General features: G+C 66.1%; 53 protein-coding genes and 2 pseudogenes (2 of these 55 cut by a window edge). 27 read left to right on the top strand and 28 right to left on the bottom strand.

Going from position 1 to position 57171, the window contains the following annotated elements; all coding sequences use genetic code 11:
• From VM621_RS04790 to VM621_RS04780, 3 genes and pseudogenes are all read left to right on the top strand, one after another.
• Positions 1–14 carry the 3' end of a Ppx/GppA phosphatase family protein gene (locus VM621_RS04790; protein WP_325467844.1) on the top strand. Its footprint begins 1543 nt before the window's first position, so 14 of the gene's 1557 nt are visible here — the last part of the coding sequence; its start codon lies off the left edge, out of view; it ends in the stop codon at positions 12–14.
• 179 nt (positions 15–193) lie between these two features.
• Positions 194–676 (top strand): annotated as a pseudogene (locus VM621_RS04785) (peptidylprolyl isomerase); the annotation flags it as partial.
• Between the two features lie 137 nt (positions 677–813).
• Complete coding sequence (locus VM621_RS04780; RefSeq protein ID WP_325467842.1) at positions 814–1542, top strand: UDP-2,3-diacylglucosamine diphosphatase; 729 nt, start codon at positions 814–816, stop codon at positions 1540–1542.
• Positions 1543–1752: 210 nt separating this feature from the next.
• Here the strand turns inward: VM621_RS04780 and VM621_RS04775 are convergent, their stop codons facing one another.
• The 5 genes from VM621_RS04775 to folC form a co-directional block, all read right to left on the bottom strand.
• Complete coding sequence (locus VM621_RS04775) at positions 1753–2553, bottom strand: ferritin-like domain-containing protein (protein ID WP_325467841.1); 801 nt, start codon at positions 2551–2553, stop codon at positions 1753–1755.
• A gap of 38 nt (positions 2554–2591) precedes the next feature.
• Positions 2592–4070, bottom strand: a complete 1479-nt coding sequence (gene purF, locus VM621_RS04770; protein WP_325467840.1) for an amidophosphoribosyltransferase — start codon at positions 4068–4070, stop codon at positions 2592–2594.
• Between the two features lie 12 nt (positions 4071–4082).
• Entirely contained in the window at positions 4083–4715 is a 633-nt protein-coding gene (locus VM621_RS04765) for a CvpA family protein (RefSeq protein ID WP_063572210.1), read from the bottom strand.
• 42 nt (positions 4716–4757) lie between these two features.
• Positions 4758–5810 (bottom strand): SPOR domain-containing protein, encoded by a 1053-nt coding sequence (locus VM621_RS04760; RefSeq protein ID WP_325467839.1) that lies wholly within the window; start codon positions 5808–5810, stop codon positions 4758–4760.
• An 86-nt stretch (positions 5811–5896) separates the two neighbouring features.
• A complete protein-coding gene (folC, locus tag VM621_RS04755) occupies positions 5897–7168 on the bottom strand; it encodes a bifunctional tetrahydrofolate synthase/dihydrofolate synthase (protein ID WP_325467838.1) in 1272 nt (423 codons plus the stop codon).
• Positions 7169–7320: 152 nt separating this feature from the next.
• Here folC and VM621_RS04750 point away from each other — a divergent pair, with 152 nt between their 5' ends.
• Positions 7321–8436 carry a sterol desaturase family protein gene (locus VM621_RS04750; RefSeq protein ID WP_325467837.1) on the top strand — a complete coding sequence of 372 codons (1116 nt, stop codon included), beginning with the start codon at positions 7321–7323 and terminating at the stop codon, positions 8434–8436.
• Between the two features lie 257 nt (positions 8437–8693).
• On the opposite strand, the gene VM621_RS04745 is transcribed toward VM621_RS04750, so the two are convergent.
• The 7 genes from VM621_RS04745 to VM621_RS04715 all read right to left on the bottom strand — a co-directional run bounded on the left by VM621_RS04745 (position 8694) and on the right by VM621_RS04715 (position 17557).
• Positions 8694–10001, bottom strand: a complete 1308-nt coding sequence (locus VM621_RS04745) for an adenylosuccinate synthase (RefSeq protein WP_325467836.1) — start codon at positions 9999–10001, stop codon at positions 8694–8696.
• A gap of 51 nt (positions 10002–10052) precedes the next feature.
• Positions 10053–10922 (bottom strand): protease modulator HflC, encoded by an 870-nt coding sequence (gene hflC, locus VM621_RS04740; protein ID WP_325467835.1) that lies wholly within the window; start codon positions 10920–10922, stop codon positions 10053–10055.
• Positions 10919–12049, bottom strand: a complete 1131-nt coding sequence (gene hflK / locus VM621_RS04735; protein WP_325467834.1) for an FtsH protease activity modulator HflK — start codon at positions 12047–12049, stop codon at positions 10919–10921. The genes hflC and hflK overlap by 4 nt, the downstream gene beginning before the upstream one ends.
• A 172-nt stretch (positions 12050–12221) precedes the next feature.
• A complete protein-coding gene (gene hflX, locus VM621_RS04730) occupies positions 12222–13529 on the bottom strand; it encodes a ribosome rescue GTPase HflX (protein ID WP_325467833.1) in 1308 nt (435 codons plus the stop codon).
• A 92-nt stretch (positions 13530–13621) separates the two neighbouring features.
• Entirely contained in the window at positions 13622–13882 is a 261-nt protein-coding gene (gene hfq / locus VM621_RS04725) for an RNA chaperone Hfq (protein WP_325467832.1), read from the bottom strand.
• A gap of 89 nt (positions 13883–13971) precedes the next feature.
• Positions 13972–14952 carry a tRNA (adenosine(37)-N6)-dimethylallyltransferase MiaA gene (gene miaA / locus VM621_RS04720; RefSeq protein WP_325467914.1) on the bottom strand — a complete coding sequence of 327 codons (981 nt, stop codon included), beginning with the start codon at positions 14950–14952 and terminating at the stop codon, positions 13972–13974.
• 451 nt (positions 14953–15403) lie between these two features.
• On the bottom strand, positions 15404–17557 hold the full coding sequence (locus VM621_RS04715) for a S46 family peptidase (protein WP_325467831.1): 2154 nt from the start codon (positions 17555–17557) through the stop codon (positions 15404–15406).
• A gap of 172 nt (positions 17558–17729) precedes the next feature.
• Between VM621_RS04715 and tdh the strand changes: the two genes are divergently transcribed.
• From tdh to kbl, 3 genes are all read left to right on the top strand, one after another.
• Complete coding sequence (tdh, locus tag VM621_RS04710; RefSeq protein WP_325467913.1) at positions 17730–18752, top strand: L-threonine 3-dehydrogenase; 1023 nt, start codon at positions 17730–17732, stop codon at positions 18750–18752.
• 86 nt (positions 18753–18838) lie between these two features.
• Positions 18839–22420: a DUF748 domain-containing protein gene (locus tag VM621_RS04705; protein WP_325467830.1), complete on the top strand. Its 3582-nt coding sequence runs from the start codon at positions 18839–18841 to the stop codon at positions 22418–22420.
• Between the two features lie 79 nt (positions 22421–22499).
• Positions 22500–23699 (top strand): glycine C-acetyltransferase, encoded by a 1200-nt coding sequence (gene kbl, locus VM621_RS04700; protein ID WP_325467829.1) that lies wholly within the window; start codon positions 22500–22502, stop codon positions 23697–23699.
• 252 nt (positions 23700–23951) lie between these two features.
• On the opposite strand, the gene VM621_RS04695 is transcribed toward kbl, so the two are convergent.
• The 4 genes from VM621_RS04695 to VM621_RS04680 all read right to left on the bottom strand — a co-directional run bounded on the left by VM621_RS04695 (position 23952) and on the right by VM621_RS04680 (position 27940).
• Positions 23952–24716: a pseudouridine synthase gene (locus tag VM621_RS04695; protein ID WP_414674490.1), complete on the bottom strand. Its 765-nt coding sequence runs from the start codon at positions 24714–24716 to the stop codon at positions 23952–23954.
• Between the two features lie 91 nt (positions 24717–24807).
• Positions 24808–25530: a C40 family peptidase gene (locus VM621_RS04690; RefSeq protein ID WP_325467827.1), complete on the bottom strand. Its 723-nt coding sequence runs from the start codon at positions 25528–25530 to the stop codon at positions 24808–24810.
• Between the two features lie 266 nt (positions 25531–25796).
• Complete coding sequence (locus VM621_RS04685) at positions 25797–26501, bottom strand: YggS family pyridoxal phosphate-dependent enzyme (protein WP_325467826.1); 705 nt, start codon at positions 26499–26501, stop codon at positions 25797–25799.
• Positions 26498–27940: a M20 family metallopeptidase gene (locus tag VM621_RS04680; RefSeq protein ID WP_325467825.1), complete on the bottom strand. Its 1443-nt coding sequence runs from the start codon at positions 27938–27940 to the stop codon at positions 26498–26500. The genes VM621_RS04685 and VM621_RS04680 overlap by 4 nt, the downstream gene beginning before the upstream one ends.
• Before the next feature lie 217 nt (positions 27941–28157).
• Between VM621_RS04680 and VM621_RS04675 the strand changes: the two genes are divergently transcribed.
• From VM621_RS04675 to VM621_RS04665, 3 genes are all read left to right on the top strand, one after another.
• Positions 28158–28484 carry a ComEA family DNA-binding protein gene (locus tag VM621_RS04675; RefSeq protein WP_325467824.1) on the top strand — a complete coding sequence of 109 codons (327 nt, stop codon included), beginning with the start codon at positions 28158–28160 and terminating at the stop codon, positions 28482–28484.
• 105 nt (positions 28485–28589) lie between these two features.
• Positions 28590–29051 carry an SET domain-containing protein gene (locus VM621_RS04670; protein WP_325467823.1) on the top strand — a complete coding sequence of 154 codons (462 nt, stop codon included), beginning with the start codon at positions 28590–28592 and terminating at the stop codon, positions 29049–29051.
• Positions 29052–29073: 22 nt separating this feature from the next.
• Positions 29074–29610, top strand: a complete 537-nt coding sequence (locus VM621_RS04665; RefSeq protein ID WP_325467912.1) for a GNAT family N-acetyltransferase — start codon at positions 29074–29076, stop codon at positions 29608–29610.
• Between the two features lie 27 nt (positions 29611–29637).
• Here VM621_RS04665 and VM621_RS04660 read toward each other — a convergent pair whose 3' ends face one another.
• From VM621_RS04660 to VM621_RS04645, 4 genes are all read right to left on the bottom strand, one after another.
• Positions 29638–30552 carry a hypothetical protein gene (locus VM621_RS04660; RefSeq protein WP_325467822.1) on the bottom strand — a complete coding sequence of 305 codons (915 nt, stop codon included), beginning with the start codon at positions 30550–30552 and terminating at the stop codon, positions 29638–29640.
• Positions 30549–32795, bottom strand: a complete 2247-nt coding sequence (locus VM621_RS04655) for a M1 family metallopeptidase (RefSeq protein ID WP_325467821.1) — start codon at positions 32793–32795, stop codon at positions 30549–30551. The genes VM621_RS04660 and VM621_RS04655 overlap by 4 nt, the downstream gene beginning before the upstream one ends.
• Before the next feature lie 90 nt (positions 32796–32885).
• Positions 32886–33746: a 2OG-Fe(II) oxygenase gene (locus VM621_RS04650; RefSeq protein ID WP_325467820.1), complete on the bottom strand. Its 861-nt coding sequence runs from the start codon at positions 33744–33746 to the stop codon at positions 32886–32888.
• Between the two features lie 32 nt (positions 33747–33778).
• A complete protein-coding gene (locus tag VM621_RS04645) occupies positions 33779–34069 on the bottom strand; it encodes a GIY-YIG nuclease family protein (RefSeq protein WP_325467819.1) in 291 nt (96 codons plus the stop codon).
• 36 nt (positions 34070–34105) lie between these two features.
• Between VM621_RS04645 and VM621_RS04640 the strand changes: the two genes are divergently transcribed.
• Positions 34106–35170: a PLP-dependent aminotransferase family protein gene (locus tag VM621_RS04640; RefSeq protein WP_325467818.1), complete on the top strand. Its 1065-nt coding sequence runs from the start codon at positions 34106–34108 to the stop codon at positions 35168–35170.
• 33 nt (positions 35171–35203) lie between these two features.
• Here the strand turns inward: VM621_RS04640 and VM621_RS04635 are convergent, their stop codons facing one another.
• Complete coding sequence (locus VM621_RS04635; protein ID WP_414674486.1) at positions 35204–36019, bottom strand: tRNA threonylcarbamoyladenosine dehydratase; 816 nt, start codon at positions 36017–36019, stop codon at positions 35204–35206.
• A 64-nt stretch (positions 36020–36083) separates the two neighbouring features.
• Here VM621_RS04635 and VM621_RS04630 point away from each other — a divergent pair, with 64 nt between their 5' ends.
• The 4 genes from VM621_RS04630 to cqsA all read left to right on the top strand — a co-directional run bounded on the left by VM621_RS04630 (position 36084) and on the right by cqsA (position 40418).
• Positions 36084–36473, top strand: a complete 390-nt coding sequence (locus VM621_RS04630) for a cytochrome C (RefSeq protein ID WP_325467816.1) — start codon at positions 36084–36086, stop codon at positions 36471–36473.
• A 1-nt stretch (position 36474) separates the two neighbouring features.
• Positions 36475–37845, top strand: coding sequence for a HAMP domain-containing sensor histidine kinase (locus tag VM621_RS04625; RefSeq protein ID WP_325467815.1), 1371 nt, complete (start codon positions 36475–36477; stop codon positions 37843–37845).
• Complete coding sequence (locus tag VM621_RS04620; protein ID WP_325467814.1) at positions 37845–38882, top strand: response regulator; 1038 nt, start codon at positions 37845–37847, stop codon at positions 38880–38882. The genes VM621_RS04625 and VM621_RS04620 overlap by 1 nt, the downstream gene beginning before the upstream one ends.
• 273 nt (positions 38883–39155) lie before the next feature.
• Positions 39156–40418 (top strand): alpha-hydroxyketone-type quorum-sensing autoinducer synthase, encoded by a 1263-nt coding sequence (cqsA, locus tag VM621_RS04615; protein ID WP_325467813.1) that lies wholly within the window; start codon positions 39156–39158, stop codon positions 40416–40418.
• 28 nt (positions 40419–40446) lie between these two features.
• On the opposite strand, the gene VM621_RS04610 is transcribed toward cqsA, so the two are convergent.
• The 5 genes from VM621_RS04610 to VM621_RS04590 all read right to left on the bottom strand — a co-directional run bounded on the left by VM621_RS04610 (position 40447) and on the right by VM621_RS04590 (position 43428).
• Positions 40447–40752 (bottom strand): DUF962 domain-containing protein, encoded by a 306-nt coding sequence (locus VM621_RS04610; protein WP_325467812.1) that lies wholly within the window; start codon positions 40750–40752, stop codon positions 40447–40449.
• 12 nt (positions 40753–40764) lie between these two features.
• Positions 40765–41634: a pirin family protein gene (locus VM621_RS04605; RefSeq protein ID WP_325467811.1), complete on the bottom strand. Its 870-nt coding sequence runs from the start codon at positions 41632–41634 to the stop codon at positions 40765–40767.
• Between the two features lie 76 nt (positions 41635–41710).
• Positions 41711–42589, bottom strand: coding sequence for an alpha/beta fold hydrolase (locus VM621_RS04600; protein WP_325467810.1), 879 nt, complete (start codon positions 42587–42589; stop codon positions 41711–41713).
• Positions 42590–42671: 82 nt separating this feature from the next.
• Complete coding sequence (gene cspE, locus VM621_RS04595; protein ID WP_046967384.1) at positions 42672–42875, bottom strand: transcription antiterminator/RNA stability regulator CspE; 204 nt, start codon at positions 42873–42875, stop codon at positions 42672–42674.
• 343 nt (positions 42876–43218) lie between these two features.
• On the bottom strand, positions 43219–43428 hold the full coding sequence (locus VM621_RS04590) for a cold-shock protein (protein ID WP_046967385.1): 210 nt from the start codon (positions 43426–43428) through the stop codon (positions 43219–43221).
• Between the two features lie 329 nt (positions 43429–43757).
• On the opposite strand from VM621_RS04590, the gene VM621_RS04585 reads away from it, so the two are divergent.
• Positions 43758–44246, top strand: coding sequence for a hypothetical protein (locus VM621_RS04585; protein ID WP_325467809.1), 489 nt, complete (start codon positions 43758–43760; stop codon positions 44244–44246).
• Between the two features lies 1 nt (position 44247).
• Here the strand turns inward: VM621_RS04585 and VM621_RS04580 are convergent, their stop codons facing one another.
• Positions 44248–45516 (bottom strand): winged helix-turn-helix domain-containing protein, encoded by a 1269-nt coding sequence (locus tag VM621_RS04580; RefSeq protein WP_325467808.1) that lies wholly within the window; start codon positions 45514–45516, stop codon positions 44248–44250.
• A 95-nt stretch (positions 45517–45611) separates the two neighbouring features.
• Between VM621_RS04580 and VM621_RS04575 the strand changes: the two genes are divergently transcribed.
• Positions 45612–46097, top strand: a complete 486-nt coding sequence (locus tag VM621_RS04575) for an EF-hand domain-containing protein (protein WP_325467807.1) — start codon at positions 45612–45614, stop codon at positions 46095–46097.
• A 148-nt stretch (positions 46098–46245) separates the two neighbouring features.
• Positions 46246–47313 (top strand): phospholipase A, encoded by a 1068-nt coding sequence (locus VM621_RS04570; protein WP_325467806.1) that lies wholly within the window; start codon positions 46246–46248, stop codon positions 47311–47313.
• Between the two features lie 87 nt (positions 47314–47400).
• Here VM621_RS04570 and VM621_RS04565 read toward each other — a convergent pair whose 3' ends face one another.
• Positions 47401–47883, bottom strand: a complete 483-nt coding sequence (locus VM621_RS04565; protein WP_325467805.1) for a peptidylprolyl isomerase — start codon at positions 47881–47883, stop codon at positions 47401–47403.
• 189 nt (positions 47884–48072) lie between these two features.
• Between VM621_RS04565 and VM621_RS04560 the strand changes: the two genes are divergently transcribed.
• The 9 genes and pseudogenes from VM621_RS04560 to VM621_RS04520 form a co-directional block, all read left to right on the top strand.
• Positions 48073–50067, top strand: coding sequence for an acetyl/propionyl/methylcrotonyl-CoA carboxylase subunit alpha (locus VM621_RS04560; protein ID WP_325467804.1), 1995 nt, complete (start codon positions 48073–48075; stop codon positions 50065–50067).
• An 11-nt stretch (positions 50068–50078) separates the two neighbouring features.
• Positions 50079–50978, top strand: a complete 900-nt coding sequence (locus VM621_RS04555; protein WP_325467803.1) for a hydroxymethylglutaryl-CoA lyase — start codon at positions 50079–50081, stop codon at positions 50976–50978.
• Positions 50979–51035: 57 nt separating this feature from the next.
• A pseudogene (locus VM621_RS04550) lies at positions 51036–51521 on the top strand (GNAT family N-acetyltransferase); the annotation flags it as partial.
• 75 nt (positions 51522–51596) lie between these two features.
• Positions 51597–52007 carry a GNAT family N-acetyltransferase gene (locus VM621_RS04545; protein ID WP_325467911.1) on the top strand — a complete coding sequence of 137 codons (411 nt, stop codon included), beginning with the start codon at positions 51597–51599 and terminating at the stop codon, positions 52005–52007.
• Positions 52004–52573: a GNAT family N-acetyltransferase gene (locus VM621_RS04540; RefSeq protein WP_325467802.1), complete on the top strand. Its 570-nt coding sequence runs from the start codon at positions 52004–52006 to the stop codon at positions 52571–52573. The genes VM621_RS04545 and VM621_RS04540 overlap by 4 nt, the downstream gene beginning before the upstream one ends.
• A gap of 94 nt (positions 52574–52667) precedes the next feature.
• Positions 52668–53435 carry an SDR family NAD(P)-dependent oxidoreductase gene (locus VM621_RS04535; RefSeq protein WP_325467801.1) on the top strand — a complete coding sequence of 256 codons (768 nt, stop codon included), beginning with the start codon at positions 52668–52670 and terminating at the stop codon, positions 53433–53435.
• Between the two features lie 45 nt (positions 53436–53480).
• A complete protein-coding gene (gene yeiP, locus VM621_RS04530; RefSeq protein ID WP_325467800.1) occupies positions 53481–54047 on the top strand; it encodes an elongation factor P-like protein YeiP in 567 nt (188 codons plus the stop codon).
• Between the two features lie 111 nt (positions 54048–54158).
• Positions 54159–56228 (top strand): FUSC family protein, encoded by a 2070-nt coding sequence (locus VM621_RS04525; RefSeq protein WP_325467799.1) that lies wholly within the window; start codon positions 54159–54161, stop codon positions 56226–56228.
• A gap of 77 nt (positions 56229–56305) precedes the next feature.
• Positions 56306–57171, top strand: partial view of an amidohydrolase family protein gene (locus VM621_RS04520; RefSeq protein WP_325467798.1) — the 5' portion only. Its footprint extends 160 nt past the window's final position; 866 of the gene's 1026 nt are visible here — the first part of the coding sequence; the start codon lies at positions 56306–56308; the stop codon falls past the right edge of the window.

Genomic DNA, 57171 nt, shown 5'->3' with positions numbered 1-57171 from the left:
TCGTCACCGAATGACCGCGATAGGCCCGGCAAACGGGCGTATCATGGCGCGATTGTTTCACCGTCACGACCGGTAACCCATGCTCAAAGCCGTCTTCGCCAGCCTTCTACTCGCCCTGCCCGCCATTTCCCTGGCCCAGGCGACCAAGCCGGCAGCGCCTGCGCCGGCGTCCGTCGACCACCCGCGTGTGGTCATGCACACCACCCAGGGCGACGTCACGTTCGAGTTGTTCCCGGACAAGGCGCCCAAGAGCGTCGCCAACTTCCTGCAATACGTGCGCGACGGCTTCTACGACGGCACGGTGTTCCACCGGGTGGTCAACGGCTACATGGTGCAGGGCGGCCTTTACAGCCGCGACCTGACCCAGCGACGCACGCGTGCGGCTATTCCCAGCGAGGCCGACAACGGCCTGTCCAACACGCGTGGCACGCTCGCGGTCGCCCGCGGGGGCGATCCGAATTCCGGTACCGCGCAATTCTTCGTCAACCTCGTCGACAACCGCCGCCTCGATTACGTCAGCAACCAGAGCGGCCTGACCTGGGGCTTCGCCGTGTTCGGCAAGGTCGTCTCGGGCATGGACGTCGTCGACAAGATCGCCGCCCTGCCCACCCGCGCGCAGGGCCCCTTCGTCGGCGACGTGCCCAATCCGATCGTGATCATCGACTCGGCCAATGTTGTCGGTGAGGAAAAGGCCCGCCCCGCGGCAGCCACCACGACGGGGACGCCGGCCGAACCGGCGAAGACCGCGCCGGAACCGGCCAAGCCGACCCCGACGAAGAAGGGCGAGAAGAAGACCGCCCCGCCGAAGGCCGCATGAGCACGCTGTTCATCGCGGACCTGCACCTCGACGAGGCGCGTCCGGACATCACCACCTTGTTCGAACAGTTCCTCGGTTCGGACGAGGCACGCTCGGCGGCCGCCTTCTATATCCTCGGCGACCTCGTCGAAGCCTGGATCGGCGACGACGACGACGCCGAACTGCCGACCCGCATCGCTGCGGCGACGCGCGCCCTGCATGAGAGCGGCGTGCCGGTCTATTTCATGGCCGGCAATCGCGATTTTCTGCTTGGCCAACGCTTCGCCGAGCGCGCCGGGATGACCCTGCTGGACGACGGCACCGTCCACGATATCGAAGGTACACCGACCCTCCTCATGCACGGCGATGTCCTGTGCACCGACGATGTCGAATACCAGGCCGTGCGGGCGCAGGTGCGTACCGATGCCTGGAAGCAGCAGATCCTGTCGATGCCCCTGGAGGCACGTCGTGCCTTCGCCGCCAAGGCGCGCAGCGACAGCAAGGCACGCACCGGCCAGAACGACGAGACGATCATGGATGTAAACCAGGGCGCCGTGGAAGCGGCGCTGCGCCATGCGGGCGTGCATCGGCTCATTCACGGGCACACGCATCGGCCGGCGATCCATCCCTTCGTCCTCGACGGGGCGAACGCCGAGCGCATCGTACTGGGCGACTGGTACGACCATGGCTCCGTGCTGGCGATCGACGACAACCGGCTCGACTTACGCGGGCTTTGGCGGACATAGCGGTTCGCAAGCACCCTTCAGTCGCAAGCACCCATCGCCGATGAATCGGCTCCCACACACAGCCTATTGGTCGCACCGGTCAGGCTTTGTGTGCAAGCACCCATCGCCGATCAATCGGCTCCCACACACTGCCTATTCGTCGCACCGGTCAGGCTTTGTGTGGGAGCCGATTTATCGGCGATCCCTGCGCAGCGAACAGCGAACGGCACCTCAGCTCAATGTCGCGAGCCACACCAGTTCGGACTCCGAGAACCCTGCCTCGCGCCGTGCATCGAGGTTGAACGGCCCGCGCAACGAGCCGTTCATATAATCGTTCAGCAACTGGGCGAACGTCGCTTCCGGCTCGATGCCATCCCGCGCGCAACACCAGTGGAACCAGCGCGTGCCGGCGGCCACGTGGGCCACTTCCTCGCGCAGGATCACCTCGAGAATGCCAACGGTGCGCTCGTCGTTTTGCCGACGCAGGCGCTCCATCATGCCCGGCGTCACATCCAGTCCGCGCGCCTCGAGCACGCGCGGTACCAGCGCCATGCGCGCCGTATCGCTATGCGCGGTCTTCTCGGCCATTTCCCACAAGCCATTGTGGGCATCGAAATCGCCATAGGCGTGCCCGAGCTCGGCAAGCCGAGCGGAGAGCATGGTGAAATGGCGGGCTTCGTCGTTGGCGCAGGATGCCCAGTCGCGGTAATACGCGTCGGGCTTGCCGCGGAATCGGTACACCGCATCCCAGGCGAGATCGATCGCATTGAATTCGATATGGGCGATCGCGTGCACGAGCGCGGCACGTCCTTCGGGCGTACCGAGACCACGTTGCGCCAGCTCGCGCGAGGGCACCAGGCGCGGACGTTCGGGACGTCCCGGCAAACCGATGGGGAGCGGCGGCGGCGATGACGCGTCGGGTGCGAGCGCGCCCTCGCCCAATGCCGCCCAGGTCGCGAAACTCAGGCGAACCTTCTCGGCGGGATCGGTCGCCTCGAGGCAACGGCGCGCGGCGGCGTGGAGATCGTGCATCACGGCATGACGGCGCGCCGGAACGCGCCGCCGGTCGCTCAGGCGCTACGACGTTCGTTCTTGGCCGAATCCGAACGCATGGCTTCCTGCTGTTCGAGGAAGCCGGCGTCGACGCCGGTCACGTACTCGCCGGAGAAGCACGAGGTGTCGAAATGCGTGAGCTCTTCGTTGCCGTCGGCCACTGCCTGGATCAGGTCTTCCAGATCCTGGTAGACCAGCCAGTCGGCACCGAGCGCCTTCTCAACCTCTTCCACCGTACGTCCCGCAGCGACCAGTTCGGAAGCAGCCGGCATGTCGATGCCATAGATGTTCGGGTAGCGCACGGGCGGTGCGGCGGAGGCGAAGTAGACATGCTTCGCACCGGCATCGCGCGCCATCTGGATGATCTGCCGCGAGGTGGTACCACGTACGATGGAGTCGTCCACCAGCAGTACGTTCTTCTTGCGGAATTCCAGGTCGATGGCGTTGAGCTTGCGGCGCACGGATTTCACGCGCTCGCCCTGCCCCGGCATGATGAAGGTGCGGCCGATGTAATGGTTCTTGACCAGGCCTTCGCGCATCGGGACGCCCAGCGCCTGGGCCAGCGAACTGGCCGCGGTGCGCGAGGTGTCCGGAATGGGAATGACCGCATCGATGCCGTGGTCCGGACCGCGCTCGCGGAGGATCTTCTCGGCAAGCTTCTCGCCCATGCGCAGGCGCGCTTTGTAGACGGAGACGTCCTCGATCATCGAGTCCGGACGTGCGAGGTACACGTATTCGAAGATGCAGGGCGCATGGACCGCGCCCTCGGCGCAGCGCTGCGTGTGCAGCTCGCCGCCTTCGGTGACGATGACCGCTTCGCCCGGCTCGATGTCGCGAATGCGCTTGAAGCCCAGCACATCGAACGCGACGGACTCCGACGCGATGGCGTACTCGTGGCCTTCGGCCGTGATGCGTTCACCGAGCACCAACGGGCGGATGCCGTTGGGATCGCGGAAGGCGATGAGACCGTAGCCGAGCACCAGTGCGATGCACGCGTAACCGCCACGGGCACGGGCGTGTACGCCGGCGATCGCCTTGAAGACATGCTCCGGCGTGAGGTCGCCGCGGTCGTCCACCTGCAGCTCGTGCGCGAGCACGTTGAGCAGTACTTCGGAATCGGAATCCGTGTCGATATGACGACGGTCGTCCTCGAACATTTCCTTGCGCAGGGCCTCGGTGTTGACGAGGTTGCCGTTGTGCGCGAAGGCGATGCCGTACGGCGAGTTGACGTAGAAGGGCTGGGCCTCGTCCGTGCCCTCGGAGCCGGCGGTCGGATAACGGCAATGGCCGATACCGATTCGGCCACGCAGTTTGCTGACGCCCGCCGAGTTGAAGACGTCGCGAACCAGTCCGTTGCCCTTGTGCAGGCGCAGCCGCGCGCCATCCACGGTGGCAATGCCGGCGGCATCCTGCCCACGATGTTGCAGGACGGTCAGGCCGTCATACAGGGCCGACGCCACTTCCGTGGTGCCGACGATGCCGATGATTCCGCACATGGGTGTTGCCTTCTACGAAGTGGCCGCCGTGGTCGCGGCGGCAGGGTGAACGTGATCTTTGTCCGGTTGCGCGGGGGTGGAGAAATCGCGCAACCTCATGAGGTCGTCCTTGCTGGGCAGCTTCACGTCCGGCATCTTCAGGTTCTCCAGAGCGGCAGGCGGATGCATGTATCCGCGCACATTCTCCGGAACCTGCTGACCCAGCCATTCGGCCGCGCCACGGAACTGCGGCATCATCGCCGACTCGCGCCACATGGGGGCGTTTGCCAGGGGCGTGAAGCTCACGACGAACACGACCAGGGCCACGATGAGCACACCGCGCGCGAGGCCGAACAGCATGCCGAACAAGCGGTCGGTACCGCCCAGTCCCGTACTCGCGACCAAGCGCGAGATCATGAACCGGATCAGCCCGCCGACCAGCAGCACGGCGATGAAACACAAGCCATAACCGATCGCCACACGTGCCGAAGGCAGGGACACGCTGCTTTCGAAGTAATGCGCCAGCGACGGGCCATACGTCCAGGCCACCCAGAAGGCGGCGACCCAGATCACGAGCGAGAGCACCTCGGAAATGAGGCCGCGCACCAGGCCGATCAAGACCGAGATGAACAGGATCGCCAGGATGACGCAGTCGATCCAATTCACGTGACAGTCCCCGGTTTCACGTTGAGAGCGAGTCGCAGCGCCTTACGGCGCCGAAACGACGACGCCATCCAGGCCGACCTTGGCCTTGATCTGGTCTTTAAGGCGCACGGCGTCGTCACGCTGGGTCTGGGGCCCGGCGCGCACACGCCACAGCTTGGCACCGGCACTGGACGCGACACTATCGACATAGCCGGCAATGCCCGCGCCACGCAGCTTGTCGCGCAGGCGCGTGGCCTCGGCCTCGCTGCTCACGGCAGCCACCTGGACGGCGAAGCCACCCGCGTGCGGCGGCGCGACCGGCACGGCGGCGCTCGCGGTGGCCGGAGCCGCGACGGGAGCCGCCTTTGGTGGCGCCGGCACGTCCGCCGTTTGGGTCTCGGCCTTGGACGAGAGCGTGGCAGGCGCGCCCGGAGCGGCGGCGGTGATCTTGAGCCGCGCGGCTTCGGCCGCGGCACGCGATTCGAACGGACCGGCGGTGACGCGGGTCAGCGCCTTGCCGGCCTGGTTGGATGCGGAGGTGTTCACCGGATAACCCAGGGCCCGGACCTTCTGCACCAGCGCGTCCGCCTTGCTGCGGTCGGCGTAGGCGCTGAGGTTGATCGTGAAGCTGCCACGCGCGGCGGTACCGGCCGGGAGGGCGGCGGCGGGTGGCGTCGCGACCACGGGGGCCGGAGCCGCAACGGCGGTCGGCTTCACCGGCTTGGTCGCCGGGGTGGCGACCGGCTTGGCTGCCGGCGGCGCATTGGCGAAGTCTTCCGGCAGGGCGTCGACCGGCTTGCGCGAGGCGATATCGACCGAGGCGAGCTTGTTGCCGTTGCCGGGGGTGACGGTAGCGGCCGGCGGGGTCGCGTCGACCGGGGTAGCCGTGGGACGCACCGGGCCGCCGGCGGCCTGCGGGCCACTGACCGAGGCCGGCGAGCCATTGGGCGCCACGTCGAGCGTGCGCGTCTGCAGTTCACGATCGGGCGCGGGCGGAATCTCCAGGCTGACCGTCTGGTCCGCGTCGCTCTTGGGCGGTGTGTTGGAGAACATCATCGGCACGAAAAGAACCAACAGAGCAACCAGAACGGCGGCACCCAGCAGACGTGTTTTCAAGGAAAGCTCCATACGACCGACGCAATGCGAATCGCGGCGATTATAACCGGCAATCGACGGCCCCGCCGCCGCTCACGCCCGGGCGTTCACGTACGGTGAGACAGTGCGGCGGCGGCGACGAAGAACGAACCGAACAGGAGCAGCACGTCGTCTTCGCCGGCCTCCGCGCGGGCCGCCGTCCATGCCGACGCGACGTCGGCAAACGCACGCCCGGCGGCCTTCGGCGCGACCGCCGCGAGGCTCCCGGCGAGGGCCGCCGCGGGGAGCCCCCGGGGCGTGTCGCGATCCAGCCCGGCGAGGTACCACTGGTCGACGCGATCGACCAACGCTTCGATCACCCCACCCACATCCTTGTCGGCCAACGCCCCGTACACCGCGCGCACGCGGCCCGTCCGCGGCGTGGCATCCAGCCACGCTGCCAGGGCGCGTGCCGCCTGGGGGTTGTGACCGACATCCACCAGGGTGAGCGGGTGCTCGGCAACCCGCTGCAGACGGCCCGGGACGCGGACACCCGTCAACGCGTGCCGGATCGCACCCGGGTTCACGTCGACGCGTGCGCCGAGGGCATGGATGGCGGCGATCGCCGTGGCCGCGTTGTCGACCTGCACCGGCGCGTCGAGTCGCGGATACGGCAGGTCGAGGAGGGTTCCGTCACGATGCGACCACTGCCAGACCGGGTCCCCCTCCATGCGGCGGACGGAAAACGCCGTGCCGTTTGCGACCACGTCGGCCCCGATGCCACGCAAAGCCTGCACGAGCCCAGCGGGAGGCGACCGCTCGCCGATGACGGCCGGACGCCCCGCCCTGGCGATGCCGGCCTTCTCGCGACCGATACTGTCGCGATCGCCGCCCAGCCAGTCCTGGTGGTCGAGATCGATGGTGGTGATCACAGCCACGTCCGCGTCGACGATATTCACGGCGTCCAGGCGGCCGCCCAGCCCGACTTCGATCACGGCGATGTCCAGCGCGGCGCGGGCCATCAGGTCGATCGCCGCCAGCGTGCCGAACTCGAAGTAAGTCTGTGGGATAGCGCCACGTGCGGCCTCGATGCGTTCGAACGCCGCGACCAGCGCTTCGTCGGTGGCGTCCTCCCCCTCGATACGCACCCGCTCGTTGTAGCGCAGCAGATGGGGCGAGGTGTAGCAGCCGACGCGGTAACCGGCGGCGCGCAGCATCCCCTCCAGGAAGGCGACCGTCGAGCCCTTGCCGTTGGTGCCACCGACGGTGATGACCAACGGCGCGGGGCGCGGGGCGCCCATCGCTTGCCACACGGTACGAACCCGGTCCAGACCGAGCGCGATCTCACGGGGATGCGTGCCTTCCTGGTAAGCGAGCCATTCGGCGAGACTGCGGCTCATGCCGGGCGGCCCTGGCCCAGGGGACCCGTGATGACGATGCCGGGAATTTGGCGCATGATGACGGAAAGCCCTGCGAAAGAGCACTGAAGCTTAATGCCGCTATCGGCCGCGTGCACACCTGCGGCGTATCGCACTGTCTTGAAGGTCGTCGCATGTTCGCGCTGTGGTCCCATCTGGTCGACTGGACGAGCGTCCACGCCATCGTCCCGTTCCTCGCCTTCCTGCACCTGAACGGTCTTGCGGGCGACCCGCGTGAAATCGCGGAAGCCATTCTCATTTCCGCCCTGCAGGTGGCGATCATCGCCTTCCTGTTCAGACCGCTCGAGTCGGTCGTACCGGCCGAACGATGGACCGACCGCAAGCTCACCCGCGTGGACTTCCAATACACGCTGATGATGCTGCTCGGCATCTTTCCGATGTTCAGCTACCTCGTACTGACGCCCATCGGTAACTATTTCGGCGGCGGCAACGATTCGCCCGGCGACGATTCGCTCCTGGGCATCACGCACTGGGTTCCCGCGCTGAATGGGCATCCGTTGGCGCTGTTCATCGTCTACTACGTCATCTACGACCTCGTTTACTACTGGATGCACCGCTTGCAGCACGCGCTGCCTTGGTGGTGGGCATTGCACAGCATGCATCACAGCACGCGACAGATGAGCTGCTGGACGAACGATCGTGGCAGCCTCGTCGACGGCTTCCTGCAATCCATGGTACTGGCCGGCGTGGGCCTGATCATCGGCGTGGCGCCGACGGACTTCGCGTGGCTCATGCTGTTGGGCGAGCTGGTGCAGAACTTCTCGCACGCGAACGTGCGCGTACGTTTCGGCCCCGTGCTCGACCGGCTGTTCGTCTCGCCGGTGTTCCACCGCCTGCACCATATGCTGGTCGATCCCGACCGCCCTACCTTGCACAACTGCAACTTCGGCCAGGTGTTCTCCGTCTGGGATGTCGTGTTCGGCACGGCCCTCTACGGCGAGCCGATCCGGCCGACGGGCGTAGGCGACCCGATGGTGGATGCCGACAACGACAAAGGCCTGGTCGGACTGCACTGGCATGCCTTCCGTCGATTCTGGGGCGCCGTACGCTGCAAGGCCGGCTGGACCCTGGGGGATGTGGCTTTCGACGAAAACTTCCGGCCGGTGTCGGTGAAAGAGCTCGATCTGCACGCGCTGGAGGCCGGGCGTTCGGGCGGGCATGCATCGTCGATGCTTTCTCGCGTGGGCGCGGATACGTCGTCGATGCCTGCGGAGCGCGTCGCTCAGTGATGGGCTAGCGACGAGCACCCATCGCTGGCATAGCCGGCTCCCACATGGAGCATCGCCGGCATAGCCGGCTCCCACATGGGCATCGCTGGCATGGCCGGCTCCTACATGGGGCATCGCTGGCATGGTCGGCTTCTACATGGGGCATCGCCGGCATGGCCGGCTCCCACATATGGAGCATCGCCGGCATGGCCGGCTCCTGCGCATACAAGAACGCCAGCCGGGGGGCTGGCGTTCTCGTTATCGCCGATCGTGGGGGATCAGCAGTTGTCGTCGCTGCCGAACGGATCGTCGAGGACGATCGTGTCGTCGCGGTCGGCGCCGGTGGCGACGAGCGCCAGCTTGCAGCCGGAAAGCTCCTCGACGGCGCGCAGGTAGGCGCGAGCGGCCGGCGGCAGCTTGTTCCAGTCGCGGATACCGGCGGTCGATTCTTCCCAACCCGGGAATTCGAGGTAGACCGGCTTGCATTCGGCCCAGCCGTCGGCGTCCAGCGGAGCGAGTTCGCGACGCTTGCCACGGTACTCGTACGCGATGCAGACCTTGATGCTTTCCAGGCCATCGAGCACGTCGAGCTTGGTGATCGCCAGGCCATCGATGCCGTTGATCTGCACGGCACGCTTCAGCGCGACGAGGTCGATCCAGCCGCAGCGACGCGGACGGCCGGTGCTGGCACCGAACTCGTTGCCCTTCTTGCGCAGCAGCTCGCCCATGTCGTCGTTGAGTTCGGTCGGGAACGGACCGCCGCCCACGCGCGTGGCGTAGGCCTTGCAGATGCCGAGCACGTAGTCGATATCGCGCGCGCCGACGCCGGTACCGGCCAGCGCGCCGCCAACCGTGGTGTTCGACGAGGTGACGTACGGATAGGTGCCGTGGTCGATGTCGAGCAGCGCGCCCTGCGCACCTTCGAACAGGATGTTGCCGCCTTCCTTGCGCACGTCGTGCAGGATCGTGGCGACATCGTCGACCATCGGGCGCAGGTACTCACCCCAGGTGAGGGCTTCGTCGAGGACGGTCTGGTAGTCGACCGGTTCGGCCTTCAGCCACTGGGTGAGGACGAAGTTGTGGTACTCGACAGCGGCCTGCACTTTCTCCGGCAACTCGTGCGGGTACATGAGGTCGGCGACACGGATCGAGCGGCGTGCCACCTTGTCTTCGTAGGCCGGGCCGATACCGCGACCGGTCGTGCCGATGGCCTTGGCTCCGGAGGCGACTTCGCGCGCCTTATCGACCGCGATGTGGTACGGCATGATCAGCGGCGTGGCCGGCGAGATCTTCAGGCGCGGACGCACGTCCACGCCCTGGGCCTCGAGCTCGGCGATCTCGCTCATCAGCGCGGCCGGCGACAGCACCACGCCGTTACCGATCAGGCAGAGTGCGTCGTCACGCAGGATGCCGGAGGGAATCAGGTGCAGGACGGTCTTCTTGCCCTTGATAACCAGCGTATGGCCGGCGTTATGGCCACCCTGGAAACGCGCGACGGCACCGACGCGCTCAGTGAGAAGATCGACGATCTTGCCCTTGCCTTCGTCGCCCCATTGCGCGCCCAGAATAACGACTGACTTACCCATTTTGACGGTTCTCTTTAGTTGCGGTGCCCAACAGGGCGATAGGGATCTTGCTTAGCGCGCGCGGCCGGGGCCGTCATTGAGATAGCGCAGGAATTCGGAATCGGGCTTGAGCACCAGCACACCCTTGCCGTCGGCGAAGGCTTTACGGTACGCCGCGAGGCTTCGATAAAACGAGAAGAACTCGGGGTCCTGGCTGTATGCCTGGGCGTAGATCGCGGCCGCCTGGGCGTCGCCGTCACCCTTGACCTTGGTCGCCTCGCGATTGGCGTCGGCGAGCAGGACCACCTTCTGACGGTCGGCGTCGGCGCGAATCTTTTCGGCGCTTTCCTGGCCCGTGTAGCGGAGTTCGTTGGCCAGCTGCAGGCGCTCGTTGCGCATGCGCTTGTACACCGAGCCACTCACTTCATCGGGCAGGTCGATCCGCTTGATGCGCACATCGACGATGGCGATGCCCAGGTTCTTCCGTGCCGCAAGGTCGGTGTCCTTGCGCACCTGGCCGGTGATGTCCTCGCGGCCGCCGGCGATCAGGTCTTCGAGCTTGCGCGAGTTGAACTCGTGGCGCAGCGCGTCCTTGACGATCGGAGTCAGGCGCTGGATGGCCTGCGTCTGCTCGCCGGAGGTGGCGCGGTAGTAAGCGGCGTTGTCGGCGATGCGCCACTTCACGTAGAAGTCGACGTTGACGCTCTTCTTCTCCAGCGTGAAGTAACGCTCGGGCTGCGCGTCGAGGCCGAGGATGCGATTGTCGAAACGCATCACCTGCTGCACCACGGGGATCTTGAAGTGAAGGCCGGGCTGGTAGTCGGCACGCACGATGCGACCGAACTGCAGCAGGAGGGCGTTCTCGCCTTCCTTGACGACAAACGCGCTATTGAACGCCAGCAGGACGACGATGAGGACGATGAGGCCGGAAATGTATTTCACTGTGCATTCCCCTGCGGATTCGGATTCGCGTCGGTGGTCGCCGACTGGATGACCGGACCCACGCCCGGCACGTTGCGAACCGTGCCGCCGTTCGACTCGACCGGAAGCTGGATGATGTTCTTGCCGTTGGTGCCGTCGACGACCTTCGGGTTGCCGGCCATGACTTCCTCGACGGTCTCCAGCCACAGCCGGCGACGCGTGACCTCGGGCGCGGCCCGGTATTCCTTCAGCAGCGCATCGAAGCGGTCGACGTCGCCGTTGGCACGCGCAATGCGCTCGACGCGATCGCCCTGGGCCTCGGCGGCGATGCGTGCGGCATCGCCACGGGCGACGGGCACCACCTGGCTTTCGTAGGCACGGGCCTTGTTCTCTTCGCTCTGCTTGTCCTCGCGCGCCGCGTTGACGTCGTCGAAGGCGTCTTTCACTTCCTTCGGCGGCGACACGTTCTGGAAGCTGACCCCGGTGACCAGGATGCCGGCGTCGTACTTGTCGAGGGTGGCCTGGAGAATGTCGCGCGTCTGCTGTTGCAGGGTTTCCTTCGCCGCGGGAGCGACGCCCGCGACAGGGGCCTGCGCCGGCGCCGGCGTGTCGACGCCCGGCGTGGTCAGGATGTTGTCCATGATGTTGGCGCCAACGACGGAACGGACGGCCGCCTCCGAGGCGTTCTTCATCGTGCCGTTTTCGATGTCGTTGTTCGAATACAGGAACTTCCGCGCATCCGACACCTGGTACTGCACGTTGAAGTCGATCGCGATGATGTTTTCGTCGCGGGTCAGCATCGACACGTTGTCCGAGATCGAGCGGACCTGGGTCATCTCGACCTTGGTCACGGTTTCGACCGGGCTCGGTGCCTTCAGGTGGAAGCCAGGGGGCAGCACGCGGGAAAACTGGCCGAAGCGCAGCACGACGCCGACCTGGCGGGCGTCGATCACCGTGTAGCTGCTGACCAGCAGCCAGGCCACGATGAAGACCAGCACGATGGCGAGTACGCCGCCGCTACCCGCGCCGAACTTGCCGAAGCGGGCCTTGAGGCTCTTGATCACGCCGTCGAGGTCGGGCTTGCGCCCGCTCGACCGGTTGCGGTTCCAGGGATCCTTCTGGCCGTTACCGGGTTCGTTCCAAGCCATGGGCGACAGTCTCCTTGGGGGACCGGAGGGTGGGCGGCTGGCAAGCCTTCAGGTGGACCCGAACGGCGGGGATGGGCGGCGGGCGTGGTGACGCCCGTCGCCGCGCCGAATGGGCACGCAAACGTTGTGAATTCTAGCAGACGGGGGCGGATCGGTGGTCGGTGCCGCCCGATCAGAACTCCGCGTGAGGTGGGTCGATGAGGTCGCGGAGCGGCCTCGCGTTGGCATCGTCGCCGATAAGCGGGGCCAGGACGGAGCGTGGAGCGTCGATATCGAGGTGCCAGCCATGCTCGTCGATAGCCTCACCGGCGATGGCGCCAGCCGCTTTGAGGCGGGCATGGAGGCGCCCGGCGCTGAGAGGAAGCTCAAGGCCCGCACGAATCCGGTCGCCGCCAAGCAGTTCGCCCAGAGCGTCGCGAAGCCCGTCCAGGCCAAGGCCGCTCGCCGCGGAGAGCCATACCTGCCGCGGCTTGCCGTCGTCACCCCGGTCGACACGCGGTTCGGCATCGATCAGATCGACCTTGTTCATGACCGATAGCTGCGGTACGTCGCCGGCGCCGATCTCCTCCAGCACCTCGTTGACCACGCGGCGAAGGATGTCGCGCTCCTCGTCGGCGGCATCGCTGACGTGGATGAGCAGGTCGGCGTCGCGCGCCTCGGCCAGGGTCGCGCGGAAGGCGGCGACGAGATCATGCGGCAGCTCGCGGATGAAGCCGACCGTGTCGGCGATGACCGCCGGGCCACAGGCCAGGCCATCGATCTTGCGCACCGTGGGGTCCAGCGTCGCGAACAGCTGGTCGGCCACGTACACGCCGCCGGTGGTCAGCGCGTTGAACAGGGTGGATTTGCCGGCGTTGGTGTAGCCGACCAGGGCGACGCGCGGGACCGTGTTGCGCAGGCGGGAGCGGCGCTGTTGGTCGCGCTGGGTCTGCACCTTCTCCAGTCGCTTGCTCAGCATCTTCACGCGCTCGGCCAGCAGGCGGCGGTCGGTTTCCAGCTGGGTTTCACCCGGGCCGCGGTTACCGATGGCACCGCCGCGCTGGGCGTCCAGATGGGTCCAGCCACGAACCAGGCGAGTAGCCACGTGCTTGAGCTGGGCGAGCTCCACCTCGAGCTTGCCCTCGTGGGACCGGGCGCGCTGGGCAAAGATGTCGAGGATCAGCCCGGCGCGGTCGACGACACGCGTCTGCAGGTGCTTTTCGAGGTTGCGCTCCTGAACAGGCGTCAGCTCATGGTCGACGAGGACGAGATCGGCCTCGAGCGCGCGCACGGCCTCGGCGACCTCGTCGGCCTTGCCGCTGCCGATATAGAAACGGGGGTTGGGTGTCGCCACCCGGGCCGGGATGCTGGCCAGCACTTCGGCGCCAGCCGATGCAACCAGCTCGGCGAATTCCTCGCCACGGCGGATCGCGTCGCCTTCGCCACGCGAATGCGGCAGGACCAGGATGGCCCGCTCGCCTTTCTTTTGCCTATCGAACACTTAGGGGGATGACCTCATGGAGAAGAAGGGGTGCGCCATGCCGAAGCATACGCGCACCCGTTCCTTTACATATGGGTTGCCACCGGGGCCCCTCAACCCTCGGCGTCTGCCGCACCCGATTCCGGGTGATTCTCATGACCACCGACCCGCACATTGCGGCTCGGAACGACCGTCGAGATGGCGTGCTTGTAGACCATCTGGCTCACCTGGTTGCGCAGCAAAACCACGAACTGGTCGAACGACTCGATCGTGCCCTGCAGCTTGATACCGTTCACCAGGTAAATGGCGACCGGCACGCGCTCACGGCGAAGCGCATTCAAAAACGGATCCTGCAACGACTGCCCTTTGGACATTTCTTCTTCTCCCCTACGCCTTTCGTACGGGTCCGGGTAAAAAACGCCAAACGGCGCCCCAGCCCAAGTGTCTTGAATCTTAACTGCTTTTAAACGCCAGCAGGAAGCGCCGGACGTGACGACATCGGCATTCCCAGGAACTGCCCGAGAGCCTTGTCCACTTCCGGCAACGGATCCCCCCGGTCCGGGTCGAACGTGCGCGCGTCCAGCTCGCTCCGCAGCCAGGTGATCTGCCGCTTCGCGAGCTGCCGCGTTGCATAGATACCACGGTCACGCAGGTTCGTGGCATCGCCCTGTCCATCCAGGTACTCCCAGGCCTGCCGATAACCCACGGCACGGATCGCCGGGAGGTCGGCATGGAGGTCGCCACGCGCTTTCAGGGTGCGAACTTCGTCGAGGAATCCGTCGGCCAGCATGACGTCGAAACGGGCCGCGATTCGCTGGTGAAGCGCCTTGCGGTCGTCCGGCAGGAGGGCGAGCTTGAGCACACGCCAGGGCAGCCGGTCGCCCGTCGCCTGTTTCTGCAGATCGGTCAGCCGTTGGCCCGTGAGTTCCATGACCTCGAGCGCCCGCTGGATGCGCTGGGCGTCGCCTGGCCGAATACGCTCACCGGCGACGGGATCGAGCGCGGCCATGCGCGCATGCATCGCCGCCCAACCGACGATGGCAGCTTCCGCACCTAGGCGCTCGCGCAGCGCGGGATCGGCTTCAGGAAGGTCGGACAGCCCACGTTGCAGGGCGCGGAAGTACAAGCCCGTACCACCGACCAGCAGGGGCACCCTGCCCGCTTCAACGACGCGGGACATGGCAGCGAGGGCGTCGCTGCGGAAGTCCGCAGCGGAGTAAGGCTCGGCCGGATCGCGGATATCGACCAGCTCATGCGGATAACGCGCCAGCGTCTCGGCATCCGGCTTGGCCGAGCCGATGTCCAGCCCACGGTAGACCAAGGCCGAATCGACACTGATCAGACCCAGCGAATAACGGTCGGCCAGCGCACAGGCAAGCGCCGTCTTGCCCGATGCCGTCGGGCCCATCAGGAAGATAGCGAGGGGACGGGTGTCGCTGGCCATGCGCTCGAACGGCGAGAAATCGACCGCAAGGTTAGCGCACTCGGCAACGGCTGTCGGCATCGCCGCAGCGGCGATCACTTTCTGACCAGCGCAACGCAAGCCCATGCCACATAACGCGGAAACCGACTTGTCCACATGGTTATGCAGGGTGTATCCACACAGCCTGTGGATATCGTCATGACGAGTTCGTCGTCGCAAGTCTGGTCACTGAGTAATCAACGCAACGCAAGTGCATGGCGGCAAAGGCGCGAACCAAGTTGTCCACAGGCTTATGCAGGGCCTGTCCACACTCCCTGTGGATATCGCGAAGGCGCGTTCCGGGCCGTGAGCAAGAAGTAAGCAGCGCAACGCAAGTGCATGGTGGTGAAGGCCGAAACGGACTTGTCCACATGGTTATGCAGGCGGTATCCACAATCCGTGTGGATAACGCCTGACGGTTGCCGACAGCACGCTATCGAGCGGGAACGCCAAGCTCCTTAAGCAGCGAGGGCGAGGGATACACCTTGTCCATCAGCCAGCGCATGTAGCGCATGTCGACGTGGATGGCCCGCTTGTAGCGCGGGTCGTACATCCAGCTGGCGCTGACGGCTTCCCAGTTGCTGTCGAAGTTGAGGCCGACCAGTTCGCCCTTCGCGTTGAGTACTGGCGAGCCCGAGTTCCCGCCGGTCGTATCGAGGTTGCTGAGGAAGTCCACCGGCATCGCACCGGACTTGGGATCGACGTAGCCCGCGAAGTCGCCCTTGTGGATGGCATCGAGCAGCGGCTTCGGCGCGTCGAACGGAATCACGCCCGTGTTCTTTTCGACGATGCCCTGCACGGTGGTCAACGGTGCATAGGTGACCGCGTCACGCGCCTTCAGCGGGGTGACCTTGCCGTAGCTCACGCGCAGCGTCGAGTTCGCGTCGGGATAGACCGCCTTGCCCTGCTTCTGGCGGTAGGCAATCAACGCCTGCATATAGGAAGGACGCAGGCGCAGGAGATCGCCTTCGCGCGTCTTGCGCTCGTTCTCGATGCGTAGCAGCGCAGGACGCAGCGTGCGCGCCGCCAGCAGTAGGGGGTCGTCGCTTTTCTCGACCTCGGCCGGTGCCGCCGAGAACAACCGCGTACGTTCTGCCTCGTCGCCGAACCGGGTCGCGCCGTAGATGCGGTCGAGCGCCCTGGCGAGATCCGTCGCGGTGCGGCCGAATACCTTGTCGACTTCAGGTAGGCGCTGCGCATCCGGCAGCATTTGATAGCGCGTGATCAGCGAGGTGATAAGGGCCTTTTCCACGCGGGGGTCGTAACGGCGCTGGATCTGCTTCAGCTGGCCCTGGATGAGTTCCTCATCGCGCTTCTGATAGCCCGATTCGCGCTCGGCGTCCGACTTCGGGCGTTCCACGGCCAGTCGGTCGACCGACAGCGCACCGCGCATCAGCTGGGTCTGGCTCGAGAGCAGCCCTACCAGCAAGTCACGCTCGCGCGCATCCTTGCCTTGCGCGATGAGCGCCATGGCCTGGTCGATCTGCGGCTTCAGCGTCGTTGCTTCCGGCTGCGTGCCGAGCCACGCCAGCATCGCGCCTTCGTCCTCGCGGCGTACCGTGACGGCGTCGCTGCGCTCGAGACCTTCGAGCTCTCCGCTGAAACGCTTGATACCGTTCTTCAGTGTCTGCAACTGGGAGGCGTAACGGATGCCGGCTTCCTTGTCCGCCTTGCCTCCCGCCTCGATCACGTCCTGCAAGGCTTTCAGCACGGCCACCGACGTCGGCAGGCGCCACTCGATCTGGTCGGCGAATTCAGCCGCCGTGCGATGACGATAGGTAATGCCCGGATACCCGGCGAGCATGACGAAATCGCCCTCGGCGACGCCTTCCGTCGCGATCTGCAGGTGCGACGGCGGATGGTAAGGCACGTTGTCCGGCGAGAAGTCCGCCGGCTTGCCGTCCTTGCCGACATAGGCGCGCAGGATGGTGAAATCGCCCGCGTGACGCGGCCAGACGAAGTTGTCGATGTCGTCGCCGTAGTTGCCGATGGCACGCGGCGGCGCGTAGACCAGGCGTATGTCCCGTAACTCGAGCTGGCGAACCAGATAGAAGTCGCGGCCATAGAACATGTTGGCCACGCTGCACTTGATGCCGTCCTGCGTCTCGCACTCGGCGACCAGCGCCTTGCTCGCGGCGTCCACGGCGTCGTAGTAAGCCTTGCCCGTCTTCCCCCTGGCCCCGGCGAACACCCGGTCGGTCACCTTGTCGAAGCCGACGGTGACACGCAGGCGGTAATCGGGGTTCGCCGGCAGCTCGCCCGCGCGGTCGGCAGCCACATAGCCGTCCGTGATCAGGTCGCGGTCGGGCTTGGAGTTGTACTGGATCACGCCGAAGGCCACGTGGTGATTGGTCACCACCAGGCCGTCGGCCGAGACGAAGGAGCCGGTCCCACCGCCGATGCGGACCACCGCATTCAGCGGCGCCCGGGTCAGATCGGCGAGGTCTTTCGGATCGCCGCGAAAACCGGCGTCTTTGAGATTCTTCGCAATTTCGGGCAGCTGCGACGGTAGCCACATACCCTCGTCGGCCTTCGCATCCAACGCCAGCGCCATGGCTGCTCCCAACATCATCGAGCGGATCCGCATGATTTTTCGTTACCCCTGTCGGCCGTGAACTGCGCCCGACCATAGAGGTCCCCTCCGGGACTGGCAATGCCGCGCCGCACAAGCCTCGACCGCCCCGCGGGCTTATAATGCCGGTTTGGGTCCGCGCCGCGGGCCGTCCCCACGACAATCCTGGATAACCATGCAGCAGACGATGAGGGCGCTGGTCAAGCGCAAGCCCGAACAGGGCATCTGGATGGAAGAAGTGCCGGTACCGCAGGTCGGCCCGAACGAGGTCCTGATCAAGGTCGAGAAGACCGCCATCTGCGGCACCGACCTGCACATCTACAAGTGGGACGAGTGGTCCCAGCGCACGATCACCCCTGGCCTGACCATCGGCCACGAGTTCGTCGGTCGCGTGGTCGACATGGGCCCGGGCGTCACCGGCTACAAGATCGGCGACCGCGTTTCCGCCGAAGGCCACATCGTCTGCGGCCACTGCCGCAACTGCCGCGCGGGTCGCCAGCACCTTTGCCCGAACACCGTCGGTATCGGCGTGAACCGCAACGGCGCCTTCGCCGAGTACATGACCATGCCGGCCTCGAACCTGTGGCCGATCCCCGACCAGATTCCGTCCGAGCTGGCCGCCTTCTTCGATCCGTATGGCAATGCCGCCCATTGCGCACTGGAATTCGACCTGATCGGCGAAGACGTGCTGATCACCGGTGCGGGCCCGATCGGCATCATTGCCGCCGGCATCGCCAAGCACATCGGCGCACGCAACGTCGTCGTGACCGATGTCAACGATTACCGCCTGAAGCTAGCTGCCGACATGGGCGCCACCCGCGTCGTGAACGTCGCCAACCAGTCGCTGAAGGATGTCGTCAAGGACCTGCACATCGAAGGTTTCGACGTGGGCCTGGAGATGAGCGGCAATCCGCGCGCTTTCGGCGACATGCTCGACTGCATGTACCACGGCGGCAAGATCGCCATGCTCGGCATCATGCCGCGCGGTGCCGGCATCGACTGGGACAAGGTCATCTTCAAGGGCCTCACCCTCCAAGGCATCTACGGTCGTCGCATGTACGAGACCTGGTACAAGATGACCCAGATGGTCCTTACCGGCTTTCCGCTGCAGAAGGTGCTCACCCACCAGATCGCCATCGACGATTTCCAGAGGGGCTTCGACCTGATGGACGCCGGCCAGTGTGGCAAGGTCGTCTGTTCCTGGACCTGATCCACCCAGGTCGCTGACCACCGCCCACGCGTGCCTCCGACGAGTACACTTTCCGTCGGGGGCAACGCGGTGAAAGGGGCGGAAGTATGGATACTCGCAAGGCGTGGCGGAACATCCGCTGGGACAAGGGTCGCGACCAGGCCCTGGCCGTCTATCGGTCGCGCCGTGGCCGGCGCATCGGGCTCGGCGTGCTCGTCGCCATCGTGCTCTTCGGGCTGCTCGGCTTTCTCGCCGCGCCCTCGCTCATTCGTTCGCAGATCGCCTCCCGCGCCAGCACGGCGCTCGGTCGTCCGGTCTCCGTGGGCGAGGTCAGCCTCAACCCGTTCACCCTCAAGCTCACCATCGAGCGCCTCCACATCAGCGAAGCGGACGGCCATACGGCGTTCGTCGATGTCGACCGCCTGACCGCGAACGCCTCGTGGGCCTCGCTGTTCCGCGCGGCGCCGATCCTCGACGAGTTACGCGTCGAAGGTCCTCGCGTCCATATCCAGCGGACGGCGCCGCAGCGATTCAACTTCACCGACATCCTGGCTCGCCTGGCGAGCCAGCCGGCGGCGCCGGACACAGGGCCGGCCCGCTTCGCCGTATCGAACATCGCGCTGCATGGCGGCCAGATCGATTTCGATGACCGCGTGCTCGACGCCACGCACCGTATCGATCACCTCGAACTCGGCATCCCGTTTGTCGCCAGCCTGCCCAGCGACACGGACATCTTCGTACAGCCCTTGCTGGCGATGAACGTCGATGGCAGCCCGCTGAACGCCCAGGGCCAGACCAAGCCCTTCGCCAGCAGCCGCGAATCATCGATAACGTTCCGTTTCGATCATCTGGACCTGGCCCGCTACGTCGGCTTCGTGCCTGGTCCGTTGCCGGTCGCGGTACCCAGCGGGAAGCTCACCGGCGTGCTGGCGCTGAACTTCGTCATGGCGCAGGCGCACCCGAGCATCCGGCTCAATGGCCGTCTGGCTCTCGACGAGTTGAAGGTTACCGGCAAGGACGGATCGTCCTTGCTCGAACTGGGCCATGGCGCCGCCGACCTGACCGTGCTCGAACCGCTCACCTCCCGTTACCGGCTCGGCGCCGTGACCCTCGAGAGGGCGTCCGTTCGCTATGCGCGGCTACCCGGCGGCAAGAGCAACTTCGACGCGCTCACGTCAGGCGGGCCGCCCGATCCGAAAGCGGCGCCCATGGACGTTCGCATCGACAACCTCACGCTGAAGGACTCGCATCTCGAATACGCGGACCTCGCCGCGCCCGCACCGGCGCACCTCACCCTGGACCACCTGCAGGGCAGCCTGCGTGGCCTCAGTACGGTGAAGGCGCCGGCGGCCGCGCTCGACATGTCGGCAACGATGGCCGATGGTTCGGTGTCGACCCAGGGCAAGCTCGACCTCCCGGTGGGCAACTACGCCGGCAAGCTCGTCCTGAAGGAGGTATCGCTCTCGGCCCTGATGCCGCTGGCACCGCCCCTGATCAATGCCGACATCACCGGCGGCAAGATCGGTGCGGACGGCACGCTGGCACTCGATTGGCATGACGGTGCGAAGCTGCGCATCACGGCTGCGAAAGCACGACTGGACGGCTTCACGCTCGTGCCACGGGATGGCCGCGTGTCGCCCGTCACCTGGACATCGCTGACCGCGGGGATCGCCCTGATCGACATCGCCACCAGCGAAGCGCGGATCGATGAACTGCTGCTGGGTGGCTTGAGCCTGGACGTGCAACGCCTGGCCAATGGCAACCTCGACCTGGCCAGCGTGATGCCACCATCGGCCACACCGGCGCATCCTGCCGGTGCGGCCTGGCGCTGGAGTGTGGCCCATCTCGGCTTGAACGACGGCAAGATCACCCTGCGCGACGCGAAGGCACCCGGCAAACGCAACGCCGTCGCCATGGCCGCGACCGCCTTCAGCATCGATGGCTTGTCCGACGACTTTCGCAAACCGCTCAAGCTAGACCTCAAGGGCGCGCTGGGCGATGGCGCCTTTGCCGTCGTCGGCACGGTCAGGCCCGAGCCGCTGGACGCCGACCTGACGGTCCAGGCCACGCGCATCGACGTGGCACCGCTGCAGACCCTGGTCACGGTACCGCTCAATGTGCGGGTGAGCAGCGGACTGCTCAGCCTCGACGGCCAGCTGCGCTATGCCGCGCTGAAGGATGCGGCGCGCATCGGCTATCGCGGCAAGGCCACGCTGGGTCGCGTACGGGTGCTCGACAAGGTGACCAACGACGACTTCCTGCGCTGGACCTCGCTAAGCGCCACCAACATGGTGGTCGCCCTGGGCGAAGGGATTCCCCATGTCGCCATCGGCGGCCTCGCGCTGGATGACTTCTACGCGCGCGTCATCATCAATGCGACGGGCCGCCTCAATCTCCAGGACGTCGTTGCCAGCCCGGAAGCGCCCGGCGCGGTGTCGGTCACCCAGGCGCAGGCCAACCCCGAACCGAAGACCGCACCCGCGACTGCACCGGTTGCCGTCCCCGCCGCCACGGGCCCGGAGGCCGACATACGCATCGGCCAGATCACACTCACGCGCGGCCAGCTCAACTACACCGATAACTTCATCAAGCCGAACTACACCGCCGACGTCACCCAGCTGACGGGCAAGATCGGTGCCTTCGGCACGGTCGGCGGTGCACCTCCCGCTCCCCTCACCTTGCAGGGCCAGCTCGACAATAACGCACCCGTCGATATCGAGGGCACGATCAACCCATTGGCGCCGGTGGCCTTCCTCGACATCACGGCGAAGGCAGAGGGCATCCAGCTCACCAATCTCTCGCCCTACTCCGGCAAATACGCGGGCTATCCGATCACGCGCGGCAGGCTCAATGTCGATGTGCACTACACGCTCGACCAGCGCAAACTGAGCGCGGACAACCACATATTCGTCGACCAGCTCACCTTCGGCGACCGCATCGAGGGCCCGGGGATCAGCCATCTTCCGGTCAAGCTGGCCGTGGCGCTGCTCAAGGACAGCCAGGGACGGATCGATGTGCACGTACCGGTTTCCGGTTCGCTGGACGACCCTCACTTCAGCGTCGGCGGCCTGGTCTGGCGCGCGATCGGCAATCTCATCGTCAAGGCGGTCACCTCGCCGTTCCGCTTGCTTGCCTCCGCCGGCGGCGGTCGCGAGGATCTCGGCTACGTCGAGTTCGCGCCTGGCTCCGACGTCCTCGACCCGGCTGCACAGGACAAGCTCGGCCAGATCGTCAAGATCCTGGCCGACAAGCCCTCGATCAGCCTCGACATCATCGGCCGCATCGATACGAGCAAGGATGAGTCGGGCCTGCGCAAGGTGATGGTCGATGATCTCATTCGCAAGGAGCAGATCGACGCCAAGGGCGACGACACCTCCCCACCGACGGCGGAAGAACAGGACAAGTATCTGGAGCGCGCCTACCGCCACGCCGACTTCCCCAAGCCGAAGAATGTCATCGGCCTGACCAAGTCGCAGCCGCCGGATGAGATGCGCACCCTGATGGAAACCAACATGCCTGTGAACGCCGACGCCTTGCGACATCTCGCCGAACGTCGTGCGAACGCGGTTCGCCAGTGGCTGCAGGGCAAAGTCGACGACAAAAGGGTGTTCGTCCTGGCGCCGAAGCTCGATCCGAAGGGAATCGACGATGGCGGGAAGACCACCCGCGTGGATTTCGGACTTCACTGACGCCCCGGCGCGATCTACGGGTTTTCTCACTGGGCGGGAGGCCTCACAATTGAGAAATCCTCCCACCGGAACTCCCACCATGACCTATCCGGGCCAGACGCGCTTCGCCAGCGAACTCGACTCCATTCGCGAACAGGGCCTGTTCAAGAGCGAGCGCATCATCGTTTCGCCGCAGTCCGCCGAGATCGAACTCGAAGGCGGCCGCAAGGTACTCAACTTCTGCGCGAACAACTATCTGGGCCTGGCCGATCACCCCGATGTGATCCAGGCAGCCAAGGACGCCCTGGATACCCACGGCTTCGGTATGGCCAGCGTGCGCTTCATCTGCGGCACGCAGGATCTGCACAAGGAGCTGGAAGCGAAGATCGCAGCGTTCTTCGGCAAGGAGGACACGATCCTCTACGCGGCGTGCTTCGACGCCAACGGCGGCCTGTTCGAGCCCCTGCTCGGCGAAGAAGACGCGATCATTTCCGACGCGCTGAACCATGCGTCGATCATCGACGGCATCCGACTGTGCAAGGCCAAGCGGTTCCGTTACGCGAACTGCGACATGGCCGACCTCGAGGCCCAGCTGCAGGCGGCCGATGCCGCCGGCGCGCGCACCAAGCTGATCACGACCGATGGTGCTTTCTCGATGGACGGTTTCATCGCGCCGTTGGCCGAAATCACGGCGCTGGCGAAGAAGTACAACGCCCTGGTCCATATCGACGAATGCCATTGCACCGGCTTCCTGGGCGACACCGGACGCGGCTCCGCCGAGGTCCACGGCGTGCTCGACAAGATCGACATCATCACCGGCACCCTCGGCAAGGCCCTGGGCGGCGCACTCGGCGGTTTCACCACCGGCCGTCGCGAAGTCGTCGAACTGCTACGCCAGCGCTCACGTCCTTACCTGTTCTCGAACTCGCTTCCGCCGCATGTCGTTGCCGCCGGTAGCAAGGTGTTCGACATGCTGGATGCCGCCGGCGACCTGCGTGACAAGGTGAAGGAGAACACCCGCTACTTCCGCGAGAAGATGACCGAAGCCGGTTTCGACATCCGCCCCGGCCAGCATCCCATCGTTCCGGTGATGATCTACGACGCCAAGCAGGCCCAGGCGATGGCTACCGCCCTGCTCGAGGAAGGCATCTATGTCACGGGCTTCTTCTTTCCGGTCGTTCCGCAGGGGAAGGCACGCATCCGCACGCAGATGAGCGCGGCGCACACGCGTGAGCACCTCGACAAGGCGATCGCCGCGTTCACGAAGGTGGGTAAGCAGTTGGGCGTTTTGAAGGGTTGAGCAGATGGGCCGCGCTGGCGCGCGGATCGCCGCTGAAGCGGCTCCCACACGGAGCATCGCCGCTGAAGCGGCTCCCACAGGGGGCATCGCCGCTGAAGCGGCTCCTACAGGGGGCATCGCCGCTGGAGCGGCTCCCACACGGAGCATCGCCGCTGAAGCGGCTCCTACACGGGGCATCGCCGCTGAAGCGGATCCTACAGGGGCATCGTGGCGCTTTCTGTGGGAGCCGCTTCAGCGGCGATGGGGCTCACCTCACCGCCGCCTGAGTGCCGCCACCTCGGCATCGGAGAGGTGCCGCCACTGCCCTTTCGCCAGCTCACCCAACCGCAGCTCCCCGATGGCCGTGCGCAGCAGGCGCCGCACATCGAAGCCCAGCGAAGCGAGCAAGCGCCGGATATGCCGGTTGCGTCCTTCGTCGAGGGTCACCTCCAGCCAGGCATTGCGCTCACCCTGCCTCAGCAATGAAACGGCGGTGGCGCGCAGCGTTTCGCCCGCATCCATGACACCCGCGAGCATGGCGGCGACGGTCGCCTCGTCCGGGCGCCCTTCGACCTGTACGTGGTAGGTCTTCGCCACGTGCGTGGCGGGCTCGGTGATACCGGCGGCCCATACCGTGTCGTTACTCAGGAGCAACAAGCCCTCGCTGGCCTTGTCGAGCCGCCCCACCGGACCCAGCCAGGGCAATCCGGCGCCCTCCAGCAACGAATAGACCGTATCGCGTCCGCGCTCGTCGGCAGCGGTGACGACGACACCACGGGGCTTGTTCATGGCGATATAGACAGAGGCAGCCGTCGCCGCGCCCGCACCGTCGAGTTCGATCCGTTCGTGCCCGGCAATGGGAAATTCAGGATCGCGGACGATCCTGCCGTCCACGCGCACCCGCCCCTCGCGGGCAAGTTTCTCGCCCTGGCTGCGCGAGCAGATGCCGCGCTTGGAAAGCACGCGGGCAAGGCCGAACACGGGTGTCGTCGGGCGGCGCAACCGGGGACCAGGTGCGCGAGGAGGCTGGCGGGGCATCGTCATAGGATAACGCCCGGCCCGAATCGCAGACAAAAAAAACGGCATGCCGGAGCACGCCGTTTCGGAAATAGTCGTTGAAGGGCTTCCGTCAGATCTTTGCAATGCCTTCGGGACGCTTGGCGCCGACGAAGTGCTGGGCCCAGTAGGCCTCGTTGAGGCTGTCCACGCGCACCGTCTTGCCTGCCGACGGGGAGTGGATGAAGCGACCGTTGTCGATGTAGATACCGACGTGCGAGACGGCCTTGCCGCGAGTGCGGAAGAAGACCAGGTCGCCCGTCTTCATTTCGTTGCGCTTGACCTTCAGGCCGGCAAGGAACTGGCTGGCGGAGTTGGTCGGAAGATCGAGGCCGATGCTGTGGATGAACACGTAGCGGACGAAGCCGCTGCAATCGAAGCCGGTGGACGGGGCACGGCCACCGCGGTGGTAACGGATGTCGCGGAGCTTCATGGCGAAGGCCAGGAGCGACTCCCGGGCATGACCGTCGACGTGACCGGCCAGTTTGGCGGTAGCGGCGGCGACGAGACTGTCGTCGTCATCGTCGGCCTGGTTGTCGGCGTCGCCGGCGCTGGAAGCGACCTGGGCGGCGGCGGGAGCGGCAGCCGGTGCCTTGGGAGCGGTCAGGCTGGCCAGGTCGGGAACCGTCGATTGGGCGAGTGCCGCGGCCGGCGCAAACACCGGCAGATCGGTCAACAACAGCGAAGCAGACTGGTCGATGCCTTGCGAAGGCGTGACGGAATCGGCAAAGACAGGTGTTACGGCGGCGATACAAGTGGTGGCTAACGCGAGAGCGGTCAGTCGCTTTAACAGCATGAGCGAGAAGGCCTTTTCATCGGAAAGTTAAGCCGCCAAAGTGTGGGACGACCGTGAACGAGGGGTGAAGTTAGCAAACCCCATCCATCTAGTTGTTGGCATAAAGTTAAAAAATGCCATTCCTAGGAAATATTCAGAGAACTCGCAGGAAACTGCGGGCTGCGGGCGGGAATTCTGAATGGATATAAGGGCTTGCTTTCACATTTGTGACCGTATCCGGGGATCGTCACGACCGCCGGACCCGCCAATTCCCTTGTTAGACACCGCTAAGGCTTGTAGTTCCTCGCCCCGAAGATGGCACTGCCTATTCGCACCTCGGTACTGCCCTCAATAATCGCCAAAGCGAAATCGCCACTCATTCCCATGGATAGCCGATCCAGCGGAAATCCCGCCTCGCGACCCCTGTTGCGCGCCTGATACAAGGCCCGAAAGCAGCCCCGCACGACCGCCTCGTCCTCGGACGCCTCGGCCAGGGTCATCAGGCCGCGCACGCGCAGCGAGGAAAATGCCCGCATCTGCTCCAGGAAGCCGGCGAGCCGATCGGGGGCAAGGCCGAACTTGCTCTCCTCGCGGGAGGTCTTCAGCTGGATAAGGACGTCGATGCCCCTTCCCTGGGCCTGCAGGGCCTTGTCCAGGGCCACGGCCAGGTCCAGGCGGTCCAGCGACTGGACCTCGCTGGCGATCGCCGCCACGGGCTTCGCCTTGTTCGTCTGCAAATGGCCGATAACGACCCAGTCGAGGTTCTCGTCGGCAAGGGCCACGGACTTCGCCTGGATTTCCTGCACCTTGTTCTCGCCGAAGCGACGCAGCCCCAGGCCCACCGCTTCGCGGACGACCTGGGCGTCGAACGTCTTGCTCACTGGCAGCAGGGTGACCTCGGACGGATCGCGGCCCGCCTTCGCGCAGGCGGCGTCGATCGCCGCCCTCACGGCGGCCAGACGGCCGCCGAGCGTGGCGAGGTCGACGGTCATGCCCGGGACGCTTCCTGGAAGTGTCGCGCGACGACGTCGGCCACGACCATGCTCACGCGCTTGCCGGTGGGAATGTGCAGGAACTCGTTCGGGCCATGCGCGTTCGAGTGCGGCCCGAGCACGCCGGTGATCAGGAACTGGGCCTGCGGGAACTTCTCGCCCAACATGCCCATGAAGGGGATGCTGCCGCCTTCGCCCATATAGGCCGCCGGGGCGCCGAAGTAATGCTCGGAGGCCTTCGCCACGGCTTCTTCGAGCCAGGGCGAAAGCGCCGGCGCGTTCCAGCCACTGCCGTCCTTCTCGAGATCGAAGGTCACCTTTGCGCCATACGGCGGATCCTTCTCGAGCAACTGCTTGAGGAACTTGCCCGCCTCGGCGCCGGACAACGTGGGCGGTACGCGCAGGCTGAGCTTCACCGCCGTCTTCGGGCGCAGCACGTTGCCCGCGCTGTCGAGCGCCGGCATGCCACCGACGCCGGTCACGGCGAGCTGCGGGCGCCAGGTGCGGTTGAGGACCAGTTCGGCCAGGTCGCCGGTCACGGGCTTCATGCCCTCGACGAACGGGAACTTGTCGTAGATGTCGTTGCCGAGCACTTCGGCGGAGCGACGAGCCTGTTCGACGCGCTGTGCCGGAATGTCGACGTAGAGCTCCGACGGCACGATGGCGCCGGTCTGCGGATTCTCGAGCCGGCTCAGCAGATCGCGCAGGATACGGAAGCTGGACGGTACGACGCCGGAAGCATCGCCCGAATGCACACCCTCCTCCAGGACCTGCACGGTCAGGTTGCCGCCGGTCATGCCACGCAGCGAGGTCGTCAGCCACAGCTGGTCGTAGTTGCCACAGCCGGAGTCCAGGCAGACGACCAGCGCGGGATTGCCGATGCGCTCGGCGAGGTGGTCGACGTAGTACGGCAGGTCGTAGCTGCCCGATTCCTCGCAGGCCTCGATCATGATCACGCAGCGCGCGTGCGGAATCCCCTGATCGCGCAAGGCCAGCAGCGCCGCGAGCGAGCCGAAGATGGCATAGCCGTCGTCCGCGCCGCCACGACCGTAGAGCTTGTCGCCCTTGATCACCGGCGTCCACGGACCGAGGTCCTCGGCCCAACCCGTCATCTCCGGCTGCTTGTCCAGGTGGCCGTAGAGCACGACGGTTTCGTCGGTGCCCGCGCCCTGAACGCCCTGGGCCGGCACGTCGATATAGATCAGCGGGGTACGGCCTTCCAGGCGAACCACCTCGAGCGATGCGCCTTCGAGGGCACCGAGCTTCGAGCGCGCCCAGGTCTCCATGAGGGCCACGGCCTGGTCCATGTAACCGTGCTCACGCCATTTCGTATCGAACATCGGCGACTTGTTCGGGATGCGGATGTATTCGACCAGTTGGGGGACGATTTCCGCGTCCCAGAGGCCGCTGACGAAGGAGGAAATGCGGGAGGTATCCATGGGGAGAGGACTCGTGAGGTCAAAGGGCGATTGTACCAGTGCCTCGTAAGGGTGCCCCGTCGGACGGCCGCGGAAGGGACCGGCTACGGGTGGGCCCGTCCGCCGTGCGCGCGGCGCCGGTGACGCACGCCGCGCGTCCCGCCACGCCGGTTCGCCACCGCCGGATCGCCGGGCAGAGTGGCTCGGCGTCATCCGGCGCGTTCACCCAGGAGCCTCCATGAAACCCCTTGTCCTTGCCCTTGCCACCCTGTTGTTCGCCACGCCCGCCCTGGCCGGCACACCCGTCAACATCAACACGGCCGACGCCAACGCGCTGGCCCAGGCGCTGGACGGTGTCGGCCTCGCCAAGGCCCAGGCGATCATCGCCTGGCGCGAGGCGAACGGCGACTTCGACAGCGCCGACCAGCTCACCTCGGTGAAGGGCATCGGCCAGTCGCTGGTCGACAGGAACCGCGAGTCCATCCTCGTCGACGGCGCCAAGCCGGCGAAAAAAGCCCGACCGTCCCGTCCCGCCAAAGCCCGGGGCGCCGACGCCGAGGATTGACCACCCACCCCCTTCCGTCGCCGGCCGAACGCGCTACACTCGCGCCCCGTGCCGGCGGCGCTTTCTCCTGCGCCCTGCCGGTCGGAACAGGGGCCCGATGATCCAATGATCCTGCCGCGCTACCGTATCGCCGCTTCGGGTATTCCCGGGGCTGGCAAGGGCTTGTTCGTCGACGAAGACGTCGACGCCGGGCGCATCGTCACCGCGCCCGATGCCATCGACCGCACCCATTCCTGGGCCGAGATCCTCGCCACGCCCGCCCTGGCAGCCAACCAGTACGCCGCAGCCCGCTGGTTCGAGGACCGCTACACCGTTTCGCCCGAGTGGCCCGACGAGTGCTACGTCAACCACAGCTTCGAACCCACCGGCATCTGGCACCTGGGATTTATTTTTGCCGCGAAGAACCTGCCCCAAGGTACTGAAATAACAGTCGATTATCGCCACCTCCTCCCGCCAGACGAGAACGAGAGCTTTAATGACGGGGCAACTGGTGAGAAAATAACCGGCTTGTCCTGGCAGGACAGTCTCGCGCTAAGCACGCGCGCCCTCGCCGCCCTGCTCGGCTGATACCTTGGTTACCTCGATGGCAATGTCCGATATCCCTGTTCTGGAAACGCCGCGCCTGCGGCTGACCGCCCTCACCGAACGCCATTTCGACGATTACGCGAAAATGCTCGCGGACGCCGAGAGTACGCGCTGGATCGGCGACGGCCAGCCGCTGGATCGCATGAACGCGTGGCGCTCCATGGCCATGCTGCTCGGCCATTGGGCGCTCCGCGGTTGTGGCATGTGGGCAATCGAGCTGAAAGACACGGGCGAATTCGTTGGCCGTGCCGGCCTGATGAAACCGGAAGGCTGGCCCGACCTCGAGCTCGGCTGGATGCTCAAGCCGGAACACCGCCACCACGGATACGCCACCGAAGCCGGCGAAGCCATCCTCGCCTTCGCCTGGAACGAGATGCACGCCCAGCGTGTGATCAGTCTGGTGCGGATCGGCAACGAAGCCTCCGACCACGTCGCCGAGCGTCTCGGCGGCGAGCACATCGACAACATCGATTTCCTCGGCGGCGCGACCCACCTGTTCGCCTACTACCCGCCGCACCGCGAAGTCCGCCGCGCGAGCTGATTGCCCGCACGGCGAAAGCGCAAGCAATCAAAGCGCTGGCGCGAAATCCGTGCGGCGACGGCGCTGCGCCGAATTGACCGCGGCGATGCCGGCCATGGCAAGCAGTCGCGCCGTACGCATCCAGGCGAGCACGACCACACCCAACTGCACGATCAGGAAGGCGACGACCAGGCCGCTTCCCGAGGCCACCGTGTGGCCGCGCCATGCCCCGATCAGGACCGCCAGTGCCACACCGACGAGGGTGATGACGAGGTAGACCAGCAAACTCGCGAACGGCCGGCGAATGAACTGCACGAAGCCCCGCCCGAGCGCGCGGAAGGCCGAACGCAGCACGATGTCGGCGACGAACTGGGCACGCGCCGATTCGACGACGATCTGGGCGATCGCGAAGCACAGCAGAGCGACGGCGAGCGCGCCGTACGCGTACATATCGGCCGTGGCGGGCAGCAAGGCCGCGTCGGTACTGTCGTCCGCGAAGGACGACACGACCTTCGCGACGAGCGCGAACACGCCATAGGGAACCAGCGACAGCAACAGCAGACGCAGCATGCGTCCGTACTCGGTCGCACCCCCCTGCAACAGACCGCCGAAGCTCAGGGCGCGCCCGGCGCGTCCACCCGCGACAGCCATCCCGGTAAGGAAGGGCGAGGTGGCCAGCGTCAGGATCGTACCCGCGACGAAGGCCATGCCCATCCATGGATTGTTGCGTCCCAGCGCATTGAAGACATCGCCGAACATCAGCCCGTCGAAGTGCTTCGCCCAGGCCTCCGCGTGCACGGAATTGCCCAGCATGGCGTCGAGCGTGCTCCACAAAGGAAGCGCGACGACCAGCGTCGGCAGCAGCGAGATCAGGATCCACAGCAGCAGGAGACGCCACTGCAGACCGCCGAGGGCGCCGTTACCGATGGCGGCCAGGGCAGAACGTTTGGAATGGCTGTTCATAGCGTCCCCAGCACCGTGTAGATGCCCTGCAGCAGCGCGGCGAAATCCGAACCCCAACGGTTGGACGCGGCGTGATTGTCTTCGACAGTGCGGCTGTCGTTGAGCTTGTTGGCGTCGAGATAGATCTTGCGGTCAGGATCGAGTTCGGCCGAGGTGGCCCTCACCGGCTCGGTGAAGACGAAGCGTGCCCAGCGCCGGTCGTCATCCCAGCGCACGGTCTGCGCCGAGCCATCGGCGAAGGTCACCCGCAGCGTCTGCGGTACCTGCGAGCCATCGCGACGCACGGTGACCGTGGTCTTCCATGGAAAGGGACCGGTCCCCGGTTTCGCGTCGGGATGATCTTTCTCCCAGGCCTTGCGCTGCTTCTCTACGGCCTCGTCGTTGTCCTCATGACTCAACTCGACGCGCTTGCCATCCTTGATCGAGGTGCCGGCAAGCGGGAGCACTTCGTCGCTGACGATCTCGCTGACGCGATCGTCCACGGTCTCGGTGCCGTACACGTACTGATCGAACACCTGGGCCACGACAGCCGGCTTACCCGACGATTCGGCGAGACTCGCCTGCAGGTCGGCGATCGACGGGTGGCGGAAGTGCCACGTGGCGTAGTAGTCGCGAAAAGCCTTCTCCATCACCGGCTTGCCGAGGCGTTCCTCGAGATCGTGCATGGCCGTGGCCGTGCGCGAATACACCGTGACATAGTCGGAACTGGACAGGCGGTCCCATGCATTCTGGCCCAGCGGATCGGCAGGATGGGCAAGGGTGGAAAGCATCCGTTCGAGCATGAAGGGACCGATCGGCGCCTCGACGCCGAAGAATTTCCAGATCGGTTGGGTGAGATAAACCTGCCGGCCGTGCTCGCGCAGCATGCGCTCGTCCCAATATTCGTTGAGGCCCTCGTCGAGCATCGGCTCCTCGAACTCGTTCGAGGCGAGAAGCCCGTAGAAATAACCGTGACCGAACTCGTGAATGGTCACGAAGTCGAGCAGATACTCGTTCAAGGTCTTCGGCACCAGCGGGGCGACATGGTCCGCGGTGAAGAAGGTCGGGTATTCCATGCCACCGGCTTCGCTCGCATTGAACGGCGGCACGACGGCGGTCAGCGTCTTGTACGGATACGGACCGAGCGTCTGCGAGAAATAGGCGATCGAATCGATCGATGCCTTCAGCACGGGCTTGGCGTCCAGTTCGTACTCGGCGGGATAGATCACCCGGACCTTGATTGTCGGGCTGCCCGGCACGCTGTAGTCGCTGTCCAGCGTCTTGTAGCCGGGCGCGGCCATCCAGGCGAAGTCGTGCACGTCGGCCTGGACGAAATGCCAGACCAGGTCGTTGCCCTCGGCCGTGGGATCGCCCTGCTGTTCGCCCACCGCGCCGACGACATACTCTTTGGGCACGGTCATGCGCACGTCGTACTCGCCGAAGTCGGCGTAGAACTCGCTGTTGAAGTGGAACTCGTGCACGTTCCAACGCGGCTCCGTGGCACCCCGCTCCCCGGGCAGCTCGAGGACGCCGATCTTCGGGAACCACTGGCCGACCAGATGAAACTTGCCCACATATCCGGTGCGCTCGATGACACGCGGCAACTGACTGTGAAAGGTCATGTCGAGCGTGACGCTGCCGCCTGCCGGCACGGGCTGCGCGAGATCGACACGAACGACGGTGTGGTCGGTGGCCGGGCCGCCATCCGGGTGCACGTAGCGCCATGTCAGCCGGGCACCATCCTGATCGACGTTGCCCAGGTCGATGTGGCCCCATTCGCCCTTCTTCACTTCGGCGATGCCGCGCGAACCACCGTGCGCGGCAAGCACGTCGCGCTCGGTGAAGAAGGTACTGCCCTGCCCTTCGAAGGCGTTGAGGTAGAGGTGCAGGAACACCGCATGCACCGGGCGGTCGCTGCGATTGCGCCAGGTCAACTGCTGCTGGCCGTCGACCGTGTGCCTGTCCGGATCGAGGCGTGCCTGGATCCGATAGGACACCACGCGATCGGACAAGGTCGCTTCGCTTCCCGTGCGAGCGCCACCCCAGGCATTCGCGGCGCTCGGCGTCCTGACGAAGGCGGCGTGCGGCGGGGCGAACGGGATTTCCGCCGGCACGTCGGCGACGGTCGCGACACTCGCAACACTCGCGACGGTCGCGACCGTCGCGGCGGGCACCGGCAGGCCGGTCTGGGCCCAGGCAGCCGCGGCACATGAAAACACGCCCGCGGCGATGCAACGAACGACTCTGGCTGCCTTACGGCGCATGGATCCACCCTCCCCTGATAACCCAGCGAGATTGCGGGCTCCGACACCGGCCCGATATAGGCCAGAGGTCACGGTTGAAGAGAGTAACGGTCAGCCCGGAAAGGCGCGTTCGCGCATCCACTTGGTCACGATCCATTTCTCGCCGCGCAGCACCGGTGCGCCGCCATGCAAGGTCAGTGGATCGAGCGAGCCGTCGGCCGCGGTGTATTCGAAGTACAGGGCCTGACCCTTGCGCGGCACGTAGCTGAAATCGATGCGGGGAAAGATCGTCTCGCCGCCGGCTTCGACATCCTGCAGGTACATGATCAAGGTGGACACGCGCTGGCCGCCGGTCGCGAGGTGCGGCTGACTGCCCTGTTCGTCCGGCTGAAAGTAGTCGAAGTGCGGCAGGTATTCACCGCCCAGGCCGTAACGCATCACCTGGAGGCCTTCACCGCGATCTTCCGGTAAGCGCATGATCGCCGCCGTGCGCGCGTCGATGCGGCGGATGAGTTCGTTCTCGGCGCGCTGGAAGTACGCGCCATCGCTGGTGCGTATGTCCATGACGGTGTTCACGCCATCCGCCACGCCGACGACGGCCGAGCGTTCGAGTCGGGGGATCGCCATCCGCATCAGCGCATCGCATTCGTCGTCGCCGAGTACGTCGTCGAGTACGGCGATGGTCGGCCGGGCGACACGCAGCAGCACGCGGACATCGCGGTCGGGGGTGTGCAGGACATGGCCGTCGTCCAGACGACCGTGGAAGGGCGTAAGCGCGGACGCGTGCGCGGCGACCGGTGCGACCGCGCTGCCGAACAGCGCCGTGACGATGGCCTCGCGGGCCACGCCTTCGTCGAACTGGTTTGCCTTCATCGTTCCCAGCAGGTCGGCCGGCGAATTGCCGGCGGCAAGAGCCTCGCGGATCCAGTCCTGCCAGTCCTGGGTGACCTTCGTGTGGAAGCGCGTTTCCAAATACGTTGCCTGCGTCGTTGCGGTGCTATCGCTCACATTGTGCCGCGATCGGCGGCTGGGGTGGGCGTTGGCGCGGTATCTTCGCCTTCTTCCAACCAGGCGAGTTTCCTTGCCTTGGGCAAGCGTTTGACCGCCCATTCCGCCTTCGAGGCCGCGGATCGATCGGCGAAGGCACGCGAGCCCAGCAGCCGTACGGGGGGATTGGCCCGGGTGAAGCGGGCCCCCTTGCCGGCGACGTGCGCGGCATAGCGCGCCGGGAGGTCGTTCGTGATCCCCGCGTACCAGGCGCCATTGCGGCATTCGATGAGATAGACGCACCACATGGCGTAAGGGTAGCGCCTGCCGCCTACAATGGATCGATGAACGCCCACTACAACCTGGCCGTCAACCTTCCGCTGCGCCAGGCGCCCGCGGAGCATCTCGCCGCCGCCCTCGCGGCCTTCCCCGTGGGTCCCGAACTGCTGGCCTACCCCTCGATGGAAGGCGGACTGGGCATCCGCGAAGCGATCGCCGGCTGGATGCGCCGCCGCTGCGGCCATATCGTCGTCGATCCTCGTCGCCTGGTGGTCACCCTCGGCGCGCGGCACGCGCTCTCGTTGGCGCTGGACGAAGCGTGCTTCGCCGGCGAGACACTGCTGGTGGAATCGTCGACCTACCATGGCTTGCGCGCCAGCGCCGAGGCGCGCGGCATCCGCGTCGCCGGCGTGGGCATGGATGGCGACGGCATGTTACCCGCCGAACTGGAGCGTCTCGCGGCGACAACCGGTGCGCGCTGCGTCTATCTGCAGCCCACGCTGCAGAATCCGACGACCGCGACGATGCCCCTGGCACGCCGTCGCGAGATCGCAGCCGTGGCGACGCGGTGCGACCTGACCATCATCGAAGGCGACGTGTACTCGCCGTTGGCATGGCACGGCCGCGACCAGCTCCCACCGCTCGCCGAACTGGTCCCGGACCGCTGCCTCCATGCCGGCGGTATCGGCAAGGTCCTCGGTCCGGGACTTCGCGTGGGCTGGCTCCTGCTTCCCGACGAGGCCAGCCATCAGCGTGCGGCGTCGACGATCCGGTTCGCTACCGACGGCCTGCCCGCCCTGCTCCCGGCCATCGTGGCCGGATGGATGGCGGACGGCGTCGCCGATGCCTTGCTGACGCAACTTGCGGACCGCATGGTCGAGCGTAACCGCCTCGCTCGCGCCATCCTCGGCGACGACCTGGTCGCCGCAAATGGTCTGCACGTGTGGCTGCCGGGCAACGACGCCGCCGACCTGGAAGCGCGAGCGCTGGCGCGCGGCGTTCACGTCGCTCCCGTAAAGCCGCTGGCCGCCGACGGCGAACACGCCGCAGGCGTTCGACTGTGCCTCGGCGCCGAGGAAGACCTCGATCGACTCGAAACAGCGCTGCGGATCGTCGCCGGGGTGCGCTGAGGACCGCGCCTTCGGGCAACGGAAGGCTGGCGATCAGCCCTTGGTCGCGGTGAGCTTCTCGAGCGCCTTGCCGACGGCGGCGAAGGCGAACGCGCCGGTGACATGCGTCGCCGCCCCGAGACCACCGCCGCAGTCCAGCTTCAATGCGTCGCTTCCGGGAGGCCGGACGCCGCATACGCTGCCGTCGGCCTGCGGGTACTGCACGTTCTGCATCGAGTAGACGGCCGAGACGCCGAAGAAGCGATCGGGGTTGCGCGGAAAGCCGTGCTCCTGGCGAAGCTTCTTCCGGATCATGCTGAGCATGGCGTCGTGCTCGGTACGCGAGAGGTCGCGAACCCGGATCAGGGTGGGATCCGTGCGCCCCCCAGCCGCGCCGACGGTCACCAGGGGCACCTTGCGCCGGCGGCACCAGACCACGGTCTCGAGCTTCACCTTGAGCGCATCGCAGGCGTCGATCACCACGTCGTAGTGGCGGTCCAGCAGTTCGTCCAGCGTGGACGGGGTGAGGAACCGCTCCATCGCTTCGAGACGGATGGTCGGACTGATCGCGTGGGCCCGCTCGGCGACCACGCCGACCTTGGGCTTGCCGTACTGGCCGTCCAGGGCGTGCATCTGCCGGTTGGTGTTGGACAGGCAGACGTCGTCGCCGTCGATCAGGGTGAGCCGGCCGATGCCGCTGCGGGCCAGCGCTTCGGCGGCCCACGAACCAACGCCACCCACGCCGATGACGCATACGTGCGCGTTGGCGAGGCGGTCCAGGGTGCCGCGGCCGTAAAGCCGCTCGATGCCGGCGAAGCGTTCGGCCTGGGCCGTACTCACGGGGATCTCGGTGTGGGGTATTACGCTCATTGTCTCATATTGAAAGAATGGAACCGTCCGCTATGCTGACGGCCCGGAGAGCCATGGATCACCGATGCGCGCGCTGCTTCTCGTCATCCTGGGACTGGCCGTGGGCGCCATGGGCGCCACGTTCGCCCTGGCGGCCCTTCACCAGGGCACCCCGTTCCACAGTGGCGTGATGGCCGTGATGCAACACCACATGGGCGCACTGCAGGCCAAGGTGCGGGCGAAACAGTGCGATGCCAAGGGCAGCACCGACCGTCTGGCCCGCATGCGGGAAGCCGCCGGCGACCTCCGCGAGGCCTTCCCCGATATGGAGCCCGAATTCTTCCGGGCCGACGACAGCCTCCTCGAGGCGCTCGACAGCGCCGTCGCCGCCGGGCCGGAGACCTGCGCGGCACTCATCGCCGCCCTGAAACCGGTAGGCGACGCCTGCCAGTCGTGCCACCAGCATTACCGCTGACATGAACGAGTTGCCACCCGACAGGCCCACTGGCTTCCTGCGCATGCAGTGGTGGCTGCTGGTGCGCGCCATGGCGCGCTTCGAAACGACCATGTTCCTGCGCACGCGTTATTCGCAGCCGAAGATGGTCGCGATCGGCGTGGTCGGCAGCTTCTGCCTGGCCGTGTATTACCCGGTCTGGGCGTACCTGTTTCCGCAACCTTACGAAAACCTTCCCATGCGGCTGGTGTGCAGCGCCACCTTCATTCCGCTGGCCCTGCTGCCCTGGTGGCCACGCCGGCTGCGCACGCACCTGCCCACGTACTGGTATTTCGCGATGACGGTCGCGATGCCCTTCTTCGTCGGCTACATGACCCTGCGTAACGCCACGCCTGCCTGGTTGATGACCCACCTCGCCTGCGTGATGCTCCTGATGATGTTGTTCGACATCGTCAGCTTCCTGCTCGTCTTCAGCATCGGCAGCGTGCTTGCCGGCGTGGTGTTCGTGCTATCGCCGGAGGCGCACCTGCACGCGCAGACGATGCTCGAATACATTCCGCTGCTGCTGTTCGGCATGGTCGGCGGAGCCACATGCACGGTTTCCTCGACAATGGCCGAGCAATCGCGGATCGAAGCCCTCACCGCGGCGTCGAACAACATCGCCCATGAGCTTCGTACACCGCTCGGCTCCCTGCGTATCGCCGCGCGCGCCGTGGCCCGTTTCATGCCCGACCTGATCCGCAGCCATCGCCTGGCCGAGGGCGAGGGCCTTCCGGTCCCGGAACTTCGCGCGCAGAACCTGCACGCGCTGGAGCGCAGCATCGGGGTCATGGAGCGCGAGGTCACCTACGCCAACACGATCATCGACATGCTCCTGCTTTCCGCCCGGCCGATCGGCGAGGTGCCGCTGATCCCCCTCACCGCCCGCGAATGCGTGGAGCAGGCCTTACGCCGGTTTCCCTACGGCTCGCGTGCCGAGCGCGAACGGATCACCCTTTCGCCGACCGGGGATTTTTCCCTGCTTGGCGAGGAAAGCCTGGTCGTCCACGTCCTGTTCAATCTGCTGCGTAATGCGCTTTTTCATACCGATCGGGCCGGCAAGGGCGAGATCGGCGTGTTCATCGAGCCCGGCGAAGCGGGTGGTCGCATCCGTGTCTACGACACCGGCCCGGGCATCCCGGCGGACGTCGTACCTCGTGTTTTCAACCGTTTCTACTCGTATTCGAGCGACAGCCCGGGCACCGGGTCGATCACCGGGCTAGGAATAGGTCTCGCTTTTTGCCGCGCGGCGATGGAGCATATGGGAGGTGGCATCGTCTGCCGAACCAATCTGGGTGAATTCACCGAATTCACCCTAACCTTTCCGCATGCGGAGACCGGGGACCGGCAGTGATGACGTTGAACTCGCAGGGCGATATCCAGCCCTTCCACTTTCCAACGACGACGTTCCTCGTGGATGACCACGAGGAATACCTCGACGTCGTACCGCTCCTGCTCGACCCGATGGTGCGCGTACGCACCTTCAGTTCGCCGCGCAGCGCGCTGGCCACGCTGGGCAACAACGGCAGCCGCCCGGTTCCGGGTGGCGGCTGGCTGTACCGATGGAAGGACCGCCCGTCCGAAACGCAGGAGCTCGTGGCACTCGATATCGACTCGATCCACCGCGTGGTCTACGACCCGGAGCGCTTCGCCGAGATTTCGGTGGTCGTGGTGGATCAGGCCATGCCCGAGATGGATGGCATCACGTTTTGCAAGCGCTTGCCGAATCCGCATATCGGGAAGATCCTGCTGACCGGCCGCGCCGACGATGCCACCGCGATCGACGCCTTCAATTCGGGGGTCATCGACCGTTTCATCCGCAAGAACGACCCGCTGGCCATCGAGAAGTTGCAAACCGCGATCACCGAGCTGCAGCGCCGCTACTTCGAACGGGCCAGCGCCTTCGTCGCGGAAACCCTGGCCCTGGGCAATTTTCGCTTCCTGCGCGATCCGGCGTTCCGCGAGGTGCTGCAGAGCGTCACGGCCACCTTCCAGCCGGTGGAGTGCTACGTACACTGCAATCCCACCGGTCTGCTGCTGATCGACGCCTGGGGCATCGGGCGCTTCCTGCTCGTCCAGACCGACGAGGACATGCGTACCCACTGTGAAATCGCGGACGATCTGGGCGCCCCGAAGGCCATCCTCGACGCCCTCATCGGCCGCGAGGCCCTGCCCTGGTTCCGTTCGGCCGACGGCTTCTACACCAGGGGTCTGGAGAATCCGGAAGCCCACATGTACCCGGCGACAGCGGTTTCCGGCGAACAGTGGTACTACTACGCGTTGATCGACGACGTGGAACGCTTCCGCCTGCAACACATCAAGTCGTATCGGAGCTGGCTGCGCGAGCAGGACCTGAGCCTCTCTGCAGATAGCAGGCCACGTTTCATCTAATCGGGCTCATTTCTCAATCTATAGGACGCCTTCGTACCGGACCATCCGGTGCGCCGGGCGTCCTTTGTCGCGTGCCTGCCGTCGTTCCGACGCGCGGGCTGCGCGACGTCTCTCTAAGTAATGGCATGAGGCCGGAGCCCGCCCGCCAGCGGGCTTCGCAGGACGCCTCTCTCAATCTTCATGCGTCTGCCCGGGCGAGGCCGACGTGCGTGCGCCGTCCGCAGGACGGCGTCGTGGATATCGCCCATTCCCTTGCCAGAGAGAGAGAGAACCATGGAAAACGTTTCCGTCCTGCATCGCATCGCCAAAGCGCCGACGCTTCCTCACTTCGTGCAGCGCAGGGTCGACAAATTTCACAACGAACGGGTTGCCATCGACTGGGGTGGCCGTCACATTTTGCGAGGCCGGCAACCGACCGATGCCGATTTGATGCTGCAGAGCAACGACTATCTGGCGATCGCCGGACATCCGGCCATCGTGGAAGCGCAACGCGACGCCTTGGCCAATGGCGGACTCGGCATGATGATGTCGGCACTGTTCCAACAACACGCCGACGACCCGCTGCACCGCGTCGAAGCGGAACTCGCACGCGCTGTCGGCAGCGAAGACGGCATTCTCGCGCAATCCGGTTTTGCCGCCAACGTCGGCCTGATCCAATCCATCGCCGGCGAACGCGTGCCCGTCTACGTCGACATGCTGGCGCACGCTTCCCTCTGGGAAGGTATTCGCAGCGCTGGCGCACGGGCCGTGTCGGTGCTGCACAACGACATGACCCATCTCGAACGCCAGGTGCTGCGCAACGGACCAGGCGTCATCGTGGTCGATGCGGTATACAGCACGAACGGCAGTGTGGCGCCGCTGGTCGAGATCGCCAGGATCGCCCACGAGCGCGGCTGCGTGCTCGTCGTCGACGAATCGCATTCGCTGGGCACGCACGGGACGCGGGGCGAAGGCCTGGTGGCCAGCCTCGGCCTCAATCACCGCGTCCACTTCATCACCGCCAGCCTGGCCAAGGCCTACTGCTCGCGTGCCGGCTTCATCGCCTGCACCACGGCGTTCAAGGACTACTTCGGCTGCGAGGCGCTTCCGGCGATCTTCAGCTCCTCACTGCTCCCTCACGAGTTGGCCGGTCTGTCCGCGTCACATCGCGTCATCCAATCCGAAGGCTGGAGGCGCCAACGACTGCGGCAGGTGACGCGTCGCGTCCGCGGCGAGTTGACCGACCTGGGCTATCCCATCGCGGACGGCACCGAGCAGATCGTGGCATTCGAAGCCGGCGCTGAGATCCTTACAGGACACGTACGCGATGTCATGGAACGGCACGGCGTGTTCGGCTCGGTGTTCAGCGCGCCGGCGACGACGGTCAACCGTTCGCTGCTGCGCCTGACTCTCAATGCGGGCATGACCGACGCCGACGTGGAACGGCTGATCCAGGTGTGCCGCGTGGCGCGCGATGCGATGGACCTGCCGGCATGGAGTGCCACGCGCCGCTCGACGAGGGATGCCGCGCGCTCGCCGTCGACGGAAGTCGCCTGACCTTCGGCGCGGGCCTCTCGGCAAGTGCTCAGCGCAGCGAGACGCGCCCGCGCAGGATGTCCCAGAACATCGCCCAGTCACCCATCAGGCTGTAGAACGGATGGCGGAAGGTGGCCGGGCGATTTTTCTCGAACACGAAGTGCCCGACCCAGGCGAAGCCATAGCCACCGACCAGCGCCAGCAACAGCCAGCGCAGTTGCCCGGTGGCCAGGAGCATCGCCAGCGCCACGAGCACGATCCAACTGCCGGCGAAATGCAGGCGTCGGCAGCGTACGTCGGCATGCTCGCCGAGGTAATACGGATAGAAATCACGGAAGCTGGCAAAGCGTGCCATCGCGGGCTCCGATCAATACTCGGGCAAGGGAATTCGTTCGTACTCGTCGCCGGGAACGATGGGAAACCGTCCCTGCGACCAGTCGAGCTTGGCGGCCTCGATCAGCTCCGGCGAACTCGCGACGAAATTCCACCATAGATGACGCTCGCCATCGAGGGGCGCGCCGCCGAAGAGCATGACCAGCGAGGGCTCCGTCGCCGTGAGCACGGGCGGTTCGCCGTCATGGGCCACGCCCATATCCAGGGCCCCCAGCGCGAGATCGCCGAAGCGGGCGGCGCCCTCCACCACATAAGCGCCCCACTCCCGATGCTGCTCCGGCATGGTCAGCGAGGCTCCGGCCTCGAGCCGCGCCTCGACGAAGAACATCGGGGCGTACACGCGTACCGGCGACGTCGCGCCGAAAGCATCGCCGGCGATGACCACGAGGTCCGCGCCAGCTCGCTTCACCTTCGGCAACGCATCGGCGCCGTGATGATGGAACTCGGGTTCGATCCGCTCATGGGTCTTCGGTAGCGCCAACCATACCTGGATACCGTGCAGGTTCTGGCCGTGGTGACGCTCGTCCGGCGGCGTGCGTTCGGAATGGACGATACCGCGCCCCGCCGTCATCCAGTTCACGTCGCCCGGGTGGATGTCGACGGCACTGCCAAGGCTGTCGCGATGGCGGATCGCACCGGCGAACAGCCAGGTGACCGTGGCCAGACCGATGTGCGGATGCGGGCGCACGTCCATGCCGGTGTCCTCGCCGAAGGCCGCGGGGCCCATCTGGTCGAAGAAAACGAAGGGCCCCACGTGGCGGGCCTTGAGGTGGGGCAACATGCGCCGCACGACAAAGCCGCCCCCGAGATCGCGCTGCTTGCCGTCGATGGGGACTATCGTCATGGGGCGCCTCTCCGGGTGTGGTAGGCGACAAGCGTAGCCGATGCACGGAACGCGGTGATGGATCGTTCCCGGCGCCCTATCCGGCTTGCATCCACTCGGCCAACCGGCGCGCTATGTCCGCCGGTACCTTCATCCATGCAAAGTGATCGGCAGGTTTGCCGGAGAGATCGTCGGCACCGATGACGTCGATCCGTCGCGGCGCTTCCGGCATCTTGCCGAGCAGGAAATCCAGCGACGTTTCGGGGGCGAACCAGTCGTCGCGGAGGCGCTGGGCGAAGACCGGCGCCCGCTGTCGGCCCAGGGCCGCCTCGAGATCCACGTCGATACCTCGCCCGGCATAACGCCCGGTGCGGCCCGTGCGCGACCAGTCGCCAATGACGCCACGGGCCTCGTTGCCGCCGAAACCCACCTGGCGCCCCGGAAGCCAGCCGACCACGTTGGCCAGCACGGGAGCAGCGACGAGAGCCAGGCCTACCCAGGGCTTGAAGCAACGCCAGTAAGGCGCGCCACTGCCCACGAGCGCCAGCCCGGCCAGGGGCAGCGATGTCGTCGCGGCGAGCAGGCTGGCCAGTTGTCCGCCCAGACTGTGTCCACCGACATAAAGAGGTGACGACGGCACCGCCTTCCGCAGGGCGTGCAGACTGCTCGGGAGGTCGTCGGTGAGAAGTTCGCGGTAGCCCCAGTCGGAGCGTCGGCCAGGCCGCCGGTCGCTGGAGCCGATCCCGCGCCACTCGTGTACGGCTACAGCGATGCCGCGAGCGGCCAACGCAAGCGCCAGGGATTCATAGTGGCGCGCGGCCACGCCGAGGGCCGGGACCCAGAGCAAGGTGGCAAGTTCGTCCCCGTCGGGGCGATAGAGGACCAGATCGGCGGATGCGCCGTCGGCCATATGCAACCGGATGGCCTCGCGTAGCGGGCGGTCCAGGGTGGCTGCATTCACTGAGCGATCAGTCATGCACCCAAAAGCTCTCTCGGTGCGAATGCACCGAGAGAGCAGAAGTCGTGCAAGAACGAGCGGCGCGAGCCAGCCCGAACAATTACTTCGGGTTGACGTTATCCGCCTGCGGGCCCTTCTGGCCCTGAGTTACGGTGTACTCGACCTTCTGACCTTCCTGCAGCGACTTGAAGCCGTTGCCCTGGATCGAACGGAAATGCACGAATACGTCCGGGCCGCCTTCATCCTGAGTGATGAAGCCGAAGCCCTTTGCGTCGTTGAACCACTTAACAGTACCAGTTGCCATCACACACACCTCTATCCAACACTCGAAAACCCGGCTCGCGAGCCGGCGACTTACTGGGAATGCAGGACCGGGTGAGGCGATGGAGCGTAAACTTCGCGCTTACATCGGGCCACTCTCGTGACCGCGCAGACACAGTAGGGTGGATGATAACCACATTTGACCCAAGTTCTGTAGGGGAATGCCTACATAGGACGATTTTTTGACGTCCATCACGACTTTTTTCGTGAAAATGGCGACTTTCTTAGGAATAATTCGGTGGGTCGCCGGTCATTTCCGATTCACGGGCATGAAAAAAGCCGGGCGTTGCCGCCCGGCTTTTCATGCGGCAAGGATGTCAGAAGGCTTACGCCTTGTTGACTTCCTCAGCCTGCAGACCCTTCTGGCCGTTGACGACCTTGAAGGAGACCTTCTCGCCTTCGGCGAGGGACTTGAAGCCGTTGCCCTGGATGGCGCGGAAGTGAACAAACACGTCCGGGCCGTTCTCACGGGAGATAAAGCCGAAGCCCTTGGCGTCGTTGAACCACTTGACGGTGCCGATTTCACGATCCGACATAGAAACACTCCAATACATTGTGTAGCGAATAAAACCGGCGATCGGTTGACCGCCGCTGGAACTGGTGTGCAAGGAAACGCGAGGAGCGAAGCGATGTTGCGGATCCGTGATCAGCTGCATCGGGTCAACGTAACTCTATGACCCCGGCAAACACAGTCGGCGAACTATACTCGTCCCTTCGATAAATAGCGATGGCACCCCTCCAGGGCCTGCCAGGGCCCGCCCTGACGCTCCCTTCACCCCTCGGCGGCACATGCTTGCCTCCCGTCGCACCCGCCGTGCGATTTTTCGCCTACCATCCGTCCACGTTCAGTCCAAGGGGGACCGCCATGACCCGACATCTCACCCGCCTCGTCCCGCTGGCCGTTTGCGCACTGGCTCTGGCCGCTTGCGCCGACCACAAGCCCAAGCCGGCCACCACCCAGACCGTCACGGCCTCGCCGAGCTCGACGACGAGCACGACCACGACGAAGTCCCGTAGCGCCACCACCAGCGTGACCAACGCCCCGGCCGCCAAGAAGACCTCCGGCGCGACGGCACCTGCGGCGAACGGGCCGTTGCCGGACAGCACGGGCATCGCCGCCTGCGACGAGTACCTGGCCAGCTACAAGAGCTGCCATCTGGCTGCCGGCGTCTTCGCCCGCGACCAGATCGAACCCCGCTACGAAATGATGCGCACCAGCCTGCTCCGTCAGTCGCAGGATCCGGACATGCGCGATCAGCTGCAGAACCGCTGCGTCTCCCTGGCCACCCAGCTCAAGGACGCCCTGCATGGCAAGTCGTGCGCGGATACGCCGGCGCCCGCTTCCACGCGCTGAGTCATCCCGCGAGCGCGGTACGAAGCAATGCGGCCAGCCCCCGGGGCTGGCTGCGTTGGATCGCGATTCGTGGCGTGGCATGCCATCCTGCGCACTCGCCGATCGCCGAGGCAATGCCCGCGACCAGGCCGGGTGAAGCCGAGACCCCCGCCTCCAGCCAGACACCGATCACCTCGAACAAGCCCTCCTGCCGGTGCGCCTTCGCATCCAGGCGGCCAACGAGGCGCCCTCGATGCAGGATAGGCAGCACGTAGTAGCCGTACATGCGTTTCGCCGCCGGCGTGTAGCACTCCAGCGTGTACTCGAAGTCGAACAGGTCCATCGCACGGGCACGGTCCCACACCACCGGATCGAACGGTGAGAGAAGGGTCGTGCGGGTCGCCCTCAGAAGGTTGGCCGCGGCTTCGTCCAGCAAGGACGCGTGATCGCGGTGCACATAGGCCGGCTCGTTCCAGCCCTCCACCGCCACCTCGATCAGCAGGCCCTGCGCGACCAGTGGGGTGAGTTCCGCGTCCGTCACCCGTGGCTTCAGGCGGAAATAGTCGGCGATCCAGCGGGCTTTCGCGACCCCCAGCGCACGCACGCTCTCCAGGATGAAGTGACGGCGGACATCCGCTTCGTCGAGCGCGCCTACGGGCGGCGGCTCGACCCAGCGGGCGGTGACCCGCTCGGCGAGATCGTAGACGCGCTGGAACCGCTCGCGGCGCGTCACCATCAGCGCGCCGAGGGCGAACCACGCCTCCAGCCAGCGTTTTTCCGGCTTCCAGCCCCACCAGCCTTTGGCAGCGGGCGCATCCCGCTCGAAGTCCGCGGCACGGAGCGGCCCTTCGTTACGGATCCGCTCGAGCAGGAGATCCATGTCGGCACCGGCCTCGGCGCGCGTACGCTCGGCGCTCTTGTGGGCCCAGTGACCGCCGCGACCGGAACGGTAGTCGCGGTGGAAACGATATTCGGACGAGGGAACGAACGACGCTTCGTGCGCCCAGCACTCGGCAATGTCGCCCTCTGCCAGCGCCTCGTCCAGCCATGCGCTGCGATAGGCACCCAACCGCGAAAACAGCACCATGTACGGGCTCCGCGCGACGACGTTGATCGTGTCGATCTGCAGCATGCCCATGGCGGCGATGGTCGGGCCAATGTCGCTGCGTTTCGCCTTCCGCGTGCGACGGCGAAGCAAGCCTTGTGCGGCAAGGTGGATCAGCTGCACGGATCGGCGGGAGAGCCGGAGCACGTCGCCTGTGGAGACGACGTCGGATACGCGTGACGGCACGGTATAGGCCTGATCGCAGTTGGGTCGCCATTAAATCGTTCCTTGCTAGCGTCGGCAACGACCACCCCACCACCGCTGACGAAAGGAGGCTTTCAATGAATAAGCAAGCTCGCGCCGTTGCACTCGGCGCATCGCTGCTGCTGGCAGGCGCGGCATTCGCTCAGGTACCGCCACCGGCCACAAAGGTGCCGCCTCCCCCGCCGAGCGAGGCGACACCGCCTCCGCCGGCGGATGCACCGCCAGCCATGCCGCCGCCGGCCGCCGATCCGGCGGGGATGCCGCCGCCGGCATCGAACGCGCCACCGCCGCCCAATCCCGAAGCGGGCTCGACGGGAACGACGATGCCTACCGCACAGGGCCAGGTCACCGTGAACAGCGGGCCTGCGCCGGCCAAGCCCTCGGGTCCGGCCCCGGACTTCGCGACGCTTTCGGGCGGCAAGGGCTACATCACCCCGACCCAGGCGTCGGCTTTCCCGCTGCTGGCCAACGATTTCCAATACGCGGACGCCAACCGCGATGGAAAGATCAGCAAGGCCGAGTACCAGAAGTGGGTACAGAAGTCGGGCGCCAGCGGCCAGTAACCGCGGTCGCAGACCGACCACGCAGGGCCGGAACCCGGCCCTGCGTCTTTCCGTGCAGCTAACATCGGCACTGCACGTTCTTCACACATTCGCGCCAGCTAAACTCCCCGCTCGCCGTGCCCGACCGGCATTCAGGGAGTGACACCACATGAAGCGATTCCATGCCGCAGGCGCCCTGGGCGCCTATGCATGCCTCCACGCGGGGCTCGCCTTTGCGCAGAATCCCAGCCCAATCGACATTCGCGCGTGCTCGGCCATCGAGACGGATGCGCAACGCCTGCTTTGCTACGACAAGGCAACCGGACGCGACAAGCTTCCGCAGGCCGCGAAGAAAAAGGACGAGAAGGGCGAATCGATCAGCGTGGATCTCGCCACGCGAAATTCGCAGGACGTGGCCCGCCCCGTTTCCCTTCTGGACAGTCGCTGGGAACTGTCGCCCGACAGCAAGCTCGGCACGTTCAACCTGCGTGGCTACAAGCCGACGTATGCGCTGCCGTTCTTCGGCACCACCAAGCAGAACAAGACGCCATCCAGCCCGGCACCGAACCATACCGTGACGGTTCCGCAGGAATTGCAGAACGTCGAGGCCAAGTTCCAGATCAGCCTGAAAACCAAGGTCTGGGAAAACGTCTTCGGCGACAACGGCGATCTCTGGGTCGGCTATACCCAGTCGTCCCGCTGGCAGGTCTACAACAAGGAAAACTCGCGGCCGTTCCGCGAAACCAACTACGAGCCGGAAGCCTTGCTGGTGTTCAACACCAACTACAACCTCTTCGGCTGGAGCGGACGGCTAGCCGACATCGGCGTGAACCACCAGTCCAATGGACGCGCCGATCCGCTCTCACGCAGTTGGAACCGCGTGGTCGCCGACTTCGGCTTCGAACGGGAGAACTGGGTGGTGAATCTGCGTCCGTGGTGGCGCATTCCCGAGGGCGGCAAGGAAGACGATAACCCCAATATCCAGGACTACATGGGTCGCGGCGAAATCCAGATCGTCCATGAAATGGGCGCCAACGAGTTTGCACTGACCGCCCGGCATTCGTTCCGCACCGGCGATCGTTCGCACGGTTCGCTGCGCGGCACCTGGAGCTTCCCGGTGGTGCACAACCTTCGCGGCTACCTCGAGGTGTTCGATGGCTACGGCGAGAGCCTGATCGATTACAACCACCGCGCCACGTACCTCGGCGTCGGCGTGTCGTTGCTGGACTGGTACTGAGCGGATTCCTCCTGGCTCGGCAGGAGCCGATCGATCGGCGATCGATCGGCCCCTGCGAAGATCCTGGCAACAGGCGTGCCGAACGCCTTAGTGGTGGTGACCGCCCTCGCCGTGGATGTGACCGTGTGCGAGTTCTTCCTCGCTGGCATCGCGCACGCCGGTGATCTCGACGGCGAAGTGCAGGGTCTGGCCGGCCAGCGGGTGGTTGCCGTCGACGGTGACGTTGTCGCCTTCGATCTTGGAGACGGTGACGTTGATGCTGCCCTGGTCGTTACGGCCCTGGAACTGCATGCCCGGCTGCAGGTCTTCCACGCCCTGGAAAGCGGCGCGCGGAACCACCTGGACCAGCTCGTCGTGGCGCACGCCGTAGCCTTCCTCGGGGCTCACGTCGACCTTGAACTGATCGCCGACCGACCGACCTTCCAGCGCCTTTTCCAGACCCGGCACGATGTGGCCTTCGCCATGGATATAGGCCAGCGGCTCGCGGCCATCCGAGCTGTCGATGACGTTGCCCTGGTCGTCGGTCAGCGTGTAGTGGAAGGAAACGGCATGGCGGTTGGCGATCTGCATGAAATTCTCGCTATGAAGAGTAAAGAAAGGACGTGTGGGCGACCTTGGGGGCCCTCAAGGCTAGGCGACCGGCCGCCCGACTGCAAATCACCGCCCCTTCGCGATGCTGCGGCGCAACCCGCCGACGACGCGTAATCTGCTAGTTTTCCCGCCTTTCCCTTCCCCTTTCGACGCCCCACCGGGAGCCGCATGTTCGACTGCATTCTGATCGCCAACCGTGGTGAGATCGCCTGTCGCGTGATCCGGACCTGCCGCCGCCTGGGCATCCGCACCGTGGCCGTGTATTCCACGGCCGACGCCGACGCCCAGCACGTGCGACTGGCCGACGAGGCCTGGCCCATCGGCGGGCCCCGCCCCGCCGAGTCCTACCTGCGCGGCGACGCGATCATCGAGGTCGCCCTCAAGACCGGCGCCCAGGCGATCCACCCGGGCTATGGGTTTCTCTCGGAGAACACCGATTTCGCACGCGCCTGCGCGGCAGCCGGCATCGCCTTCATCGGCCCGCGTCCGGAAAGCATCGACGCCATGGGCTCCAAGGCCGCCGCCAAAGCGCTGATGGAGACCCACGCCGTACCCCTGGTGCCCGGTTACCACGGAGACGACCAGGATCCCGCGCGGCTGGCGAAGGAGGCGGCCAACACCGGCTTCCCGTTGATGATCAAGGCTGCGGCCGGTGGCGGCGGCAAGGGCATGCGGATCTGCCGCGACGCCGCGAGCTTCGCCGAGGCGCTCGCCTCGGCCCAGCGTGAGGCGGCCAATGCCTTCGGCGACACCCGCGTCATCCTCGAGCGCTACGTGGAACACCCGCGGCATATCGAGTTCCAGGTGTTCGGCGACACGCACGGCCATCTCATCCATCTCAACGAGCGCGAGTGCTCGGCCCAGCGGCGCTACCAGAAGGTGCTGGAGGAAACGCCCTCGCCCTTCCTCGACGCCGCGCGACGCGAGCGCATGGGTGCGGCCGCCGTGGCCGCCGCGCGCGCGGTGAACTACGTGGGCGCGGGCACCGTCGAGTTCATCGTGGCGCAGGATGGCGAATTCTTCTTCATGGAGATGAATACGCGCCTGCAGGTCGAGCATCCGGTCACCGAGGAAACCCTTGGGCTGGACCTGGTCGAATGGCAGCTTCGCGTGGCCGCCGGCGAGCCGTTGCCGCTGGCCCAGAGCGACATCCACGCACAGGGTCACGCCATCGAAGTGCGCTTGTACGCCGAGGACCCGGAAGCGAACTTCCTGCCGGGCTCCGGCCGCCTGCTGGCCCTCAACCTGCCCGCGCCCTCGCGCCATGTCCGTCTCGACGGTGGCGTGATCGGCGGCGATACGGTGACGATCTTCTACGACCCGATGATCGCCAAGCTCATCGTCCACGACCGCAATCGCGAGCAGGCGCTGGAGCGCCTGCGTGACGCCCTTGCCGTCATCGACATCGTCGGACCGAAATCCAACGTCGGCTTCCTCGAGCGACTGGCGCGACATCCGGCCGTGGTCGAGGGGCGCATCGATACGGGGTATCTCGATCGCCATCTTGAGGAGTTCCTCACCGGCACGAGCGTCGCCGGCAACACCGAGTTGTTCGCCGCGGCGACCGCCGTGCTGATGGCCGACGAACTCGCCCAGCAGGGTGCGGCCGCCGACCCACACTCGCCCTGGGCCAGCGCCGACGCCTGGCGCATCGGCCATGCGGGCAAGCGCATCGTGGCACTGATCGAAGGCGAGACGCGCCATGACATCGAAGCGCACGGCCACGGTGGCGACTACGTGCTGCGCAGCGGTGATGCCACATGCACGGTCGCCGGCGCGCGCCTTGGCAGCGACGTGCTGTCGGCGCGTTTCGACGGTCGTTCGCGCCGCCTGCCGCTCGGCATGCTGGGCGTACGCATCCGCGTGCACGACGAAGCGGGGCGTCGCTGGAACTTCGAACGCGCCCCCGCGTTCGCCTGGGCCGGCGCACAAGGCACGACGGCCCGTCACCTGGCCGCGCCGATGCCTGGCCGCATCGTGCTGGTTCGCGCCGCCGCCGGCGACGTGGTCGAGGAAGGCCAGGAACTGCTGGTGATGGAGGCGATGAAGATGGAACTCGCCTTGAAGGCGCCACGCGCCGGCACCATCGAGAGCATATCCGCGGTGCAGGGCGACTTCGTCGATGCCGACGCGATCCTCGTGCGCTTCGCCGAACCGGCATGAACGGAATAGCCATGAACGCATCGAACCACGTACGTATCGTCGAAGTCGGTCCGCGTGACGGCCTGCAGAACGAGAAGGCGATGCTCGCCGCCGCGGTGAAGATCGCGTTGATCGACCGGCTGTCCGCCACCGGTCTCGCCACGATCGAAGCGACCAGCTTCGTCAGCCCGAAGTGGGTGCCGCAGCTTGCCGACGCCGCCGAGGTGTTCCGTGGCATCCGCAAGGCACCGGGAGTCGTCTATCCCGTGCTCGTGCCCAACCTCCAGGGCTACGAGCGTGCGCGCGAGGTCGGCGCCACCGAAGTGGCGGTTTTTACCGCCGCGTCCGAGGCATTCAATCGCACCAATATCAATGCGTCGATCGATGAATCCATCGAACGCTTCGTCCCCGTGATGGAGCGCGCCCGGGCCGATGGGGTCGCCGTGCGCGGCTACGTCTCCACGGTGCTGGGCTGCCCCTACCAGGGCGACGTGCCGGTGGCCGATGTGGTTCGCGTCGCCCGTCGCCTCCACGAACTCGGCTGCCACGAGATCTCGCTCGGCGACACGATCGGCGTGGGTACGCCAGCCAAGGCGCGCGAGATGCTGCGCGCCGTCGCCGGCGAGGTGCCCATGAGCGCCCTGGCCGTCCATTTCCACGACACCTACGGCCAGGCGCTGGCGAACATCCTGTCGTGCCTGGAAGAAGGCGTGCGCGTGGTCGACAGCGCGGTGTCCGGCACGGGGGGGTGCCCGTACGCGAAGGGCGCCACCGGGAATGTCGCCAGCGAGGACGTCGTCTACATGCTCCACGGCATGGGCATGACGACCGGCGTGGACCTGGAGCGGCTCATCGAGACCGGGGCATGGCTCGCCGGCCAGCTCGGCAAGGAAACCGCCAGCCGCGTTACCCGGGCGCGGACAGCGGCGTGAGGGGCGGCCTGCGCGCCGTCATTCCGTAACGCAGGCGATCCGTGGCAGCATCGGTGCATGCGTACCGACTACACGATCCGTCCCATCGAACCTCGCGACGATGCCGACATGGCCGCCGTGATCCGCAACGTCATGCCTGAATTCGGTGCGGATGGCCCTGGCTTCGCCATCCACGATCCCGAAGTGGATGGCCTGTCCGCCGCCTACGCGCAACCGCGCCATGCCTACTTCGTCGTCGAAAAGGATGGGCACGCCATCGGCGGCGCGGGCATCGCGCCGCTGGAAGGCGGCGACGAGGACACCTGCGAGCTGCGCAAGATGTATTTCCTGCCCAAGGCACGCGGTATCGGTGCGGCCTCCCGGCTTATGCGGCGTTGCCTGGACGCGGCACGCCGCGCGGGCTTCCAGCGCATTTACCTGGAAACATTGACGGGCATGGACGCCGCCCAGGTGCTTTATCTGCGCCACGGTTTCGCGCGCATCGACGCGCCGATGGGCGGCACCGGGCATTTCAGCTGCGACCGTTTTTTCCTGCGCCATCTCAACGACGGCGACCTGATCGTCGCGCCGGAGCCACCCACGCTGCTGTTCGCGATCGACGACCCGGGCCGCGACGACGTGCTGCCGCTGATCGAGCAGCTGCACGGCTACCTTTCCGATCTCTACCATCAACCCCTGCCCCAGCATGTGGGCGTGGAAAGCCTGCGGCAGCCGAACGTGACCTTCATGACCGCGCGCGTCGACGGCACGCCGCTGGCCTGCGGCGCCGGCGTCGACCAGGGCGACTATGTGGAACTGAAGTACATGTACGTCGTGCCGGCCTGCCGCGGCATGGGCCTGGGCAAGGAGATGCTCGAGGCCCTCGAGGGCCAGGTCCGCGCGGCTGGCGGGACGAAAGTGAAGCTGGAGACGGGGACGGCGCAGACCGAATCGATCGAACTCTATGAGCGCTCCGGCTATCGCCGTTGCCCGCCGTTCGGCGATCATCGTTCCCATCCCGCCAGCATCTTCATGGAAAAGCCGCTTTGATCCGCATCGCCACCGAGGCAGACGCCGCCGCCTGCCACGCCATCTACGCCCCCGTCGTCGAAACCAGCGCGATCACCTTCGAAACGGACCTGCCGGGCGAGGAAGCCATGCGCGGGCGCCTTCGCACGCGGCTGGCCACGCATCCGTGGCTGGCCTGGGAGGAAGACGGCGAGGTGCTCGCCTACGCCTACGCAGGTCGCTTCCGCGAGCGCGCGGCGTACGACTGGATCGCCGAAACCTCGATCTATGTGCACGAGAACGCGCGCCGTCGCGGCATCGCCCGGCGCCTGTACGGCGCGCTGCTCGGGGCCATGCGCTTGCAGGGCATCAACCAGGCCGTGGGCGTGATCACCCTGCCCGGCGCCACCAGCGTGGCCATGCACGAGGCCATGGGCTTCGCACCGGCGGGCGTCTGGCCGAAGGCGGGTTACAAGCTCGGACAATGGTGGGATGTCGGTGTGTGGAGCCTGTTTCTGTCCGAACCCGAAACCCCACCGACGGCGGTGATCCCGTTCGCCGCGCTGACCGGCTCCGGCGCGATGGATCGGTTTCTGCGGAGCCTCTGACCGGTCGTCGCCGCCCTGTCGCGTCGCCGCAAGCCGGGCGGCATGGGCCTCGGCTAAGATTGGCTTCTTTGCCAGTCGTACCAGCGGAGTATTCATGCAGCTCGAACAGGTCAGGGCCGTCATCACCGGCGGCGCATCCGGTCTCGGCCACGCCGTCGCGCAGCGCCTCGTCGCCGCCGGGGCCAGGGTCGCCCTCTTCGACGTGAACGAAGAGAAAGGCCATGCGGCGGCCGCCGCTTTGGGCAAGAACGCCAGCTTCCAGCGCACCGACGTCACCTCCGAAGAAGGCGTCACCGCCAACGTGGCCGCCGCGCAGGCCGCCATGGGTGGCCTGAACGTCGTGGTCAACTGCGCCGGCATCCTCGGCGCGGGCCGTGTGCTCGGCAAGGAGGGCCCGATGCCGCTGTCCACCTTCGCGGGCACCGTGATGGTGAACCTGGTCGGCAGCTTCAATGTCGCCAAGGCCGCCGCGCAGCTGATCCAGGCCAACGCCGCCGGCGAAGACGGCGAGCGCGGTGTGATCATCAACACCGCATCGGTCGCCGCCTATGAGGGGCAGATCGGCCAGGCCGCGTATTCCGCCTCCAAGGGCGGCGTGGTCGGCATGACCCTGCCGATGGCGCGTGAACTGGCGCGTTTCGGCATCCGCGTGAACACCATCGCGCCGGGCATTTTCTGGACTCCCATGGTCGACGGCATGCCGCCTGCCGTGCAGGAGTCGCTGTCTGCCTCGATTCCCTTCCCGTCGCGCCTGGGTCGGCCGGAAGAGTTCGCCGACACGGTGGCCTTCATCATCAACAGCCGCTACCTCAACGGCGAAACGATCCGCCTCGACGGCGCCGTCCGTCTCGCCCCGAAGTAATCCGCTGCAACGTATTCCAACCCCAAGACATCGAAGTCGAACGCCATGAAAGCATCTGATGTGAAGAAAGGTAACGTCGTCGAGCACGACGGCACCGTGTACCAGGTCCGCGATATCGAACGCAGCTCGCCCTCGGCGCGCGGCGGCAACGTGACCTTCCGGTTCACGCTGTATTCGATCCCGGGCCAGCGCAAGTTCGACCTCAGCCTGCGCGCCGAGGACGAGCTGAAGGAAGTCAGCCTCGAGCGCCGCCAGGCGAAGTTCTCGTACATGGACGGCGACAACTTCGTCTTCATGGACGACGAGGACTACACCCAGTACACGCTCGGTCCCGACGTGGTCGGCGAGAACGCCGGCTATGTCGTGGAAGACCTCGAGGGTTACTACGTGCAGGTGATCGACGAAGCGCCGGTGGGCCTGCAGGTGCCGACCTCGGTCGTCCTGGTCGTGACCGACACGGCACCGGAACTGAAGGGTTCCAGCGCTACCAAGCGCAACAAGCCGGCCAAGCTGCAGACCGGCATCGAAGTGCAGGTGCCGGAGTACATCACCAACGGGGAAAAGGTGACAGTGAATACGCTCACCGGCGAGTTCGCAGGCCGCGCTTCGTGATCGCGACGGGACGGAACCGTTCGACGACGCTTCCGTCCCGACGTCCCGCTCGCTCCGCAGTCAGGGATGCTGCGGCAGAATCACCGGCTCAAAGGACGAGCCCCAGACACGATGAGTAAGAGCTACTCCTTCCGCGCCAGCGTCGTCGACACGCTGATCCGGACGAAGCGACCGGACGTGCCCATGCGGGTTGCCCTGCGCAACACCGCCGCGGTGGTGCTGCCGCTGGCCGCGGGCATGTATACCGGCTACCCCCAGGTGGGCATCGGCATCGCGGCCGGTGCGCTCGACACGATGTTCTCGGACCAGCCCGGGCCCTACCAGCAACGCCTCAATCGTCTCTTCCTGGCGGCATTGGCTGCCGGCATCGCCTCGCTGGTCGGATTCCTGATCGGCGACGACGTATTGCCGATGTGCGTCGCCTGCGCGCTTTGCGGCTTCTTCGGCGGCCTGCTCGTGGTGTTCGGTGCGGACATCGCGCGCGTGGGCATGACAAGCATGCTGCTGTTGGTGATCACGGCGGCCACGCCCAAGGACATCTACGGCGCGCTCGCCGGCGGCGGCCTGATTTTCGCCGGCGGCATGCTCCTTGCCGTTTTTTCCATCGCGGCGTGGCCGCTGCAACGCTACCGCCCGGAACGGACGGCGCTCGCCCTCGTCTATCGCGGCCTCGCCGACCTTGCACGCAAGCCGCACAAGGACGGCGAGGCGCCCGGCATCACCGACGCGATGAACGCCCTGCATCTCACCCTGCTCGGCCGCCATCATGCGCACGGCCGCGCGATGGAAGCCTTCCGCGTGCTGCTGGAACTGGCCGAGCGCATTCGCCTCGAGCTGGTCGCCATGGCCGAGCTGGAAGTGAAGCGCGAGAGCATGGGCGAGATGTTCCGCAACGATGCCGCCCGGGTCCTCGCCGCCACCGCGGATGCACTGGACGCCGCCGAGCCGCCGCAGCGCGCCGAGCGGGCGCTGGCGACCCTCCAGGCAAGCGAAAAGGCCCTGCTCGCCGGCTCGACCGGCACCGGCGTCGGCGCCCACATTCAGGCGCTGTCCGGCCAGCTCGCCGCCGTGGTACGCAATACGAACTGGGCGGGCAGCCGCGGCGAAGAACGCGCCCAGCGCGCGGAAACCAGTCTTCCCGACACCTTGCGCAGCGCCTCGCCCCTGGCCACCCTGCGCGCGAACATCACCCCGCAGTCAGTGGCCTTCCGCCATGCCGTGCGTTGCGCGGTGGTGCTTACCCTGGCCTTCGCCGTCTCGCGATACGTCCAGCTGCCGCACGGTTACTGGCTGCCGATGACCGCCGCCATCGTGCTGCGCCCCGACTTCGCCGCGACCTTCAACTTCGGCCTGCTGCGCGTCGTCGGCACCGTGCTCGGCCTGATGCTGACCACCTTCGTGCTGCGACTGACACCCGATGTGGTGTGGGCGCACATCGCGGTGATGGGTGTGCTTTGCGTGGCCTTCCGCTATCTCGCCGGCGCGCATTACGGCATCGCCGTGGCGGCGCTGACCGGCACCGTGGTCGTCTTGCTGTCGTTCGAAGGGGTCGATCCGTTCAACGCCATGTCCGATCGCGTGCTCAACACCGCCCTGGGCAGCGCCATGGCCTTGCTGGCTTACGTCCTCTGGCCGTCGTGGGAGCGCAGTCGCGCGCGCATCGCGCTGTCGGAGATGCTCTGCGCCTATGCGGATTACCTCGACACCCTGGTCGAGCCTGCCGACCGCGCGACGCGTCACCAGGTTCGCAATGCCACCCGAACCGCCCGCACCAACGCCCAGGCCTCGGTCGATCGCATGCGCGCCGAGCCGGGTACGCCGGCGGTCCTGCAGGAACTGGCCGAGACGCTGTATGCCAACGGCAACCGCCTGGCGCGTACCGCGATGACACTGGAGGCGTTGATCGATGTCGACGAGGTGCCCGAGGCGTGGGTCCATGTCGGTCCGTTCATTCGCGAGGCGTCGCTCGCCCTGCGCGCGCAGGGTGAAGCGCTGACCGTGGCCGAAGGCGCGCTCGTCCCGCCCGACCTGCGCGAGCACCAGCGCGCGCTCGTGCAAGCCCTGGCGCGAACCAAAGACCGGGAACTGGCCGAGGCGGTCGATCGTCTGACGGACCGATTGACGGATAACGTGGATACGGTAGCGCACGTGGTGACCCGGCGCGCCGTCACCCCCGCCTGAGACCGCGCCTGCGCCGCTGGCGTCGCTTGCTGCACCGCGAGAGGCTCCGGCGCGCTGCCGGCGCTACACTCGGCCCCATGCTGAAGATCGATACCCACGCGCACATCCTGCCCCGTGACTGGCCCGATCTCGCGGCCCGCTACGGCGACGACCGCTTCCCGGTGATGACCCATTCCAGCGGACACCATCGCATCTACAAGGACGGCCGGTTTTTCCGCGAAGTCTGGGAATCCGCCTTCGACGCGGAACACCGCATCGCCGACTACGCGCGTTTCGGTGTCGGCGTGCAGGTGGTCTCCACCGTGCCGGTGATGTTCTCTTATTGGGCCAAGGGCCATCAGGCGCTGGAACTGCACACGCATCTCAACGACGACATGGCCGCCGTCTGCCAGGCGCATCCCCGCCACTACGCGGGTATCGGCACCGTGCCCCTGCAGTCGCCATCGCTGGCGATCCGCGAGATGGAACGCTGCGTCGACGAACTCGGCCTGCAGGGCGTGCAGATCGGCTCGCACTGCAACGCGTGGAACCTCGACGCGCCCGAGCTGTTCCCGTTCTTCGAAGCGGCCGCGGATCTCGACGCCGCGGTGCTGGTGCACCCGTGGGACATGATGGGCACCGAATCGATGCCCAAATACTGGCTGCCCTGGCTGGTCGGCATGCCGGCCGAGCAGTCGCGCGCCGCCTGTGCCCTGATCTTCGGCGGCGTGCTGGAACGGCTGCCGTCGCTGAAGATCATGCTTGCCCACGGTGGCGGCAGTTTCCCGTATTCCATCGGCCGGATCGAACACGGCTTTCGCATGCGCCCGGACCTCGTCGCCACCGACAACGCGCGCAATCCGCGTGAGTACCTCTCTCGGATGTATTTCGATTCCTGCGTCCACGACGACGCCGCCTTGCGCTACCTGCTCGAGGTCGCCGGCACCGAGCGCGTGATGCTCGG

Origin of the sequence: Luteibacter sp. (genome assembly GCF_035539195.1) — a bacterium.
Taxonomy (GTDB): Bacteria; Pseudomonadota; Gammaproteobacteria; order Xanthomonadales; family Rhodanobacteraceae; genus Luteibacter.
This window is presented reverse-complemented; position numbering and strand designations above follow the sequence as displayed.

Coding starts and splice junctions, on each gene's coding strand:
- VM621_RS04780 (WP_325467842.1), top strand. CDS start 814: ATGAGCACGCTGTTCATCGCGGACCTGCACCTCGACGAGGCGCGTCCG.
- VM621_RS04775 (WP_325467841.1), bottom strand. CDS start 2,553: ATGCACGATCTCCACGCCGCCGCGCGCCGTTGCCTCGAGGCGACCGAT.
- purF (WP_325467840.1), bottom strand. CDS start 4,070: ATGTGCGGAATCATCGGCATCGTCGGCACCACGGAAGTGGCGTCGGCC.
- folC (WP_325467838.1), bottom strand. CDS start 7,168: ATGAGCCGCAGTCTCGCCGAATGGCTCGCTTACCAGGAAGGCACGCAT.
- VM621_RS04750 (WP_325467837.1), top strand. CDS start 7,321: ATGTTCGCGCTGTGGTCCCATCTGGTCGACTGGACGAGCGTCCACGCC.
- VM621_RS04745 (WP_325467836.1), bottom strand. CDS start 10,001: ATGGGTAAGTCAGTCGTTATTCTGGGCGCGCAATGGGGCGACGAAGGC.
- hflK (WP_325467834.1), bottom strand. CDS start 12,049: ATGGCTTGGAACGAACCCGGTAACGGCCAGAAGGATCCCTGGAACCGC.
- hfq (WP_325467832.1), bottom strand. CDS start 13,882: ATGTCCAAAGGGCAGTCGTTGCAGGATCCGTTTTTGAATGCGCTTCGC.
- miaA (WP_325467914.1), bottom strand. CDS start 14,952: ATGGCCAGCGACACCCGTCCCCTCGCTATCTTCCTGATGGGCCCGACG.
- VM621_RS04715 (WP_325467831.1), bottom strand. CDS start 17,557: ATGCGGATCCGCTCGATGATGTTGGGAGCAGCCATGGCGCTGGCGTTG.
- tdh (WP_325467913.1), top strand. CDS start 17,730: ATGAGGGCGCTGGTCAAGCGCAAGCCCGAACAGGGCATCTGGATGGAA.
- VM621_RS04705 (WP_325467830.1), top strand. CDS start 18,839: ATGGATACTCGCAAGGCGTGGCGGAACATCCGCTGGGACAAGGGTCGC.
- kbl (WP_325467829.1), top strand. CDS start 22,500: ATGACCTATCCGGGCCAGACGCGCTTCGCCAGCGAACTCGACTCCATT.
- VM621_RS04695 (WP_414674490.1), bottom strand. CDS start 24,716: ATGCCCCGCCAGCCTCCTCGCGCACCTGGTCCCCGGTTGCGCCGCCCG.
- VM621_RS04690 (WP_325467827.1), bottom strand. CDS start 25,530: ATGCTGTTAAAGCGACTGACCGCTCTCGCGTTAGCCACCACTTGTATC.
- VM621_RS04685 (WP_325467826.1), bottom strand. CDS start 26,501: ATGACCGTCGACCTCGCCACGCTCGGCGGCCGTCTGGCCGCCGTGAGG.
- VM621_RS04680 (WP_325467825.1), bottom strand. CDS start 27,940: ATGGATACCTCCCGCATTTCCTCCTTCGTCAGCGGCCTCTGGGACGCG.
- VM621_RS04675 (WP_325467824.1), top strand. CDS start 28,158: ATGAAACCCCTTGTCCTTGCCCTTGCCACCCTGTTGTTCGCCACGCCC.
- VM621_RS04670 (WP_325467823.1), top strand. CDS start 28,590: ATGATCCTGCCGCGCTACCGTATCGCCGCTTCGGGTATTCCCGGGGCT.
- VM621_RS04665 (WP_325467912.1), top strand. CDS start 29,074: ATGTCCGATATCCCTGTTCTGGAAACGCCGCGCCTGCGGCTGACCGCC.
- VM621_RS04660 (WP_325467822.1), bottom strand. CDS start 30,552: ATGAACAGCCATTCCAAACGTTCTGCCCTGGCCGCCATCGGTAACGGC.
- VM621_RS04655 (WP_325467821.1), bottom strand. CDS start 32,795: ATGCGCCGTAAGGCAGCCAGAGTCGTTCGTTGCATCGCCGCGGGCGTG.
- VM621_RS04645 (WP_325467819.1), bottom strand. CDS start 34,069: ATGTGGTGCGTCTATCTCATCGAATGCCGCAATGGCGCCTGGTACGCG.
- VM621_RS04640 (WP_325467818.1), top strand. CDS start 34,106: ATGAACGCCCACTACAACCTGGCCGTCAACCTTCCGCTGCGCCAGGCG.
- VM621_RS04635 (WP_414674486.1), bottom strand. CDS start 36,019: ATGAGCGTAATACCCCACACCGAGATCCCCGTGAGTACGGCCCAGGCC.
- VM621_RS04630 (WP_325467816.1), top strand. CDS start 36,084: ATGCGCGCGCTGCTTCTCGTCATCCTGGGACTGGCCGTGGGCGCCATG.
- VM621_RS04625 (WP_325467815.1), top strand. CDS start 36,475: ATGAACGAGTTGCCACCCGACAGGCCCACTGGCTTCCTGCGCATGCAG.
- VM621_RS04620 (WP_325467814.1), top strand. CDS start 37,845: ATGACGTTGAACTCGCAGGGCGATATCCAGCCCTTCCACTTTCCAACG.
- cqsA (WP_325467813.1), top strand. CDS start 39,156: ATGGAAAACGTTTCCGTCCTGCATCGCATCGCCAAAGCGCCGACGCTT.
- VM621_RS04610 (WP_325467812.1), bottom strand. CDS start 40,752: ATGGCACGCTTTGCCAGCTTCCGTGATTTCTATCCGTATTACCTCGGC.
- VM621_RS04605 (WP_325467811.1), bottom strand. CDS start 41,634: ATGACGATAGTCCCCATCGACGGCAAGCAGCGCGATCTCGGGGGCGGC.
- VM621_RS04600 (WP_325467810.1), bottom strand. CDS start 42,589: ATGACTGATCGCTCAGTGAATGCAGCCACCCTGGACCGCCCGCTACGC.
- cspE (WP_046967384.1), bottom strand. CDS start 42,875: ATGGCAACTGGTACTGTTAAGTGGTTCAACGACGCAAAGGGCTTCGGC.
- VM621_RS04590 (WP_046967385.1), bottom strand. CDS start 43,428: ATGTCGGATCGTGAAATCGGCACCGTCAAGTGGTTCAACGACGCCAAG.
- VM621_RS04585 (WP_325467809.1), top strand. CDS start 43,758: ATGACCCGACATCTCACCCGCCTCGTCCCGCTGGCCGTTTGCGCACTG.
- VM621_RS04575 (WP_325467807.1), top strand. CDS start 45,612: ATGAATAAGCAAGCTCGCGCCGTTGCACTCGGCGCATCGCTGCTGCTG.
- VM621_RS04570 (WP_325467806.1), top strand. CDS start 46,246: ATGAAGCGATTCCATGCCGCAGGCGCCCTGGGCGCCTATGCATGCCTC.
- VM621_RS04565 (WP_325467805.1), bottom strand. CDS start 47,883: ATGCAGATCGCCAACCGCCATGCCGTTTCCTTCCACTACACGCTGACC.
- VM621_RS04560 (WP_325467804.1), top strand. CDS start 48,073: ATGTTCGACTGCATTCTGATCGCCAACCGTGGTGAGATCGCCTGTCGC.
- VM621_RS04555 (WP_325467803.1), top strand. CDS start 50,079: ATGAACGCATCGAACCACGTACGTATCGTCGAAGTCGGTCCGCGTGAC.
- VM621_RS04535 (WP_325467801.1), top strand. CDS start 52,668: ATGCAGCTCGAACAGGTCAGGGCCGTCATCACCGGCGGCGCATCCGGT.
- yeiP (WP_325467800.1), top strand. CDS start 53,481: ATGAAAGCATCTGATGTGAAGAAAGGTAACGTCGTCGAGCACGACGGC.
- VM621_RS04525 (WP_325467799.1), top strand. CDS start 54,159: ATGAGTAAGAGCTACTCCTTCCGCGCCAGCGTCGTCGACACGCTGATC.